The 56,964-nt window shown below is 44.7% G+C and carries 62 protein-coding genes and 2 tRNA genes (2 of these 64 only partly in view); 49 read left to right on the top strand and 15 right to left on the bottom strand.

The features are described 5' to 3' along the window. Together Q8J82_RS04625 and Q8J82_RS04620 are read left to right on the top strand one after the other, a co-directional pair. A protein-coding gene (locus Q8J82_RS04625) for an HlyC/CorC family transporter (RefSeq protein WP_304909355.1) crosses the window boundary here: on the top strand, window positions 1–521 show its 3' portion. It extends 331 nt beyond the left edge of the window; 521 of the gene's 852 nt are visible here — the last part of the coding sequence; its start codon lies off the left edge, out of view; it ends in the stop codon at window positions 519–521. Between the two features lie 163 nt (window positions 522–684). Next, a complete protein-coding gene (locus Q8J82_RS04620) occupies window positions 685–1,080 on the top strand; it encodes a hypothetical protein (protein WP_304909356.1) in 396 nt (131 codons plus the stop codon). A gap of 82 nt (window positions 1,081–1,162) precedes the next feature. On the opposite strand, the gene mscL is transcribed toward Q8J82_RS04620, so the two are convergent. After that, the gene (gene mscL / locus Q8J82_RS04615) at window positions 1,163–1,585 is read right to left on the bottom strand and encodes a large conductance mechanosensitive channel protein MscL (protein WP_304909357.1); all 423 of its coding nucleotides are present in this window, start codon (window positions 1,583–1,585) and stop codon (window positions 1,163–1,165) included. A gap of 195 nt (window positions 1,586–1,780) precedes the next feature. Between mscL and lnt the strand changes: the two genes are divergently transcribed. From lnt to Q8J82_RS04580, 7 genes are all read left to right on the top strand, one after another. Further along, window positions 1,781–3,304, top strand: a complete 1,524-nt coding sequence (gene lnt, locus Q8J82_RS04610) for an apolipoprotein N-acyltransferase (RefSeq protein WP_304909358.1) — start codon at window positions 1,781–1,783, stop codon at window positions 3,302–3,304. A 32-nt stretch (window positions 3,305–3,336) separates the two neighbouring features. Then, a complete protein-coding gene (gene glyQ / locus Q8J82_RS04605) occupies window positions 3,337–4,260 on the top strand; it encodes a glycine--tRNA ligase subunit alpha (protein WP_304909359.1) in 924 nt (307 codons plus the stop codon). Continuing rightward, window positions 4,257–6,386 (top strand): glycine--tRNA ligase subunit beta, encoded by a 2,130-nt coding sequence (gene glyS, locus Q8J82_RS04600; protein ID WP_305327832.1) that lies wholly within the window; start codon window positions 4,257–4,259, stop codon window positions 6,384–6,386. Before glyQ ends, glyS begins: the two co-directional genes overlap by 4 nt. Before the next feature lie 19 nt (window positions 6,387–6,405). Next, window positions 6,406–6,966 carry a D-glycero-beta-D-manno-heptose 1,7-bisphosphate 7-phosphatase gene (gene gmhB / locus Q8J82_RS04595; protein WP_304891485.1) on the top strand — a complete coding sequence of 187 codons (561 nt, stop codon included), beginning with the start codon at window positions 6,406–6,408 and terminating at the stop codon, window positions 6,964–6,966. 16 nt (window positions 6,967–6,982) lie between these two features. Next, a complete protein-coding gene (locus Q8J82_RS04590) occupies window positions 6,983–7,690 on the top strand; it encodes a 1-acyl-sn-glycerol-3-phosphate acyltransferase (RefSeq protein ID WP_305327831.1) in 708 nt (235 codons plus the stop codon). Between the two features lie 7 nt (window positions 7,691–7,697). Beyond that, the gene (locus Q8J82_RS04585; protein ID WP_304891487.1) at window positions 7,698–8,405 is read left to right on the top strand and encodes a M48 family metallopeptidase; all 708 of its coding nucleotides are present in this window, start codon (window positions 7,698–7,700) and stop codon (window positions 8,403–8,405) included. A gap of 108 nt (window positions 8,406–8,513) precedes the next feature. Next, on the top strand, window positions 8,514–8,849 hold the full coding sequence (locus Q8J82_RS04580) for a DUF805 domain-containing protein (RefSeq protein WP_305327830.1): 336 nt from the start codon (window positions 8,514–8,516) through the stop codon (window positions 8,847–8,849). A 93-nt stretch (window positions 8,850–8,942) separates the two neighbouring features. On the opposite strand, the gene Q8J82_RS04575 is transcribed toward Q8J82_RS04580, so the two are convergent. Further along, a complete protein-coding gene (locus Q8J82_RS04575; protein WP_304891496.1) occupies window positions 8,943–9,521 on the bottom strand; it encodes an SCO family protein in 579 nt (192 codons plus the stop codon). 141 nt (window positions 9,522–9,662) lie between these two features. Between Q8J82_RS04575 and Q8J82_RS04570 the strand changes: the two genes are divergently transcribed. Both Q8J82_RS04570 and Q8J82_RS04565 read left to right on the top strand, forming a co-directional pair. After that, window positions 9,663–10,577, top strand: a complete 915-nt coding sequence (locus Q8J82_RS04570) for a branched-chain amino acid transaminase (RefSeq protein ID WP_304891497.1) — start codon at window positions 9,663–9,665, stop codon at window positions 10,575–10,577. 104 nt (window positions 10,578–10,681) lie between these two features. Beyond that, window positions 10,682–10,885: a zinc-finger domain-containing protein gene (locus Q8J82_RS04565; RefSeq protein WP_304891489.1), complete on the top strand. Its 204-nt coding sequence runs from the start codon at window positions 10,682–10,684 to the stop codon at window positions 10,883–10,885. A 117-nt stretch (window positions 10,886–11,002) separates the two neighbouring features. Here the strand turns inward: Q8J82_RS04565 and murI are convergent, their stop codons facing one another. Continuing rightward, window positions 11,003–11,824, bottom strand: a complete 822-nt coding sequence (gene murI, locus Q8J82_RS04560; protein WP_304909425.1) for a glutamate racemase — start codon at window positions 11,822–11,824, stop codon at window positions 11,003–11,005. Window positions 11,825–11,871: 47 nt separating this feature from the next. Here murI and Q8J82_RS04555 point away from each other — a divergent pair, with 47 nt between their 5' ends. The 12 genes from Q8J82_RS04555 to tpiA all read left to right on the top strand — a co-directional run bounded on the left by Q8J82_RS04555 (window position 11,872) and on the right by tpiA (window position 21,560). Further along, window positions 11,872–12,420: a cob(I)yrinic acid a,c-diamide adenosyltransferase gene (locus Q8J82_RS04555; RefSeq protein ID WP_305326629.1), complete on the top strand. Its 549-nt coding sequence runs from the start codon at window positions 11,872–11,874 to the stop codon at window positions 12,418–12,420. A 20-nt stretch (window positions 12,421–12,440) separates the two neighbouring features. After that, complete coding sequence (gene pcnB / locus Q8J82_RS04550) at window positions 12,441–13,907, top strand: polynucleotide adenylyltransferase PcnB (protein WP_304909364.1); 1,467 nt, start codon at window positions 12,441–12,443, stop codon at window positions 13,905–13,907. A 12-nt stretch (window positions 13,908–13,919) separates the two neighbouring features. Then, window positions 13,920–14,411, top strand: coding sequence for a 2-amino-4-hydroxy-6-hydroxymethyldihydropteridine diphosphokinase (gene folK / locus Q8J82_RS04545; protein WP_304891492.1), 492 nt, complete (start codon window positions 13,920–13,922; stop codon window positions 14,409–14,411). A 16-nt stretch (window positions 14,412–14,427) separates the two neighbouring features. Continuing rightward, window positions 14,428–15,075 carry a deoxynucleoside kinase gene (locus tag Q8J82_RS04540; RefSeq protein ID WP_304909365.1) on the top strand — a complete coding sequence of 216 codons (648 nt, stop codon included), beginning with the start codon at window positions 14,428–14,430 and terminating at the stop codon, window positions 15,073–15,075. Window positions 15,076–15,090: 15 nt separating this feature from the next. Next, window positions 15,091–15,903 carry a 3-methyl-2-oxobutanoate hydroxymethyltransferase gene (gene panB, locus Q8J82_RS04535; RefSeq protein ID WP_304891494.1) on the top strand — a complete coding sequence of 271 codons (813 nt, stop codon included), beginning with the start codon at window positions 15,091–15,093 and terminating at the stop codon, window positions 15,901–15,903. A gap of 33 nt (window positions 15,904–15,936) precedes the next feature. Further along, window positions 15,937–16,785 (top strand): pantoate--beta-alanine ligase, encoded by an 849-nt coding sequence (gene panC, locus Q8J82_RS04530; RefSeq protein ID WP_304909366.1) that lies wholly within the window; start codon window positions 15,937–15,939, stop codon window positions 16,783–16,785. A gap of 49 nt (window positions 16,786–16,834) precedes the next feature. Continuing rightward, entirely contained in the window at window positions 16,835–17,215 is a 381-nt protein-coding gene (gene panD / locus Q8J82_RS04525) for an aspartate 1-decarboxylase (protein WP_305327829.1), read from the top strand. Then, window positions 17,216–17,635, top strand: coding sequence for a ribosome silencing factor (gene rsfS, locus Q8J82_RS04520; RefSeq protein ID WP_305327828.1), 420 nt, complete (start codon window positions 17,216–17,218; stop codon window positions 17,633–17,635). A gap of 30 nt (window positions 17,636–17,665) precedes the next feature. Further along, complete coding sequence (gene rlmH, locus Q8J82_RS04515; RefSeq protein WP_304891766.1) at window positions 17,666–18,133, top strand: 23S rRNA (pseudouridine(1915)-N(3))-methyltransferase RlmH; 468 nt, start codon at window positions 17,666–17,668, stop codon at window positions 18,131–18,133. Window positions 18,134–18,135: 2 nt separating this feature from the next. After that, entirely contained in the window at window positions 18,136–19,575 is a 1,440-nt protein-coding gene (locus tag Q8J82_RS04510; RefSeq protein WP_304909368.1) for a deoxyribodipyrimidine photo-lyase, read from the top strand. A 113-nt stretch (window positions 19,576–19,688) separates the two neighbouring features. Then, the gene (gene fba, locus Q8J82_RS04505) at window positions 19,689–20,762 is read left to right on the top strand and encodes a class II fructose-bisphosphate aldolase (protein WP_304909369.1); all 1,074 of its coding nucleotides are present in this window, start codon (window positions 19,689–19,691) and stop codon (window positions 20,760–20,762) included. A gap of 30 nt (window positions 20,763–20,792) precedes the next feature. Beyond that, on the top strand, window positions 20,793–21,560 hold the full coding sequence (tpiA, locus tag Q8J82_RS04500; protein ID WP_304909370.1) for a triose-phosphate isomerase: 768 nt from the start codon (window positions 20,793–20,795) through the stop codon (window positions 21,558–21,560). Between the two features lie 66 nt (window positions 21,561–21,626). On the opposite strand, the gene ccoG is transcribed toward tpiA, so the two are convergent. Then, window positions 21,627–23,096: a cytochrome c oxidase accessory protein CcoG gene (gene ccoG / locus Q8J82_RS04495; RefSeq protein ID WP_304909371.1), complete on the bottom strand. Its 1,470-nt coding sequence runs from the start codon at window positions 23,094–23,096 to the stop codon at window positions 21,627–21,629. A 300-nt stretch (window positions 23,097–23,396) separates the two neighbouring features. On the opposite strand from ccoG, the gene Q8J82_RS04490 reads away from it, so the two are divergent. The 4 genes from Q8J82_RS04490 (at window position 23,397) to trxC (ending at window position 27,813) form a co-directional block, all read left to right on the top strand. Then, the gene (locus Q8J82_RS04490) at window positions 23,397–24,689 is read left to right on the top strand and encodes a sigma-54-dependent Fis family transcriptional regulator (RefSeq protein WP_304909372.1); all 1,293 of its coding nucleotides are present in this window, start codon (window positions 23,397–23,399) and stop codon (window positions 24,687–24,689) included. 142 nt (window positions 24,690–24,831) lie between these two features. Further along, window positions 24,832–26,562, top strand: a complete 1,731-nt coding sequence (locus Q8J82_RS04485; RefSeq protein WP_305252909.1) for an FAD-dependent oxidoreductase — start codon at window positions 24,832–24,834, stop codon at window positions 26,560–26,562. Between the two features lie 61 nt (window positions 26,563–26,623). Further along, on the top strand, window positions 26,624–27,373 hold the full coding sequence (gene pqqC, locus Q8J82_RS04480) for a pyrroloquinoline-quinone synthase PqqC (RefSeq protein ID WP_305327827.1): 750 nt from the start codon (window positions 26,624–26,626) through the stop codon (window positions 27,371–27,373). Between the two features lie 2 nt (window positions 27,374–27,375). After that, window positions 27,376–27,813, top strand: coding sequence for a thioredoxin TrxC (gene trxC, locus Q8J82_RS04475; RefSeq protein WP_305327826.1), 438 nt, complete (start codon window positions 27,376–27,378; stop codon window positions 27,811–27,813). Between the two features lie 35 nt (window positions 27,814–27,848). Here trxC and Q8J82_RS04470 read toward each other — a convergent pair whose 3' ends face one another. Then, the gene (locus Q8J82_RS04470) at window positions 27,849–28,880 is read right to left on the bottom strand and encodes a class 1 fructose-bisphosphatase (protein WP_370868616.1); all 1,032 of its coding nucleotides are present in this window, start codon (window positions 28,878–28,880) and stop codon (window positions 27,849–27,851) included. Between the two features lie 247 nt (window positions 28,881–29,127). Between Q8J82_RS04470 and Q8J82_RS04465 the strand changes: the two genes are divergently transcribed. Further along, entirely contained in the window at window positions 29,128–29,895 is a 768-nt protein-coding gene (locus Q8J82_RS04465) for a VacJ family lipoprotein (RefSeq protein WP_304892032.1), read from the top strand. Between the two features lie 171 nt (window positions 29,896–30,066). Here the strand turns inward: Q8J82_RS04465 and pmbA are convergent, their stop codons facing one another. After that, window positions 30,067–31,407 (bottom strand): metalloprotease PmbA, encoded by a 1,341-nt coding sequence (gene pmbA, locus Q8J82_RS04460; protein ID WP_304909376.1) that lies wholly within the window; start codon window positions 31,405–31,407, stop codon window positions 30,067–30,069. Window positions 31,408–31,487: 80 nt separating this feature from the next. On the opposite strand from pmbA, the gene yjgA reads away from it, so the two are divergent. From yjgA to Q8J82_RS04425, 7 genes are read left to right on the top strand one after another with little or no spacing between them, the layout of a single operon-like run. After that, on the top strand, window positions 31,488–32,069 hold the full coding sequence (gene yjgA / locus Q8J82_RS04455) for a ribosome biogenesis factor YjgA (RefSeq protein WP_305327825.1): 582 nt from the start codon (window positions 31,488–31,490) through the stop codon (window positions 32,067–32,069). A 48-nt stretch (window positions 32,070–32,117) separates the two neighbouring features. Beyond that, window positions 32,118–34,937, top strand: coding sequence for a monovalent cation/H+ antiporter subunit A (locus Q8J82_RS04450; RefSeq protein WP_305327824.1), 2,820 nt, complete (start codon window positions 32,118–32,120; stop codon window positions 34,935–34,937). Further along, window positions 34,925–35,254 carry a Na+/H+ antiporter subunit C gene (locus tag Q8J82_RS04445; RefSeq protein ID WP_305327823.1) on the top strand — a complete coding sequence of 110 codons (330 nt, stop codon included), beginning with the start codon at window positions 34,925–34,927 and terminating at the stop codon, window positions 35,252–35,254. The genes Q8J82_RS04450 and Q8J82_RS04445 overlap by 13 nt, the downstream gene beginning before the upstream one ends. After that, window positions 35,251–36,768 (top strand): monovalent cation/H+ antiporter subunit D, encoded by a 1,518-nt coding sequence (locus Q8J82_RS04440; protein ID WP_305327822.1) that lies wholly within the window; start codon window positions 35,251–35,253, stop codon window positions 36,766–36,768. The genes Q8J82_RS04445 and Q8J82_RS04440 overlap by 4 nt, the downstream gene beginning before the upstream one ends. A gap of 6 nt (window positions 36,769–36,774) precedes the next feature. Beyond that, window positions 36,775–37,266: a Na+/H+ antiporter subunit E gene (locus Q8J82_RS04435; protein WP_304909380.1), complete on the top strand. Its 492-nt coding sequence runs from the start codon at window positions 36,775–36,777 to the stop codon at window positions 37,264–37,266. Then, entirely contained in the window at window positions 37,260–37,529 is a 270-nt protein-coding gene (locus tag Q8J82_RS04430) for a K+/H+ antiporter subunit F (RefSeq protein WP_304889966.1), read from the top strand. The genes Q8J82_RS04435 and Q8J82_RS04430 overlap by 7 nt, the downstream gene beginning before the upstream one ends. Window positions 37,530–37,533: 4 nt before the next feature. After that, the gene (locus tag Q8J82_RS04425; RefSeq protein ID WP_304889967.1) at window positions 37,534–37,854 is read left to right on the top strand and encodes a Na+/H+ antiporter subunit G; all 321 of its coding nucleotides are present in this window, start codon (window positions 37,534–37,536) and stop codon (window positions 37,852–37,854) included. A 122-nt stretch (window positions 37,855–37,976) separates the two neighbouring features. Here Q8J82_RS04425 and Q8J82_RS04420 read toward each other — a convergent pair whose 3' ends face one another. Then, entirely contained in the window at window positions 37,977–38,813 is an 837-nt protein-coding gene (locus Q8J82_RS04420; protein ID WP_305327821.1) for a PDZ domain-containing protein, read from the bottom strand. 64 nt (window positions 38,814–38,877) lie between these two features. On the opposite strand from Q8J82_RS04420, the gene mog reads away from it, so the two are divergent. The 4 genes from mog to Q8J82_RS04400 are packed head-to-tail and all read left to right on the top strand — an operon-like array spanning window position 38,878 to window position 41,431. Continuing rightward, entirely contained in the window at window positions 38,878–39,483 is a 606-nt protein-coding gene (gene mog / locus Q8J82_RS04415; protein ID WP_305327820.1) for a molybdopterin adenylyltransferase, read from the top strand. A gap of 5 nt (window positions 39,484–39,488) precedes the next feature. Further along, window positions 39,489–40,442 carry a thiamine-phosphate kinase gene (gene thiL, locus Q8J82_RS04410; RefSeq protein WP_304909383.1) on the top strand — a complete coding sequence of 318 codons (954 nt, stop codon included), beginning with the start codon at window positions 39,489–39,491 and terminating at the stop codon, window positions 40,440–40,442. Continuing rightward, entirely contained in the window at window positions 40,426–40,923 is a 498-nt protein-coding gene (locus Q8J82_RS04405) for a phosphatidylglycerophosphatase A (protein ID WP_304909384.1), read from the top strand. The genes thiL and Q8J82_RS04405 overlap by 17 nt, the downstream gene beginning before the upstream one ends. Then, window positions 40,916–41,431 carry a CinA family protein gene (locus tag Q8J82_RS04400; protein ID WP_304909427.1) on the top strand — a complete coding sequence of 172 codons (516 nt, stop codon included), beginning with the start codon at window positions 40,916–40,918 and terminating at the stop codon, window positions 41,429–41,431. The genes Q8J82_RS04405 and Q8J82_RS04400 overlap by 8 nt, the downstream gene beginning before the upstream one ends. On the opposite strand, the gene Q8J82_RS04395 is transcribed toward Q8J82_RS04400, so the two are convergent. Next, on the bottom strand, window positions 41,428–41,817 hold the full coding sequence (locus Q8J82_RS04395; RefSeq protein WP_304889972.1) for a hypothetical protein: 390 nt from the start codon (window positions 41,815–41,817) through the stop codon (window positions 41,428–41,430). The genes Q8J82_RS04400 and Q8J82_RS04395 overlap by 4 nt on opposite strands. Before the next feature lie 112 nt (window positions 41,818–41,929). Then, window positions 41,930–42,547 (bottom strand): CDP-alcohol phosphatidyltransferase family protein, encoded by a 618-nt coding sequence (locus tag Q8J82_RS04390; RefSeq protein ID WP_305252034.1) that lies wholly within the window; start codon window positions 42,545–42,547, stop codon window positions 41,930–41,932. A gap of 268 nt (window positions 42,548–42,815) precedes the next feature. Between Q8J82_RS04390 and recA the strand changes: the two genes are divergently transcribed. From recA to Q8J82_RS04360, 6 genes are all read left to right on the top strand, one after another. Then, a complete protein-coding gene (recA, locus tag Q8J82_RS04385; RefSeq protein ID WP_305327819.1) occupies window positions 42,816–43,844 on the top strand; it encodes a recombinase RecA in 1,029 nt (342 codons plus the stop codon). 20 nt (window positions 43,845–43,864) lie between these two features. Further along, on the top strand, window positions 43,865–44,335 hold the full coding sequence (gene recX, locus Q8J82_RS04380) for a recombination regulator RecX (RefSeq protein ID WP_304890589.1): 471 nt from the start codon (window positions 43,865–43,867) through the stop codon (window positions 44,333–44,335). A gap of 33 nt (window positions 44,336–44,368) precedes the next feature. Next, window positions 44,369–47,017: an alanine--tRNA ligase gene (gene alaS / locus Q8J82_RS04375; RefSeq protein WP_305327818.1), complete on the top strand. Its 2,649-nt coding sequence runs from the start codon at window positions 44,369–44,371 to the stop codon at window positions 47,015–47,017. A 58-nt stretch (window positions 47,018–47,075) separates the two neighbouring features. Next, entirely contained in the window at window positions 47,076–48,302 is a 1,227-nt protein-coding gene (locus Q8J82_RS04370; RefSeq protein WP_304891910.1) for an aspartate kinase, read from the top strand. A gap of 190 nt (window positions 48,303–48,492) precedes the next feature. Beyond that, window positions 48,493–48,586, top strand: a tRNA-Ser gene (locus tag Q8J82_RS04365). Between the two features lie 66 nt (window positions 48,587–48,652). Continuing rightward, a tRNA-Arg gene (locus tag Q8J82_RS04360) sits at window positions 48,653–48,729 on the top strand. Between the two features lie 157 nt (window positions 48,730–48,886). Here Q8J82_RS04360 and Q8J82_RS04355 read toward each other — a convergent pair. From Q8J82_RS04355 to Q8J82_RS04345, 3 genes are all read right to left on the bottom strand, one after another. Next, entirely contained in the window at window positions 48,887–49,978 is a 1,092-nt protein-coding gene (locus Q8J82_RS04355; protein ID WP_304891911.1) for a hypothetical protein, read from the bottom strand. 281 nt (window positions 49,979–50,259) lie between these two features. Continuing rightward, on the bottom strand, window positions 50,260–50,577 hold the full coding sequence (locus tag Q8J82_RS04350) for a hypothetical protein (protein ID WP_304891912.1): 318 nt from the start codon (window positions 50,575–50,577) through the stop codon (window positions 50,260–50,262). 18 nt (window positions 50,578–50,595) lie between these two features. After that, the gene (locus Q8J82_RS04345) at window positions 50,596–50,760 is read right to left on the bottom strand and encodes a hypothetical protein (RefSeq protein WP_304891913.1); all 165 of its coding nucleotides are present in this window, start codon (window positions 50,758–50,760) and stop codon (window positions 50,596–50,598) included. Window positions 50,761–51,005: 245 nt separating this feature from the next. Between Q8J82_RS04345 and Q8J82_RS13270 the strand changes: the two genes are divergently transcribed. The 4 genes from Q8J82_RS13270 to hflX all read left to right on the top strand — a co-directional run bounded on the left by Q8J82_RS13270 (window position 51,006) and on the right by hflX (window position 53,801). Further along, complete coding sequence (locus tag Q8J82_RS13270) at window positions 51,006–51,173, top strand: DUF1016 N-terminal domain-containing protein (protein ID WP_370868625.1); 168 nt, start codon at window positions 51,006–51,008, stop codon at window positions 51,171–51,173. 120 nt (window positions 51,174–51,293) lie between these two features. Further along, window positions 51,294–51,878, top strand: coding sequence for a nucleotidyltransferase domain-containing protein (locus Q8J82_RS04340; protein ID WP_304891914.1), 585 nt, complete (start codon window positions 51,294–51,296; stop codon window positions 51,876–51,878). Then, window positions 51,856–52,296, top strand: a complete 441-nt coding sequence (locus tag Q8J82_RS04335) for a hypothetical protein (protein ID WP_304891915.1) — start codon at window positions 51,856–51,858, stop codon at window positions 52,294–52,296. The genes Q8J82_RS04340 and Q8J82_RS04335 overlap by 23 nt, the downstream gene beginning before the upstream one ends. A gap of 176 nt (window positions 52,297–52,472) precedes the next feature. Then, window positions 52,473–53,801: a GTPase HflX gene (gene hflX / locus Q8J82_RS04330; protein WP_305327817.1), complete on the top strand. Its 1,329-nt coding sequence runs from the start codon at window positions 52,473–52,475 to the stop codon at window positions 53,799–53,801. A gap of 62 nt (window positions 53,802–53,863) precedes the next feature. Here hflX and Q8J82_RS04325 read toward each other — a convergent pair whose 3' ends face one another. The 3 genes from Q8J82_RS04325 to Q8J82_RS04315 form a co-directional block, all read right to left on the bottom strand. Beyond that, entirely contained in the window at window positions 53,864–54,232 is a 369-nt protein-coding gene (locus tag Q8J82_RS04325) for a YajD family HNH nuclease (protein WP_305327962.1), read from the bottom strand. Between the two features lie 81 nt (window positions 54,233–54,313). Next, window positions 54,314–56,608, bottom strand: coding sequence for a DNA topoisomerase IV subunit A (gene parC / locus Q8J82_RS04320; protein WP_305327816.1), 2,295 nt, complete (start codon window positions 56,606–56,608; stop codon window positions 54,314–54,316). After that, window positions 56,609–56,964 carry the 3' end of a DNA topoisomerase IV subunit B gene (locus tag Q8J82_RS04315; protein WP_304890811.1) on the bottom strand. Its footprint extends 1,630 nt past the window's final position, so only the last 356 of its 1,986 coding nucleotides appear in the window; its start codon lies off the right edge, out of view — the gene reads right to left on this strand; it ends in the stop codon at window positions 56,609–56,611. It lies immediately after the preceding gene.

Raw genomic sequence — 56,964 nt, 5'->3', positions numbered from 1 at the left:
TTTTGCTTGCCAAAGATTTACTGCGTTACTATGCAGGTGAAGATTTTGAAGTGCGTGACATGCTGCGCCCTGCAGTGTTTATCCCTGAATCAAAGCGCTTAAATATATTGCTCAAGGAATTTCGCAGCAACCGCAATCATATCGCCATTGTTGTAGATGAGTACGGCGGCGTAGCTGGCATGGTGACGATTGAAGATGTGCTGGAACAAATCGTCGGTGACATTGAAGATGAGTACGACTATGATGAGGATGAAGATAACATCATCCAAAATGCAGATGGGCAGTATCGCGTAAAAGCGCTGACAGAAATCGCCGACTTTAATGAAATTATTGGGTCAGCATTAAGTGATGAAGAATTCTCTACGATTGGCGGCTTAGTCGTGCATCAGTTTGGCCATTTACCCAAGCGCGATGATGAAATTGTGCTAAATGGTTTACGCTTTAGGGTATTGCGTGCCGACAGTCGCCGTTTGCACACACTTATGGTCGAAGTACTTCCTGATTCAGCAGATTTAGCTTAATTTTAATTTTTTATCTACAAACTTCATTTAAAAATACTTCAATCATTATGCCGAGATAAATGCATGTCCAATTTATGCATTTATTAACGGAACTTATCTTTAATTTACGGGCTCTCAGAAGTTATGTAAATTAAATAATATTTTTTCGTTATTGGAGATTGCAATGAAACCTATAGCATTAATTGTCGTTATTTTCACACAGATGGCATTCATGCAAGCTGCGACTGCGGAAGAAGCAAAAGATACGACTGAAATTCCTACGCTGGAACGAGATTTTGTGAATGCCATTCACGGCTTTGATAAAGCCAAAATCATCGCCCAATTTGGCGAACCCGCCAAAGCTGATGACGTAAAGATTAAAGGGTCACAAAAAGTGGTCGCCTCTATTTGGCAATATCACTTTATTAATACAGCGCCTGATGGCTCATACTATGAAACGACTGAGTTAGACTTTATTGATGACAAAGTGGTACAGGTGGTTTTCATGAATAACGATGGTTCTGAAGGGTCAGATAAGGCTCAAACATTTGAAGTTCCGACAACCTCGCCTGAACTATAAATATTAAGATTAAACATTTAATTCGTAAAAAAAGGGCTGTTAAGCCCTTTTTTCACAGCTAATCTAATACAGAAAATTAAGCTTATTTTTTCAAAGAATCACGAATTTCACGCAACAATACAACGTCTTCTGGCGTAGGTGCCGGGGCTGGAGCTGGCTCGGCTCTTTTCATTTTATTCATTTGTTTTACCAACATAAAAATCACAAACGCTAAGATGATAAAGTTAATCACGATTGTCAAAAAGTTACCATAAGCCAGCATTGGCACACCAGCTGCTTTTAGTGCGGCAAATGTACCTGCATTACCCGCAGGAATGTCAGCTAACGGCACAAACAGATTTGTAAAATCTACGCTTCCGATAACTTTGCCGATTAAAGGCATAATAATATCGCCAACTAATGAGTCCACAATTTTACCGAATGCCGCACCGATTATGACACCGACCGCTAAATCCATGACGTTGCCTTTTAGGGCAAACTCTTTAAACTCAGACGAAATACTCATACTCTTCTCCCAAAAAATAATTCCTAAAAAACTCCTAAAAATTAAAGTTACTAAACTTACCATTTAACTTTAATATTATTACAAGGCTAAATATAGGTCTTAAACTCACTTCCTGTCAATCACGTGCCTATTTTTAATAGTGGATACAATGTAAATTTTTGTTATCTTATGCCGTATCAAGCTACAATTCAGGGCATGCAATTAATCACTCACAACAAATACGTTAAGCCGCTCATTATATTTTTACTAGGTGCTGTATGTGTTCTAGGCTTTGCGCCTTTCTATTTTTACGCTGCCAGCATCCTCTCGCTTATCGGTTTGTTTTATTATTGGCACCAAGACTATTCGCCAAAGCAAGCCGCTATTTCAGGTTTTGTTTTCGGCTTAGGCTTGTTTTCCACAGGCATTTATTGGATTTACATCAGCCTACATGATTTTGGCAATATGCCCAGCTTAATGGCTGGCTTGGCTACATTTTTATTATGCGCATTTATGGCGTTATTTCCTGCGCTGACTGGGTGGTTAAGTGTTAAATTGTCCGGCACAAAACCTCAGCACATGCTCATTACCATTCCAGTGTTTTGGGCTTTGGCTGACTGGACAAGAAGCTGGATTTTTACTGGATTTCCTTGGCTTACCATTGGTTACAGCCAAGTGCCGCAGAGTCCTCTGGCAGGCTATATGCCTATTTTAGGCGTATATGGCGTTTCTTTAATAACTGGGCTTATTGCCAGCTTTGCAGGTTTCTGGCTTGCGAAAAGGCCATCTTCACACCTTTGGCGACGCAATACCATTGTCTTATTGGTGCTAATTTTAGTTTCTGGCAACCTATTAAAACTCATTGAGTGGACCATACCAACCTCCAAGCCGACCTCTGTAGCTTTACTTCAAGGCAATATTCCACAAGACCTGAAATGGGCGCCTGAGACCGCAGAGCACATCATAAACAAATACCTGCAAATGGCGGAAGCTAGCCAGGCTAAACTTATCATCATGCCTGAAACTGCGATGCCAGTTATCTCAAGCGAGTTGCCAGCTGAACTTATCTTACGATTACAACGACTTGCAACTCAAAATCAGGGTGCCATTTTGGCAGGAATGATAGAACGTGAGAATGGTGAATACTTCAATAGTATGTTAAATATTGGCAGCGCAAATCCTGAAGCCTATCGTAAATCACATTTAGTACCGTTTGGGGAGTTTATTCCGCTGAAGATCGCTTTTGGCTGGATATACCGCGATTGGCTTAATATGCCGTTAAGTGACTTATCGCGCGGTAATATTCACCAAAGGCCGATGAATATCGCAGGTGAAAAAGTGGCTATCAATATCTGCTACGAAGACGTATTTGGTGAGGAGATTATACGCCAGCTACCAGAAGCCACTTTATTGGTAAATGCCAGTAACGATGCATGGTATGGTCAATCAAATGCCGCGCATCAGCATATGCAGTTTTCACAAGCCCGTGCTTTAGAGACCGGCCGCACAATGTTACGCGCTACCAACACTGGAGCAACTGCCATGATAGACCCTCATGGCAACATACTTGCCCAAGCACCACACTTTACTGAAACCACACTCAATGTCATGGCGCAAGGCTATACTGGCAGCACACCATATGTACGTTGGGGTAACTGGCTGTTTCTCGTCATCTGCTTCATTGGAATAATCTTTATCAGCGCGCCTAAACTCTTGGTAAGCAGGCGCAAAACAAAGTAAAATTAACCTTTTCGCCCAAACAGATTTGAATTATGGCTTTAACTTTTCAGCAAATCATCTTAACCCTGCAAAACTACTGGTCGGAACGCGGCTGTGCCTTACTGCAACCTTATGACATGGAAGTAGGTGCTGGCACTTCGCACACCGCTACATTCTTGCGCTCACTTGGCCCAGAACCTTGGAAAGCCGCTTACGTGCAGCCTAGCCGCCGGCCAAAAGATGGTCGCTACGGTGAAAACCCTAATCGTTTGCAGCATTACTACCAATTTCAGGTGGTATTAAAACCTGCGCCTGCGGACATTCTTGAGCTTTATTTAGGCTCACTTGAAGCGCTTGGTTTTGACCTTAAAAAGAACGACATACGTTTTGTTGAAGATGACTGGGAAAACCCGACACTAGGCGCGTGGGGGCTGGGTTGGGAGGTCTGGCTGAATGGAATGGAAGTCACGCAATTCACCTACTTTCAGCAAGTAGGCGGCATTAACTGCAAACCTATCACGGGCGAAATCACCTACGGTTTAGAACGTCTGGCTATGTATCTGCAAGGCGTAGATAACGTATACGACTTAACTTGGACAGACGGTCTGAGCTACGGTGACGTCTATCTGCAAAATGAAAAAGAGCAATCGGCATATAACTTTGAACATTCAGATGCAGACTTTTTATTTACCGCATTTACCGCACATGAAAAACAAGCGCAACATTTGATGGAGAATAAACTCGCACTGCCTGCTTATGAGCAAGTGCTTAAAGCCGCACATACCTTTAACTTGCTTGATGCACGCGGTGCAATCTCTGTTACCGAACGTGCGGGCTACATTGGTCGCATTCGCAATCTGGCGCGGTCAGTCGCTGCGAGTTACCTGGATAGCCGTGCCAGACTTGGCTTTCCAATGGCTCCAAAAGATTGGGCGGAAGAAGTGTTAACAGATTTAGCCAAGAAAGCAGCAGCATGAGCACGAAAAATCTATTAGTAGAACTATTTGTTGAAGAACTACCACCAAAAGCCTTAAATAAACTAGGCGAGGCATTTGCCAGTGTATTGTTTGAAACACTCAAATCACAAGGTTTAGCCGCAGATACTGCCGCTGTAACGGCATACGCTTCACCACGTCGCCTTGCTGTGCATGCTACAAATATACTCGCTGTTGCACCAAATAAAACCTCTATGCAAAAACTCATGCCTGTAAGCGTAGGGATGGACGCCAGCGGCAACGCAACCCCGGCTTTAATCAAACGCTTAAATAGTATGGGCTTAACCGAAGCTTCAGTAGCGAACCTCACTAAGCAAATGGACGGTAAAAGTGAGGCTTTGTTTTTAGATGTGATGCAAAAAGGCATTTCACTTAAAGATGGCTTACAAATCGCGTTAAACGACGCCATCACAAAGTTGCCGATTCCAAAAGTCATGACCTATCAATTGGCGGATGGCTGGAGCAACGTAAATTTTGTTCGCCCTGCGCATAGCTTGGTGGCTTTGCATGGTAACGATGTTGTCGCAGTTACTGCGCTCGGCTTAACTGCAGGCAACCAAACACAAGGCCACCGATTTGAAGCTTCCGTGTCGCCTGTTATTTTAAAAAATGCAGATACTTACGCAGAACAACTCAAAACCGAAGGTGCTGTGATTGCCAGCTTTACTGAGCGTCGCGCTGAGATTGTGCGCCAACTCAATGCTGCGGCACAAAATGTTTCGACCGGTCTCAGCACAAGTCTAAAACCGATTGAAGACGATGCTTTGCTGGATGAAGTCACCGCACTGGTTGAGCGCCCCAATGTGCTACTCGGCCAGTTTGAAGAAGTGTATTTAGAAGTCCCGCAAGAGTGTTTGATTCTTACCATGAAGGCAAATCAAAAGTATTTTCCGTTATTAGATGCAAACGACAAACTGACTAATAAGTTTTTAATCGTTTCTAACATCAGCCCAGATGACGCAAGTGCAGTGATCGGTGGCAACGAACGTGTGGTGCGTCCTCGTTTAGCTGATGCAAAATTCTTCTTCGACCAAGACCGTAAAAAGTCGTTGGAATCACGTATTTCCAGCTTAGATAAAGTGGTTTACCACAATAAACTTGGCTCACAAGGTCAACGTACAGAGCGCGTCAGTGCAATCGCCATCGCCATTAGTCTACAACTAGGAGATGCTGAATTAGCTGCAAAAGCCGGCCTTGCTGCGCAACTTGCAAAAACCGATTTAATTACAGACATGGTGGGAGAATTCCCCGAACTGCAAGGCATTATGGGGCGCTATTATGCTCAACATGAAGGCTTGGATGACGAAGTCGCTTTTGCGATTGAAGACCACTATAAACCTCGCTTCGCAGGGGATGAATTAGCGCGCAATCAAGTAGGTGTGGTCGTTGCTTTAGCAGATAAACTAGAAACCCTGGTTGGCTTATTTAGCATAGGTGAAAAACCAACGGGCGACAAAGACCCATTCGGTTTACGCAGGCAGGCACTGGGTATTATTCGCATGCTGATTGAATGCAAACTGCCATTGACATTTAGCAGCCTCATTCAAGATGTACTTAGCCAGTTTAATGCCGAATCAAGCACACAAGCAGCGACAATACAGGCAATTAAAGAGTTCTGTTTTGACCGATTGAGTGTGAACTTACGTGAACAAGGTGCAAGTCCACAAGAAGTTGATGCGGTGCTGTCACTTAATCCAGAAATTTTAAGTGATATTCCTCAACGTCTTGCTGCTGTACGAACTTTCTCTGCACTTGACGAAGCTCCTGCCCTCGCCGCCGCCAACAAGCGCGTAGGCAATATCTTGAAAAAAATTGAGGGTGAAGTTAAGTCGGAAGTTAATGTTAGTTTACTGCAAGAACCAGCGGAAATCGCGCTGAATACTGCATTAGGCAAAGTAAAACCTGAAGCTGACAAGTTATTCGAGGGCGGTGATTACACCGCAGCACTTAAATCCCTTGCGGCTCTAAAAGCACCTGTGGATGCATTTTTTGATAGCGTAATGGTGAACGCAGATGATCCTGCGCTGAAAGCGAACCGTCTTGGATTATTGGCATCCTTGCATCAGGCCATGAACCGCGTTGCAGATTTATCCAAACTAGCCAGTTAATATAAAAGCGAGCTGACTGATGAAATTAGTGATTTTAGATAGAGACGGTGTAATCAACCAAGATTCCGCCAATTTCATCAAAAATCCTAACGAATGGATTCCCATTGCGGGTAGCCTTGAAGCGATTGCCTTACTCAATCAATCTGGTTTCAGAGTGGCAATTGCAACCAACCAATCTGGTGTGAGCCGCGGTTTGTTTGACATGACAACACTTAACAGTATTCATGACAAAATGCACCGTGAATTAGCGCAGGTGGGTGGTCGCATTGACGCGATATTTTATTGCCCTCATGCTGCAGATGAGCATTGCCATTGCCGTAAACCAGAGACAGGCATGATAGAAGAAATTGGCTTACGTTTTTCTATGGAATTGAGCGGCGTACCTGCGGTGGGTGACGCATTACGTGATTTGCAAGCTTTTGCCAGCTCGGGCTGTCAGCCTATTTTAGTGCGTACAGGCAAAGGTGAAGCAACATTAGCGGCATCTCAACAGGATGCCGATAAAGCATTACCTGCCAACACTTGGATTTGTGCTGACTTAGCCGAAGCTGCGCAGCGAATTATTGCAGAACAAGAGTAACTAAAAGGTTATATATATGCTGTTTTTGCGTTCACTCTTGTTCTTTGTGGGTCAAGTGCTTACTGCGCCGATATTCACTCTCATCGCGTTACTTGCGTTGCCGCTTAACCCGATTACGCGTAATGATTTAATCTCTGGCTGGGCGCGTAGCATGTTGTGGTGGTTGAAAATCACCTGCAACATTCGCCATGAAATTACCGGCCTTGAAAATATTCCAAATTCGCCCAGTATCATTCTTGCAAAGCATCAATCTGCTTGGGAAACACTGGCGTTTCAAGCCATTTTTCCTACTCAGGTTTATGTGCTCAAACGTGAGCTATTAATGATTCCGATATTCGGCTGGGGTTTAGCGATGTCATCCCCAATCGCAATTGACCGCAGTGCCGGGCGCGAAGCATTGAAAAAGCTGGTCGCCAACGGAAAAGCAAGATTAGATAAGGGGTTTTGGGTCGTCATATTTCCAGAAGGTACGCGCAAAGCACCTGGTGAGCGTGGAAAATATCATATTGGTGGTGCATGGTTGGCCACACATACGCAAACTCAAGTTGTACCAGTTGCACATAACGCAGGTGAGTATTGGGCTAAAAATTCATTTATCAAAAAACCAGGGATTATCCAGATACACATCGGAAAACCTATTCAAATGGTAGGTATAAAAACCGACGCATTAAACCATCAAGTTGAGCATTGGATTGAAACCGAAATGGCAACATTAAGCGTGTGATTAACACATGAGCCACACCCTCACACTGCCCAGTGGGCAACAATTACAATACCAGTTAGAGCGTCGCCAGCGTCGCACTGTCGGCTTAAAAATCACTGCGGCTGGTTTGGTCATTCATGCGCCAAAGCGTATTTCACAATCTCATCTTGAAGGCATTATTGTGCTGAAAGCGGATTGGATACGCAAAAAATTAGCCGCACTTACTGCCAATAAAATTCCGGACATGCAATGGCAACATGGAGAGCAATTGCTATTTTTGGGCAATGCAATCACATTGACTGTAGAGCATCATGTGCGCTCAAAAGCAGTTGAATATGAACCTGGTGTTTTACAATTAGCGATGCCTAATCACCATGACCAAGCATTAGTATCACGCAAAGTGATTCAATGGTATAAAAAGCAAGCCATTACAGACTTTACTAGGCGTTTAGAAATATTTTCCAGTAAGTTAGGTGTAAATTTCGCGTCGCTGAGTTTATCTAATGCCAGCTCACGTTGGGGAAGCTGCAACTCAAGAAAAGAAATCCGGCTGAATTGGCGTTTGTTACAAGCGCCACCACATATCATCAACTACGTAGTTTGCCATGAGCTTGCCCACTTAAAAGAAATGAATCATTCGGCCAAGTTTTGGGCGACAGTGGCCAGCATTTTCCCAGATTACAAATCAGCAGAAAAAGAGTTAAAAGCGCTATCCCCAAAATTGCACCGTTTTTAAAATGTCATCGCATATTTCAAGATAGAGACTTAAAGTGAATCATATTTAATATTCATTATACGATTGGCGTGCTAGTATTTTAATCACCATAATAATTAGGGGGTAATAATGAACTTTCAAGATGCTGTAAAACTATGCTTTCAAAAATACGCAGATTTTAATGGTCGCGCAAAACGACCTGAGTTCTGGTGGTTTTTTCTGTTTTGTTTTCTTGTTGCGCTAGCCTTAGAAGTAGTGAGTAGCAACATTTCATGGGTTTTTTCACTTGCAACTATAATACCTTCATTGGCTGTTGGCTCACGCCGTTTACACGATACCAACAAGAGTGGCTGGTTTCAATTGATTTGGATTATTCCAATTCTAGGCTGGATTGCCATGATCTACTTGCTAGTGCAGCCTGGTGATGCAGCAGAAAATCAATATGGTGAAGTAGCAGCAAACTAAATACTTAATCATCGTACAAATAAAAGGGGCACTTTGAACTACACCCAATGCCCCTTTTTAAATTCCTGACGAATTCAAATCGTGAGTGATTTATCAAAGTAACTGTTTAATATCATTCGCAATATCGGCCGGCTTTTCACCATAATCAACGTACAGCCTTATTTTTCCTTCTTTATCAAACACATACATTCCCGCACTATGATCAACGGTATAGCCGCCCTTGCCTTGCGCCTCTATCTTTTTTGCGTATATTTTAAAAACGGCAGCGGTCGCTGCGATTTCCTCCTCACTACCGCGTAAGGCAATAAATCGCGGGTCAAAAGACGGGATGAATTGAGCCAGCAATGCTTGGCTATCTCGCACTGGATCTAGTGTTACAAACAACACTTGCACTTGATCTGATTGATCACCCAACAACTTCATCGCCAGTTTTAAGTCATGCATCGTAGTGGGGCAAACATCCGGGCAATGCGTATAACCAAAAAACAAAGCTACTACTTTACCTTTAAAATCAGCCATAGAACGCAGCTTGCCTGTGTGGTCAGTCAGGCTAAATGATTGTCCAAAATCTGCACCAGTAATATCCGTGGCCACAAACTTATTCGCCTCACCTGACGGCTTGCAGGCAGATAAAAAACTTATCAATAGAATGAGACATATTGCTTTAAGTATATGTTGCACGTTAATCCTCAATTAAGTTTCAAATAGTTAGTCATTTAATTTTAACATGCGACAAGAATAACGCCCTTTAGTTTACAATAATGCTTTTACAAAATTCGTTAAAAAGGCAGCAACATGGCAATTCCAACCTCAATGGCAGACCGCGATGGCGTAATTTGGTATGACGGCAAAATGGTAAACTGGCGCGATGCCACCACTCACGTATTAACCCACACCTTACACTATGGTATGGGTGTATTTGAAGGCGTGCGCGCATATAAAACTGACAAAGGTACAGCGATATTCCGTTTAAAAGAACATACAGACAGACTATTCCGCAGTGCGCACATATTGCAAATGAAAATGCCTTACAGCAAAGAAGAAATGATGGAAGCGCAAAAAGCAGCAGTGCGTGAAAACAACCTGGAATCAGCCTACATGCGACCAATGGCATTTTACGGTGCTGAAGCGATGGGTATTTCTGCAAAAACACTGTCAACCCACGTAATTGTAGCCGCCTGGAAATGGGGTGCCTACATGGGTCAAGAGGCTTTGGATAACGGCATTCGAGTTAAAACATCGTCATTCTCACGTCACCACGTCAATATCACCATGTGTAAGGCCAAAGCAAACGGCAACTACATGAACAGCATTTTGGCGCACCAGGAAGCTGCGCAAGATGGCTATGAAGAAGCCTTACTACTCGATGTAGATGGCTTTGTTGCTGAAGGTTCGGGCGAAAACGTATTTATCGTACGCAACGGCAAGCTCTATACGCCAGACCTCACTAGCGCGCTGGAAGGAATCACTCGCGATACGATATTGCAGTTAGCTGCTGAAATCGGCTTAACTGTAATCGAAAAACGCATCACACGTGATGAGGTATATTCAGCCGATGAAGCCTTTTTCACAGGTACAGCCGCTGAAGTGACGCCGATTCGCGAACTAGACCGCCGTAACATTGGCACAGGCACTGCTGGGCCAATCACCAAACAGTTACAAAAAATGTACTTTGATGTAGTGACAGGAAAATCCGCCAAGCATGCCGATTGGCTAACTTTGGTGTAAATTCCATTAATTACTGTCATTCTGATAAGAATCAGAATCTAGCTTCCTTATATACGAGATTGCGGGCTTGTTCCGCAATGACAATTAAGAATTGAGTGAATAATATGTCTGATATAAAAGAGCGTGAAATTAAGTTCACTGAAGTCTCAGCAAAAGACCTGCCTTTACATTGCCCAACAGATGAGGTTGCACTTTGGTCATCTCACCCGCGTGTGTTTTTAGATGTCGCTAAAACAGGACTAGTATCTTGCCCTTACTGCGGCACAAAATATAAGCTTAAAGCGGGTGAAATTGTAAAACATCATTAAATGCAGTAATTTTACATATTTCACATAAAACTGCTCCGCGATGCCCTCTGGCATCACCTCACTGGGTATCGAGGCAAAGTTTAATCCGTATCTACCGCATTATGCTTTGCTAAACACTTACAATATAACACTCACATCAGCACCACTTCCCCACAAAGCTTCAATCACTTGCTTGGAATTTTCTGCTTCGCTGTTTGTCCAGAACTTTACGTCCGCAGGCTGTTTACTGGCGGACAACAAAGCTTGCTCTTCCAGCTGACGTTTTAATTGCTTCGCAACTGCTGCGCCTGTATCAATCAAACTAATTTTTTCACCCACAATTTCTCGAATCACCTCTCGTACAAATGGATAATGCGTACAACCCAGCACAATAGTATCTGCACCTTCTGCCAGCAATGGTGCGCAATATTGTTGAATAAGCGACCTTGTACTGACGGTGTTTAATTCTCCACGCTCAATGCATTCCACCAAGCCTACACAAGCTTGTGTGACCACTTTCACGTTACGGCCATAACTTTCCAGCAACCCTGCAAATTGCGCGCTTTTAAGTGTTCCTGTTGTAGCAAGCACGCCAATGATGCCGTTTTTAGAAGCTTCTGCAGCTGGTTTTACTGCGGGCTCCATACCTATAATTGGCAAGGTGTATTTGTCTCGCAACGCATCAATTGCCGCAGCAGTAGCGGTATTGCAGGCTACCACCAGAGCTTTAGCCTCTTTTGCAATTAAAAAGTCTGCTATTTCAAAGCAGCGCGCTTGAATTTCTTCAGGTGTTTTATTGCCATAAGGCGCATATTTGCTATCTGCCACGTAGAGCAATTGCTCGTGCGGCAATAATGCATGAATATGCTTTAAAACGGAAATACCGCCAACGCCAGAGTCGAATACGGCGACGGGTTTTTCAACATTTCTTTCATCAGACTTAATGGGTTGAGCGCTCATTGCAAGGTCGTCATCAGTTACAATGTGCATATTATAGAGGAAATGTTATGGGAAACAGACTAAGCAAAATTTATACGCGAACAGGTGACGATGGCACCACAGGCTTAGGCGACGGTAGTCGCATCAACAAAGATAGCTTGCGTGTAGATGCAATGGGTGATGTCGACGAGTTAAATTCAGTTATTGGTATTTTGTTAACAGAAGCTGTGCCTGATATTTTGGTGGCAACGCTCATTCAAATTCAGCACGATTTATTTAATGTGGGTGGCGAAATCTGCATCCCTGGTTACGTAATATTACATAAAGAACGTATTGAAAATTTAGAAGAGTCAATAGATGCTTTGAACGGCAGCCTAGCGCCGCTAAAGGAATTTATTTTACCAGGTGGCACAAAGGCAGCCGCATATTGCCATCTGGCACGCACCGTTTGTCGTCGTGCAGAACGTAAATTAGTCGAGCTTCATCGCAATGAAAAGGTAACCGATATTTCATTACAATACTTAAACCGTTTATCGGATCTGTTATTTGTGATGTGCCGCATTATTAACAAAGAGGCCAACGTAAGTGACGTGCTTTGGAAAAATGAGCATGATTGAATTTAAGTTATAATTTAACCATGATTAAAAAACTGCTAGATAGAATTTTTAAGCCCAAACACGCTAAACCCGAGCACAATCATGTTGCGACTGCTAAGCCGCAACAAAATCAGCCACACAGACCTGTTCTCAGAACCAAAAATTCGCTTCGTAAACATGCAGATTGCGTCAATCATGGCGCACTTACCATTCCACTAAAAACCCACAAAATTGACCGCAATTTATTAAGTAATGCTGCGCTTAAAACTACTGAGGGTCTTCATAAAGCGGGTTTTGAGGCCTATATTGTTGGCGGTGCGGTGCGTGACTTATTACTTAATCGCACGCCTAAAGATTTTGATGTGGCCACTGACGCTACACCTGAAGAAGTAAACCGCATCTTTAGACGCTCGCGTCTTATTGGCAAAAGATTTAGATTAGTGCACGTGCTATTTGGCGATGAAACCATAGAGGTTTCTACGTTTCGTGGCAGTCATCTTGAAGCTGAAGGTGATTCTAAAGTCACTGATTCTGGCCGCATTATTCGTGACAACGTATTTGGTTCGATTGTAGATGATGCAGTGCGCCGCGACTTTACTGCCAATGCGCTGTATTACGACCCTGCCAGCCAAGAAGTACTCGACTTTCACAATGGTTATGCCGATATAAAAGCAGGTGTACTACGCATGATAGGCAAGCCGGAAACGCGCTTTGCCGAAGACCCTGTGCGAATGTTGCGCGCTGTGCGTTTATCTGCCAAATTAGGCTTAAAGATTGACTCTGCCACTCAGGCACCTATCGCCAAAATGGCAGATTTATTGCAAGACGTGCCACCTAGCCGCCTATTTGATGAAATGCTCAAGCTATTTTTATCAGGCCACGCTATGGAAAGCGTGAGTGCATTGCGCGAACAGCATTTACACCACGGTTTATTGCCTATGCTGGATGTGGTTTTAGAACAGCCTATGGGCGAGCGTTTTATCATGCTGGCTTTAAAGAATACGGACGACCGCATACTGTCTGGAAAATCTGCCAACCCGAGCTTTTTATTTGCAACCTTGCTTTGGCACGAAATGCTGGCCGCTTGGGAGGTATACAAAGCTGACGGCCATCATGCGATTCCAGCATTGCACATGGCAATGTCTGAAGTAATCGCTACGCAAGCGGAAAAACTGGCGATTCATAACCGCTACACCGCTACTATGAAAGAGATTTGGGGCATGCAACCGCGTTTTGAACAGCGTGCTGGCAAGCGCCCTTTTGGTTTGCTTGCGCATCCACGCTACCGGGCTGGCTATGACTTCTTGCTATTGCGTTGTGAGTCTGGCGAGCTACCAATGGAACTTGGTGAATGGTGGACGGCATTCGCCAATGCTGACGGTGAGGCGCGCGCAACCATGCTGCAAGCCGATACAAATCCAAAAAAACGTAAAAAAAGAAACCGCAAAAAAACAAGTATGGCAAATGCTGGCACACCTAGTCCTGCTGGATCTGGCTTAGCGGAATAAGCCTAGATTTTTATGAAACAAGCTTTTGTCGCACTCGGCAGTAATTTGGTTAATCCTGTTTTACAAGTACAAACAGCTTTTGTGGCTTTATCTAAAATCCCTGATACGCATGTGTTAAAACAATCATCTTTGTATCAAACTGCGCCAATAGGCTACGATGACGCCCAAATAAAACAAGTGCCCGACTTTATCAATGCAGTGGTTGAACTGGAAACAGATTTAACACCACTAGAATTACTGGACGCTTTATTCGAGATTGAAAACCAGGCTGGACGCGAGCGACCTTACCCAAATGCGCCGCGTGTATTAGACTGTGACTTGCTGCTATACGAAAATATGGTCATCAATACTAACAAGCTCACATTGCCGCACCCGCGTATGCATACACGTGGCTTTGTTTTATTACCATTATTTGAAATAGCACCGCATTTATCCATCCCGAATCATGGCAAAATAGCAACATTGATTCACAACAGTCAATTTACTGGCATAAAAAAACTATAGGCTAAAAACTAACCGCATGAGCATTTTTAACAAATACCCTTACATTGTTGTTGAAGGCCCTATTGGCTGCGGAAAAACTACGTTAGCAAAAATGCTGGCAGATAAATTTCCTGTCGACTATTTATCTGAAAAAGCTGAGTCCAATCCATTTTTGCCGCGCTTTTATCAAGATGCACAGCGCTACTCATTGCCTACACAGCTGTTCTTTTTATTTCAGCGTGCAAATCAGATTAAGGATTTAAGTCAGCGCGACATGTTTGCCAAGCCTATTATTGCCGACTTCTTTTTAGAGAAAGACCCAATATTTGCGCGACTGAATTTAGATGATGAAGAATATGCTTTATATCATCAGATTTATCAGCATTTGCAATTAAAAGCGCCAAAACCTGATTTAGTCATTTACCTGCAAACACCCATTGATGCATTGATGGAGCGCATTGAAGAACGCAGTGTCAGCTATGAACAAGATATTCCGCGTGAGTACATAGAGCGCTTAGCCAATGCGTATAGCGAGTTTTTTCATAACTACGATGCGTCGCCTGTATTGATAGTGAATAACCAAAAACTCAATATTTTAAAAAATGATAGTGCACTCGATCTACTGCTTAACCGTATTATGCAGATTAAAGGTCAGCGCGAATTCTTTAATCCAAACTTTGATTAAATTAAAAAGCGCTTCATGAATTTAGCTCAATTACAAGAAATGGCCTCAAGAGGCGAAAAAATCGCCATGCTGACTTGCTACGATGCTACATTTGCTAAACTTTCAGAGGCAGCAGGCGTGGATATATTACTGGTGGGCGATTCACTAGGCATGGTGCTGCAAGGTGCAGAAAACACGCTAAATGTCAGTATGCACCACATGACCTATCACACCAAAAGTGTCGCTGCAGGGGCGCTTAACACCTTTATTATTGCCGATATGTCACTTGGCAGCTATGAGCATGACAACGAAGCCGCCTATAAAAATGCAGAGTGGCTCATTAGATCTGGCGCACACATGGTGAAATTTGAAGGCGGCGGTAACAAGGTCAACACTGCGCGCTACTTGGTTGAGCGTGGCATTCCCGTCTGCGCGCATTTAGGCTTTACGCCACAATCAGTGAATCAGCTTGGCGGATATAAAATTCAGGGCAAGACAGATGAAAGTGCTCACCAAATCATGCAGGATGCAATGGCCATGAGCGAAGCTGGCGTAGGGTTTATCGTACTTGAGATGGTGCCTGCCGCATTGGCTAAAAAAATCACAGAAACCATTAAAACCCCAACCATAGGCATAGGTGCTGGCGTTGATTGCAACGGGCAAGTATTGGTTGTTCAAGATTTGCTTGGCATATACACAGGTCCTGCACACAAGAAACCTAGCGAATTCAAATCTCCGCGTTTTGTGCGTAACTTTTTAAAAGAGACCAACAGCGTACAAGCAGCTGTTGAGGCTTATGTAGCGGCAGTGAAAGATAAAAGCTTTCCCGCAGCCGAACATAGTTATTAACCAATTTTAAAACTAGTTTTAAAATAGAGACAAATGCAAATCATTAACACCATCAATGAATTAAGAAGCGCACTTGAAAAGCAAACTAGCGTTGCCTTTGTGCCGACCATGGGTAACTTGCATGCTGGCCATATTCAATTAGTCGAGGTTGCAAAACGGCATGCACAATGCGTTGTGGTAAGTATTTTTGTGAATCCATTACAGTTTGGTGTGAATGAAGATTTAGCCAGTTATCCACGCACGCTAGATGCTGATTGTAAAAAACTCGAAGCTGCGGGTACGTCCATCGTATTTGCACCTAAAGTTGAGGAAATGTACCCAGACTTTGATGGAGGAAACCTCAATCAAACCATGACAATTACACCGCCCCCAATTGCTAATGAACTATGTGGCGCATCTCGACCAGGACATTTTTCAGGTGTTGCTACGGTGGTAATGAAACTATTTAATATAGTCCAGCCGACCGTTGCGGTATTTGGTAAAAAAGACTTTCAACAACTTTTCATCATCGAGCAATTAGTGAAACAGTTTAATTTACCTATTGAGGTTATTGGCGTACATACCGTTCGCGAGCCCAGCAGTTTGGCAATGAGTTCACGCAACGGTTATTTAACTTCAGAACAACGCAATCAGGCAAGTCAATTAAATAACACTTTGCAGGACATAGTAAATTTAGTGAATTCTGGGGCCAATGACTATCCCAAGTTAGAGCAACAAGCCAAAACCACACTCATACAGCAAGGCTGGCTTGTTGACTATATTTCAATACGCTCAAGCCTTACTTTAGCCCCTGCAAAAGATACTGATAGCCAATTAGTGGTACTAGGTGCTGCCAAACTGGCTAACACCCGACTGATAGATAATATTGAATTTTTGCGCTAAGTACTTGAAAAGACTATAATGCAGTCCCTTTTGACAAACGGTTAAGCTTATGCAAAGAACCATGCTTAAATCTAAACTTCACCGAGTGCATGTAACGCACAGTGAACTTCACTATGAAGGCAGTTGTGCCATTGATGAAAACTTGCTTGAAGCCGCTAATATCAGTGAATACGAACAAATTCATCTTTATAACGTGACCAATGGCGAGCGCTTTAGCACTTACGCTATTCTTGCTGAACGTAACTCAGGGATTATTTCCGTGAATGGTGCTGCTGCTCATAAAGCCGCTCCTGGCGATATTATGATTATTGCCAGCTATGCGAATTACAACGAAATTGAACTGCAAAAGTTCTCACCTCAACTTGTGTATGTGGATAATCAAAACCGCATACAATCTCAACGCAATGCAATTCCAGCACAGGCCGCTTAAATGACACTTGATGTAAACGCAGTAAATTATTTAGAAACCATGAAACAAGCGGTAGTCGACGCTATTGAAGATATTAAAGGCTTCGACATTACCGTAATGGATGTACGCAAACTGACTAGTATGACGAGCTACATGATTGTTGCCTCTGCAAACTCCAGCCGTCAGGCAAAAGCCGTGGCCGATAACGTACGTGAAAAGCTTAAAGAAAAAGGCTATCACATTCGCGGTACTGAAGGCGAAAAAGAAGGTGAATGGGTACTGGTCGATTTAGATGACATCGTCGTACACATCATGGTGCCAACCACACGTGCTTACTACAACCTAGAACAGTTATGGGGCGAGGCTGAAAGCCGTAGAGGCCACATCAAATCAGACAGTGGTGAGGCTGAAAGCCGCCGTGGGCATATTAAAGCCGAGTAACTTACTTTTATTCGTCCACAGAGGTAGTGCTTGAAACTGCGTATTATCTCTGTCGGCAACAAAATGCCAAGTTGGGTTGAAACCGCTTGTGCTGAGTACACCAAGCGCATGCCGCGCGAAGCCAATGTTGAAATCGTCGACATCAAGCCTGAAAAGCGTGCCGCAGGCAATAGTACTGATAATATTCAGCTTATTGAAGCTAAACGCATTCTAGAAGCGGTTGGTAAAGATTTTTGCATTGCTCTAGATGAACGTGGGCAGGAAGTCACCACACTGCAACTTGCAGATAAATTCAAAGATTGGCAAATTTCAGGGCGTGATGTGTCACTTATTATTGGCGGCGCTGACGGACTGCATTCCTCAGTTAAACAAAAAGCCGATTGGTTATGGGGACTTTCCAAGCTTACATTGCCGCACGCCATGGTGAGAGTGCTACTAGCCGAGCAACTTTATCGCGCGCATTCTGTCATTACAAATCACCCTTATCATCGCGAGTAAATATGTCTCAAGCACAACATAAATCAACCTATGAAAAATCTTTAGTTTGGTTTAGACGTGACTTACGAGATTACGACCATGCCGCGCTATACCACGCATTAAAATCCTCTAAAAATGTATATTGCGCCTTTGTTTTCGATACCACTATTCTCAATCAGCTGAATGAAAAGGCAGATCGCCGCGTAGAGTTTATTTGGGAAAGTGTGCGTGAGTTAAAAGTCTCGCTGCAAAGCCACGGTAGTGACTTAATTGTGTTGCACGGTAATGCTGGCAATGAAATTCCAAAATTAGCCAACTCACTTTTAGTCAATGCCGTGTTCACCAACCATGATTACGAGCCTAGTACCATTGCTCGCGATGCGCATGTGGCCGAGCAACTCAAAATTAGCAACATCACTTTTCATCATTACAAAGACCATGTGATTTTTGAAAAGGATGAAGTTTTAAATCTCTCTGGCAAGCCTTATAGTGTGTTTACACCGTATAAAAACATGTGGCTTAAAACGGTGAATGATTTCTTTATCAAAGCTTACCCAGTGGATGCCTATTTAAGAAACTTAGCTAAACTTAATGTTAGTCAGTTAATGAGTTTAGAAGAGTTGGGCTTTATACGCACCAACCTAGCCAGCATGCGTTTGCCAACTGGCATGCAAGGCGGTCTAACGCTATTTAACGACTTTAAAGAACGTATGAGTCGTTACAAAGATGCGAGAGATTTTCCATCCATAAAAGGTGTTTCATATTTATCGGTACATTTACGTTTTGGCACTATATCAATACGCCATCTAGCACGTGAGGCCATGCAAGCAGCCAATACTGGCGCGCAGACGTGGTTAAGCGAGCTTATTTGGCGTGATTTTTATGTGCAAATATTACATCACAACCCAAGTGTTGCCGTAGGTAAAGCTTATAAATCTGAATTCGAGGCTTTGAAGTTTCCAAATAACCCTGCACTTTTTCAAGCTTGGTGCGATGGCAAAACTGGCTACCCACTGGTAGATGCGGCCATGCGCCAACTTAACACCACTGGATTTATGCATAATCGTTTACGAATGGTGGCAGCAAGCTTTTTGGTGAAAGATTTACTCATAGACTGGCGTTGGGGTGAACGTTATTTTGCTGAAAAGTTAATCGACTTCGACTTAAGCGCTAACAATGGTGGCTGGCAATGGGCCGCCAGCACGGGCTGCGATGCGCAGCCTTGGTTTCGAATCTTTAACCCAATCACGCAGAGTGAACGTTTTGATGCCCAAGGAAAATTCATTCGTAAGTATGTGCCAGAATTGGCAAAATGCAACGACAAGGAAATTCACGCACCTTGGCTAATCCCTCCAATGCGGCTGCAGGCGCTCAATATATCCATCGGTAATGACTACGCAGCACCTGTAGTCGACCACGCAACGCAAAGAGTTCAAGCACTAGCGCTCTATAAAAATATATAATATGTTTTATATAAGACATAAGTGTTATATAATTTACGCGTGATGACAAAGCTCGCGCTATTGCAAAACCAGAGTACACTCATACCGATGTTTTAATTATTTGAAAGATCATCATGGCACTCGTTTCGTTACGTCAACTGCTAGATCACGCTGCTGAACACGACTATGGTCTGGCGGCTTTTAATGTTAACAACATGGAACAAGTTCACGCCATAATGCAGGCGGCTGATGAAACGAACAGCCCCGTGATTCTGCAAGGCTCGGCAGGCGCGCGCAAGTATGCTGGCGAAGCATTTTTGCGGCATCTGGTGTTAGCTGCCATTGAAACTTATCCACACATCCCTGTCGTCATGCATCAGGATCATGGCCAATCTCCAGCCGTGTGTATTCAAGCGATTCGCTCAGGCTTTTCTAGCGTGATGATGGACGGCTCGCTGATGGAGGATGCTAAAACGCCCTCCTCATACCAATACAATGTTGACGTAACCAGAAAAATCGTAGAAATAGCACATGCTATTGGCGTGTCTGTAGAAGGCGAACTGGGTGTGCTTGGTTCTTTAGAAACGGGATTAGCGGGCGAAGAAGATGGCTCTGGTGCTGCTGGCATATTAAGCCATGACCAAATGCTGACAGACCCTGAAGAGGCAGCCGACTTTGTAAGGCAAACAGGTGTAGATGCATTGGCGATAGCGATTGGCACTTCCCACGGAGCTTATAAGTTCAGCAAACCACCCACGGGTAAAACACTGGCCATCAGCCGCATTAAAGAAATCCATGAGCGAATCCCAAATACACATTTAGTCATGCATGGCTCATCCTCCGTACCTCAGGAATGGTTGCATATCATCAATGAATTTGGTGGCGACATGGGTGAAACTTACGGTGTTCCAGTAGAGGAAATTGTTGAAGGTATCAAGCATGGTGTGCGTAAAATCAACATTGATACTGATTTGCGCATGGCGTACACAGGCTCGATACGCAAGTTTTTTACTGAAAAAAGAAAAGAATTTGATCCTAGAAAATTCCTCAGCGCCTCCACTATTGCGATGCGGGCGATTTGCAAAGAACGCTATGAAGCATTTGGCTCAGCAGGACAAGCGTCTCTGATTAAACCAATATCATGCGAGCAGATGGCAGTACGCTACAGAGCGGGCGAATTACAGGCAATCGTCAAGTCGTCGATATAAATATCAAATATAATAATAAGGAACTGTGAAATGCGACGCAACCTGGTAGTGGGTAATTGGAAAATGCATGGCGACATTCACAGCAACCAATTGCTGCTTAACGAACTCATCCATGGTCTGCATGATTATAAAAATGCGGATTATGTGGTGTGCGTACCCAACCCCTATTTGCATCAAACCAGATCATTACTGGAAAATACCAATATTGCATGGGGCGGTCAAAATGTAAATCAGTTTGAAGAAGGGGCTTTTACTGGTGCTGTGTCACCACACATGCTCACCGACCTTGGCTGTACCTATGTATTACTTGGCCACTCCGAAAGACGCGTATTATTTCATGAAACCAACCTGTCAGCCGCCGCAAGATTCGATGCTGCAATAAAGGCAAGCATAACCCCTATCTTATGTGTAGGTGAAACACTTGCAGAACATGACGCAGGACTTACCGAAGTCATCGTTGCCAGCCAGATGGATGCAGTGATGGCGACGCTTAGCGATGAAGGTTTCGCCAAAGCAATGCAGCTCAATATGGTATTTGCCTATGAGCCAGTATGGGCGGTAGGTACAGGAAAAACAGCAACTCCTCAACAAGCTCAGGAAGTACATCAATTTATTCGTCAGCGTATTGCTCGCCGCAATGCAGAAGCGGCCTCAAAGGTGCGTATTATTTATGGCGGCAGCGTAAAAGCACAAAATGCAGCCCAATTATTTAACATGCCAGATGTAGATGGCGGGCTGGTGGGCGGCGCTTCTTTAGAAGCGTCCGAATTTATAGCCATATGCAAGCTAGCGAATTAGCAAGCGAGAAATAAGTAAACATTTCCTTAATATCCCGCAAATTGGCAACCACTTTCAGCTATATCATTATCTAGGCACCAAGAATATAGATTTTTCAGTCACAATTTGCTTACTCTCAACTGCTTGAATTTCAAAATGAATTTTGTGAGAGCCGGATTTAAGTGAGCCGTCAGGAATTTTTAAATCAACGATAATCCAACGTGATTCTGCAGGTTTCACTGTAATTGTATTACTCTGTTCTTTGTCTTTACTATCATGATTCTCTTTTGCCGCTTCTGCTTTGATTTCTAGATCTTTAACACCGCTGACGCTGATCTGATACTGTTGAGTTTTTTCTGTGCCATTCATTATTTGTAAACGGTATATATTTTCCAGCATACCGTCATCAGTCAAGCGCGCCATCACACCACGATCACGTATAACGTTCACTCTAAATGGCGTTCGATACCACAAGCTTGCCAGCAAGCTCACAATTAACAATGTCAGAATTGCAGAGTAAATTAAGACACGTGGTCGCATAATACGTTGCAACATTTGTTTATGTGACCATTTATTGTTGATAGCATTTTGTGTTGAGTATTTAACCAAACCACGCTCATAGCCAACTTTATCCATGACCGTATCACATACATCGGCACAGGCACCACAGCCAATACATTCGTATTGCAGTCCTTTTCGTATATCAATCCCTGTTGGGCATACTTGGACGCACAAACCGCAATCGATACAAGAACCTAATTCTTTGGACTTTGCTTCATCCTTACGTGAACGAGGCCCGCGTGGTTCACCGCGAGCCTCATCGTAAGTCACGATTAAAGTGTCATCATCAAACATCGCGCTTTGAAAGCGGGCATAAGGGCACATATATTTGCAGACTTGTTCACGCATAAAACCAGCATTACCATAAGTTGCAAAGCCATAAAAACATACCCAGAAAGTTTCCCATGGCCCCAGGCTCATGCTCAATACTGATTGACTAAGTTCACGGATCGGGGTGAAATATCCAACAAAAGTAAAGCCGGTCCACAAGGCAAATGCAATCCATATAAAATGTTTAGCACCCTTTTTAGCTAATTTATTGGTGGACATACCTGCAGAATCAAGCTTCATTCGTGCACCGCGTTCACCCTCGATTTTATGCTCAATCCATAAGAATATTTCCGTATAAACGGTTTGAGGGCAGGTATAACCGCACCATAAACGCCCGGCGATTGCGGTAAATAAGAATAGCGATAGCGCGGAAATGATTAGAATGGCGGTGAGGTAAATCAAATCTTGCGGGTACAGTACTAGGTTGAAGATATAAAAGCGCCTTGCACCTAAATCAAATAATAAAGCCTGACGATGTCCCCACTCCAGCCAAGGGATGCCATAAAAAACTATCTGAGTTAGCCATATCATTGCCCAGCGCCATTTGGTGAAAAATCCAAATGTGCTTCGAGGATAGACCTTGTCTTGAGCTGCATATAGTGAAATTACAACTTCATTCACCGGCGTTGATTTTTCTGCTGTATTGTTCACAGGCGTTTCGTTCATACATCCAACTTTCTTTAAATATCTTTGCTAGCAATGGCTTTACATGGACTAGGAATATCACGGTATCGCTTTACGTTTGGCTAACATTATTAATGTTGCGTTGACAATGTACTGCATTAATTGTGCCAAAATTTAACTGAAATATTTAGGACATTGTTTTAATTCAATTAAATTTATTTAAATCCATTAACTATAGACAATATTAAAGTTAAAGTTAATAACGTTTATGTCAAATATGGCGGATTTATTGTTTTACATTAGAGTAAACTGCCATATTTGGCATTTATATTGAAGGTTTAAATGGACGCTTCTCAAATATCCGAACTCCTGTCTTATTTAGACAGCCAGCCAGAACCTCGCATTGTGATGGACAAGAATTACATCATCATTGCTGCTAATGCAGCTTATCATAGCGAATATGGCAATTCAGTACCTTTAGTAGGGCGACATTGCTACGAAGTGTCTCATCATTTTGACCGTCCATGCGATGAAGTCGGGGAGTCATGTCCACTTAAACTCAGTGCTAGCACAGGCCGCTCTCAGCGCGTGCTGCACCTGCATCAAACTCCACGCGGTGAAGAGCATGTTGATGTTGAATTAACACCTATTCATAACAGTAGCGGCGAAATCGTCTATTTCGTGGAAATGATACAGACTATCCGCGACGCTAGTACTCACCCATCCTCGCGCGGTTTAGTCGGGCGCTCAGCGGTGTTTAATAATATGCTGGGTTTAATAGAACGGGTAGCTCCATCTGAGGCATCTGTTTTACTACTCGGTGAATCCGGCACTGGCAAAGAGCTCGTCGCGCAGGCAGTTCATAATGCGAGTAAACGAGCAAACGAGCCCTTTGTGGCGGTGGATTGCTCTGGTTTAACAGAAACTCTATTTGAGAGTGAATTATTTGGCTATGAAAAAGGCGCATTCACAGGCGCTACTCAACGCAAGCATGGCCTGGTAGAAAGTGCTAGTGGCGGCACATTATTTCTAGATGAGGTGGGCGATATCCCTCTTAGTTTGCAGGTGAAACTATTACGTTTACTTGAAACTGGAACCTATCGCCGAGTTGGAGGTGTTGATCCATTGAGAGCGGATTTTCGGTTGGTGTCCGCTACACATCGCGATTTAAAACAGATGGTAAAACAAGAAAGTTTCCGCAAAGATTTGTATTATCGTATCAGCACCTTTCCAATTCACTTACCTTCACTCTCACAGCGTCGCGAAGACATTCCACTATTATCAGCAACATTGCTCGCACGTATCAGTCCTGAGCGTAAACTTAATCTACATTCAGATGCTCTGGCTCAACTTGAGGCATGTGATTTTCCGGGCAATATCCGCGAACTGCGTAACATTCTTGAACGTGCAAGCTTGATGGCTAATAGTGACATCATCATGCCTGAGCATCTAGCCTTAGACTACAAGGAGCCCAAGCAGTCAGAGAATGTCATGTCGCAAGCTATTATCCCGCTGGAACAAGCTGAACAACACTATTTGCAATGGGCTGTTTCGCAACATAAGGGAGACCGACGTGCACTCGCTAAAACGCTTGGCATTAGTGAGCGCACCTTGTATCGCAAGCTTCAAATATAAGTTTCCATTCATCTAATGCGGCTATTTCAAAGAATTGAGCCTATAGCCAATAAATTATTAAACATATAACTATATAGCTATACAGTTAATAGTTTATTGACGTATACTTAGGCTTAATTTTTCGTATAAGTTGGTATCGAACATGAAAATAGTTATTGTTGGCGGAGTGGCTGCCGGGATGTCTGCAGCAGCACGCGCACGCAGGCTTAGCGAAAAAGCAGAGATTGTAGTATTGGAACGAAGCCAGTATGTTTCTTTTGCAAACTGCGGCTTGCCCTACCATATTGGCGGTGATATTAAAGATCGCGACCAATTGTTACTTCAAACTCCACAAACCTTAGCAGAAAACCTGAACCTCGACGTTCGAACCGGACACGAAGTTATTTCTATTGATCGCAGTAAGCAAACCATCACGATTAAAGACTTAATGACTGGTGAGCCATACCATGAGGCATACGACAAGTTGGTGCTTTGCCCAGGTGCAAGTCCAATTAGGCCAAAACTTCCAGGTATTAATCATCCGCGTATATTTACCCTTCGCAACATCGAAGACATGGACGTCATTAAAGCGATTGTTGATCAAGGCATTCTGCATGCTGTCGTCGTTGGCGGTGGCTATATAGGTGTTGAGATGGCTGAAAGTTTACGAAACAGGGGTGTAGCTGTAACACTTGTAGAACTTGCTGACCAAATCATGCCACCTTTAGATCAAGAAATGGCGCGCGATCTTCAGTACCACCTTGAATATCACAGTGTTCAGTTAAAGCTCGGAACTGCCGCAGTCAGCTTTGATGATGAAAATGGGAATGTTCACGTTACCCTGCAAGACGGCACAATCTTATTAGCAGATATTGTACTGCTGGCTGTGGGTGTGCGCCCAGATGCTCATTTGGCTCGCCAAGCAGGCATCACCCTCGGACCTCTTGGCGGCATTGAGGTAAACGCGCACATGCAAACTTCTGACCCCAATATTTATGCGGCTGGTGATGTGGTTGAGGTGATGGATACAATTACAGGTGCTCAGTCATTGATTGCGCTTGCTGGGCCTGCTAACCGACAAGGAAGAATCGTTGCCGAACACATTCTAGGAAGAAAAAGTGCCTATTCTTCTACGCAAGGCACTGCCATAGTTAAAGTGTTTGAGATGACAGGTGGAGTTACAGGGGCATCTGAAAAGCTCTTAAAAAGCAATAAATTGCCATATCACAAAGTGTATATCCATCCATCAGGGCATGCGAGTTATTACCCAGGCTCAACCTCGATGCATATCAAACTTCTATTTGCACCAGGCGATGGGAAGATTCTAGGTGCACAAGTCGTGGGCTACGATGGTGTGGATAAACGAATCGACATATTTGCTACAGCTATTCGTGCAGGGCTGACAGTTTATGATTTGGAGGAGCTGGAATTGGCTTACGCTCCTCCCTATGGTTCAGCTAAAGATCCAGTCAATATGGCAGGATTTGTGGCAGCTAATTTATTAAAAGGAGATGTCAATTTCTGGTATGCCGAGGATTATCCTGCAGCAATGGAAAATGGGCTCACGATTGACGTACGCAGTGCGAATGAATTTAAAACTTGGCATATTCCGGGTGCAATTAATACCCCTTTGGGGCAACTGCGGACTCAACTAGATTCACTACCGAAGGATAAACCAATATTTCTTTATTGCCGTGTTGGATTCCGCAGTTACTTAGCTTACCGGATTCTGGTTCAGTCAGGATTCAATCAAGTTAAAACTTTAGCTGGCGGTTCCAAGACTTTCTGTAGCTTCCATCGCACGCCACTTTGCACTGGCAGACCAGGGATTCCCTTTGTGGCACATGCTGAAGAACAACTTGCAGAGCAAGCTATAGCTGCTAATTGTTCATGAGTAAGTAATTGTTAAATATTTCCATAGTCGACATAAATGATTAATCTTAACGGAGAATAGTATGACAGCAGTACTAACACCATGGACACGTGAGGAATTTGAGAACAAGTTACGTGAAAAAGGAAAAGGCTATCACAGCCATCACCCATTTAACGTATTAATGTATGAAGGTAAGCTGACACGAGAACAATTGCAGTGTTGGGTCGCTAACAGATTCTATTATCAGATTGGCATCCCGCAGAAAGATGCTGCCATCATGTCCAACTGCCCCGATAGAGAAATTCGTCGTAGCTGGATATTACGCATTACCGACCATGACGGAGATGATAAAGCAGAAGGTGGTATCGAAGCGTGGATTAAACTTGGCGAGGCTGTAGGTCTCACCCGTGAAGATGTAACTTCACTTAAATTTGTTAGCCCTGGCGTACGTTTTGCTGTCGATGCCTACATCAATTTTGCACGTCAGCGCCCCTGGCAAGAGTCAGTATGCTCCTCACTCACTGAACTATTTGCGCCACATATTCACCAGCAACGCATAAGTTCCTGGCCCGAGATGTATCCTTGGGTCAAAGAAGAAGGCATGATCTATTTTAAGAAAAGACTGACAGAAGCACGTCGTGACGTAGAACAAGGTTTAGCTGTGACATTAAGCCACTTTGGGAAATCACGAGAAATGCAGGAAAGGGCTCTTGAAATTCTGCAGTTTAAACTCAATGTACTTTGGGTCATCTCAGATTCTATTATGTTGGCCTGCTGTGATGTCAGCATCGAAAATGGCGTACATTATTTACGACAGGATCAAATGAAGTAATTATGCAAATTAAGTGCCCACACTGTGGAAAAGAAAATCGTTTTCCTATTGAGAAGGTTGGAGCGAATCCAATCTGTGGCGCTTGCCGTAAGAGTTTATTGTCCGAGCCAATAGTGCTTAATCAAACGAACATCAATGAAGTGCTGTCACAAAATATTTTGCCAGTGATTATTGATTTTTGGGCACCTTGGTGCGGCCCCTGCAAAATGTTTGCGCCTACATTTAAAGCAAGCGCAGCAAAGTTTGTTAACCAAGTGATTTATGCCAAAGTGGATACGGAGGCTGAGCAGATGTTAGGTACTAAATACAACATCAGATCAATCCCTACGCTCGCCTATTTTTGGAAGGGTAAAGAGCTTGGTCGAGTAAGCGGTGCCCTTGCACCAGAGCAGTTGAAAGAGTTAACTGAAAAGGTTATTCAGTCAGTTAAAACGAAATAAAATCAACCAATAACCTGTAAATAATTCAATTCAGGTTATTTTCGCTTTGATTTGGCTTGATGATATGCCGCAATACGCTCAATTTCATTTTTGCTCCCCATCATCACAGGTACGCGCTGGTGTATACCGCTAGGTTTCACTTCTAAAATTCGCTGCGTACCAGTAGTCGAAGCGCCACCAGCTTGCTCCACAATAAAACTCATCGGATTCGCCTCATACATTAAACGCAGTTTCCCAGATCTGGATTTGCTGTCAGTCGGGTACATAAATACACCGCCACGAATCAATATGCGATGTATCTCAGCCACCATCGATGCCACCCATCGCATATTAAAGTCTTTTTTACGATCACCCTCTTCACCCTGCAAACATTCATCAATATAGCGCTGCACAGGTTCTCGCCAAAAACGGTAATTTGACATATTAATGGCAAACTCTTGCGTATCCTTTGCGATTTGCATATCAGGGTGAGTCAGCAAGAATTCATTGGAATCTACATCTAAGGTAAACCCATTTACACCATTGCCAGTTGTCAGCACAAGCATAGTAGATGTTCCATACAAAGCATAACCAGCACAGATCTGCTCAGTACCCGCCTGCAAAAAATCACTTAATTCCGGCTTTTTATTCGAACTCTTCAGAATAGAGAAGATAGTGCCTACCGAGATATTCACATTTACATTTGATGAGCCGTCGAGCGGATCGAACAACAACAAATATTGTCCATTTTTTCGATTATTGTCAGCGATTTCAATCACATCGACCAGCTCTTCTGATGCCATGCCCGCAACATACCCACTTTGCTGACAGGTCTTAATAAAAATATCGTCAGTGATAACGTCAAGGGCTTTCTGAACCTCACCCTGAATATTCTCAGAGCCTAAATTACCCATATTGCCAGTTAATGCACCCTTATCAATTACAACTGTAATGTTTTTGCACGCTTCAATCACGTCACTTAATATAGTATTCAACGCAACGCTGTGTTCACCTTGTAAATGATGCTTTAAAAATTCTGAAATATTGATAAATGTAGTCACATGATTTTCCTGATTATGTATGATCATTTAATTTTCTGAAAAATTGAATATTAAATTCATTTAATAGCAAATTGTCCCACTTAAGTAAACATATTTAGTAAAAACTAATAGATATATTCCAATAAAACAAACTGCAAGGATAAGCAAATTGCTGGACAACTTAGACGCGCTAAGTTAAAGTTACAAGAGGTTTTCCGTCGATATTCCTAGGTTTAATGATGCAAGCTATATCTTATGATGGAATTTGAGAAAACCACAACTTGGGGTCTTTAGAATGCGCACTAAAACAATAACATTTTATAAAACAATAGTCTTCACTTGCCTATTCACATTTTCCCTGCTGTCAGGGTGTGCTTCGCAAGCCAATAATAAAGACCCGCTAGAAGGCTTTAATCGTGGCATTTATAAATTCAACGATGTTGCCGATAAAGCTGTGATTAAACCTGTAGCTAAAGCTTACAAAGCCGTAGCACCGACGCCAATTCGTACTGGCTTTAACAACTTTTTCAATAATTTGGGCTCTATTACTACCGTTTTAAATGACTTACTACAGCTTAAGTTTGCGAATGCCTTTACTGATGCGGGTCGCTTTGTCATCAATAGTACATTTGGCCTTGCAGGTTTTATTGATGTGGCAGGCATGGATAAAATTGCGTTACGTAAAGAAGACTTTGGTCAAACACTTGGTCACTGGGGCGTTGGCAACGGCGCCTACTTGGTCTTGCCCCTTATTGGCCCATCCAGCATACGTGACACTACTGGACTGGTATTTGATACATTTACCACTGACCCCATCACCTACCCTCGAAACCTTGGTGAAATCAGGTTAGCCAACCAGCTTCGTGCTGCGCAATTTTTAGACAAACGTACTGAACTACTTACCGCAACAGACTTGGTTGATGAAGCGTCTTTAGACCCCTATGCATTTACGCGTGACGCCTATCTTCAAAAACGAGCAAGTTTAGTACAGGATGGCTTAGTGCCTCAAGAACTCATTAATGGCGATTTTGATGAGGTCGATTCAGAAACTACCGCAAAATAAATTTTGAATAGTAAATTTTAAAGCTAAAAAAAGCCGACAACGAGTCGGCTTTTTATTATTCTAATTATCGGCTTAATCAAAAGCAGAAACCCAAAAATATTGACCTTAAAATAGAACAACTAAAATCGGCTACTCATACTTAAATACAGATCATCCGTGCGCGAAACCAAATTATTCACACGCTACAGTCATGCGCTCTATCAAAATAGAACCCACCTGCTTTGAGCCTTGTATGACAACATCATTACCAATTGCGACTATCGTTTTAAGCATCTCGGCCATATTACCGGCGATGGTAATTTCTTCTATCGGATGAATAATTAATCCATTTTCAACCCAAAATCCAGCTGCGCCCCTGGAATAATCACCAGTCACCATATTGATGCCGCTACCCAACAACTCGGTCACTAACAAGCCGGTTCCCATTTGCTTCAGCAGTCCAGCAAAATCATGTGTCCCAGATTGCACGATTAAATTATGATTACCGCCCGCATTACCTGTAGTTTGCATGCCTAACTTACGTGCTGAATAACTACCCAACACATAACCTTGCAGCACGCCATTTTTAACCAGCTGCCGCGGCTTTGTTGCCACGCCTTCGCTGTCAAATGGGCTACTTGCCAAACCTTTTATGAGATGTGGCTCCTCATAGATATTGAGTAACGGTGAGGCGATTTGCTTACCCAAACTATCTAACAAGAATGACGATTTACGGTATAAATTACCACCTGAAATAGCACTCACCAAGCTGGAAATTAGCCCACTTGCTAATGGCGCTTCAAATAGCACCGGCACTTGGCAGGTTTTAATTTTTTGAGAATTCAAACGCCTGATAGTGCGCTCACCTGCTTTTTTTCCAATATCAGCTGCTGATTCTAAATCTGCAGCTGCGCGCGCCGTACTGTACCAGTAATCACGCTGCATACTATCGCCGGATTCAGCGATTACCGAGCAACTCACGCCATGTCGTGAACTGGAGTAGCCTCCTGTAAAGCCGTGGCTATTGCTATAGGCAAAATAGCCTTCACCTGTTGAAACACTCGCACCTTCAGAATTAGTAATTCTGGCATCAACATTTAAAGCCGCAGCTTCGCATTCTTTTGCAATAGCAATCGCCTCATCTACTGAAATATCCCAGGGATGATACAAGTCTAAATCCAGAATATCTTTTGCCATCAAATTAGCATCAGCCAAACCACAAAACTCATCTTTTGCAGTGTATTTAGCAATATTGCAAGCTGCAGAAACTGTGTCTTTAATTGCTTGCTGACTTAAATCAGATGAACTGGCATGGCCTTTTTGTTGCCCAAAATATACGGTAACGGACATGCCCTTATCGCGGTTGTATTCAATATTCTCAACCTCATTCAGGCGCACCGAAACATTTTGACCCACACTCAAGCTAAGTTCTGCTTCAGCTGAACTAGCGCCTAAAGACTTTGCCACTTTAAGCACATCTTCCGACATCTGCTTAATTTCATCTAACGAATAACTAAACCTAGAATCTGCCATAACGCTTTCTACTATAAAAAATGCACACTAAAAACCAAACGGAATCATTATAAACTTCCAGACTGTTATAATACCGCACTATGAAACCCCAAATAACAGCTAAACCTAAAAAGACAATTAAAGACAGCGAACTCAACTATGAAGTAGGTTCAAGCGCTGATGAGCCCATCAGCAAAACCAAGCTTAAAGCTGAAGCTGACGCGCAGCAAGCACTTGGTGTGAGATTGTCTGAGCTTCCTAAAGATAAGCTACTTAAATTAGATTTGCCAGATGCGGTAATCACGGCTGTGCTTGACACAAAAAAAATCACTGCTAACGGTGCGATTCGTCGCCATCGCCAATATCTGGGCCGCTTAATGCGTGACGTTGACAACGCGCCGATACTGGAACAACTTGCTCGCTGGGATGGCAAGCATACCGCTGAAAACGCCTATTTCCACGGCTTAGAACGCTGGCGCGACCGTATGATTGCTGACAACAATGTGCTTTCTGAGTTTATTGCGCTTTACCCTCAAGTTGACATTCAGCAGCTACGCACCTTAGTCCGTAATGCGCAAAAAGAACTTGAGGCCAACAAGCCGCCTAAAAGTAGTCGCGAGCTTTTTAAGTTGCTACGCGAAATAACAAACCCGCAACAACCTGAAGAGCAATCAGATTTTTAACAAAGGGCCATGCTTCACTTAAGTTAAGATGAAAAATTCACGCCTCCCATGAGTTTAGCCTTTGTCGTCCTCACACCTTTTATAGGTTCTGCCATTACAGCCTGGGTTTCACGCTTGGGTCGGCTGCATGCTGCCTGGATGGCGGGCGCCATAACGCTGCTTGCTATTGCATGGCTATTGCCGCTGGCCTCGGCTTCCCTGCAAGGCCAAACGGTTATCCAACACCTAAGCTGGATACCGTCACTGGGCCTGGATCTGGCTTTTCGCCTTGACGGGCTCGGCCTGCTGTTTGCCTTGCTGATACTCGGCATTGGTCTGCTGATTATCCTCTACGCTCGCTATTACCTGTCGGCGCGAGACAGCATGGGGCGTTTTTACGCGTATCTGTTGCTGTTCATGGGCTCCATGCTGGGGATTGCCCTCTCCGAGAATGTCATTCAATTGCTTATTTTCTGGGAGCTGACTAGCGTATCTTCTTTCCTGCTGATCAGTTACTGGCAACAACGGGAAGAAGCCCGTAACGGTGCGCGTATGGCACTGGCAGTAACTGGCGCCGGCGGCCTTGCGCTGCTTGGCGGGTTTATCCTGCTTGGCGAGATCACTGGCAGCTATAACTTGTCCGTGATACTGGCCTCAGGCGACATTATCCGTGCCCATGCCTTATACCAGCCAACACTGGTGCTGATACTGCTGGGCGCCTTCACCAAATCCGCTCAGTTTCCATTCCATTTCTGGCTGCCAAACGCCATGGCAGCACCGACACCAGTTTCTGCCTATCTGCATTCAGCCACTATGGTCAAGGCTGGTGTTTTTTTACTGGCACGCCTGTTTCCAGCTTTGTCTGGCACACCAGAGTGGTCTTGGTTGGTGGGTGGGGCCGGATTGATTACGCTCTGCCTAGGTGCTTATTTTGCCTTATTCAAGCACGACCTCAAAGGCCTTCTGGCCTATTCCACCATCAGTCATTTGGGGCTGATTACCCTGCTGTTCGGCATCGGCACGCCACTGGCCGCCGTGGCGGGCGTATTCCACATCATCAACCACGCCATTTTCAAGGCATCATTGTTCATGGCAGCCGGCATCATTGACCACGAAACTGGTACTCGCGATATGCGGCAACTTAACGGACTATGGAAATATATGCCGCATACCGCATTGCTGGCGATGATTGCATCGGCATCCATGGCAGGCGTACCATTGCTCAATGGTTTTCTTTCCAAAGAAATGTTTTTTGCTGAAGCCGTGCATCTTACTACCGGTCTGGCTTGGGGGTGGCTGCTGCCGGCAACGGTGACTTTGGCCGGCATCTTTGCCGTGGCCTATTCACTGCGCTTCATCCATGATGTTTTCTTCAACGGCGAACCAAAAAACCTGTCAAAAACGCCGCATGAACCGCCGCGCTGGATGAAAGTGCCGATCGAAGTGCTGGTGGTATTGTGTCTGCTGGTAGGGATTTTTCCGACATTCACCGTCCAGCCCATTCTGGCAGCTGCGGCAGCAAGTGTGCTGCAAACGACGCTCCCCAAATATAGTCTGGCCATCTGGCACGGATTCAATCCTGCACTATGGATGAGCATGATTGCACTTGCTGGCGGCAGCCTGGTTTATCTTGGCAGACAGCCATTGTTCGCACTGCATGAGCGTTTTGACGGTCGATTTGAAGCAAAGGCCATCTATAATCATCTGCTTGAGATGTTATTCAGCTTTGCCGGCAAAATTACCAAATTACTTAATACAAATTCGCTGCAGCGCATGCTGTTCATTTTCTTTGCATCAGCACTCGCACTTGGTTCAACCGCATTTATCAACGCCGATACACCGCTCACTGGCACCCGCGAGTTATTGCCAGTCGATGCCCTGAGCTTGCTGGTGGCAATCGGCTCCATCGCCGCCGCTCTTGCTGCGGTCATGCTACACCGGCAACGCCTGACCGCCCTGATCCTGCTCGGCGCCGTGGGGCTGGCAGTAGCACTTGTTTTCATCAAATTCTCTGCGCCTGACCTCGCTTTGACGCAGCTATCGGTTGAAGTGGTGACCATAGTATTACTGCTGCTCGCGCTTTACTTCCTGCCACAGCAAAGCCCTGCCGAACCGGGCTTCTTGCGTCATGGCAAAGACCTGATGCTGGCTGCCGTTGCAGGCAGCGGCGCAGCGGCACTCACTTGGGCAATCCTGACAAGACCTTACGAAAGCATCGCCGGTTATTTCCTGGAAAAAAGTCTGCCGGAAGGCGGTGGTGCCAATGTGGTCAACGTGATCCTGGTCGATTTCCGTGGCTACGACACCTTAGGTGAAATCACCGTACTGGCGTTGGCCGCCCTTGGCATCTACGCCATGCTCGACCGTCTGCTGCTGACCGGGCCAAAACATGACAAAGACAACCGGCGCTGGAATTGGGATGCCTATCCGGTCATTATGACGACATTTAGCCGCCTGCTGCTGCCACTTGCGCTGCTGGTTGCGGTGTTCATTCTTCTACGCGGCCACAACCAGCCCGGCGGCGGCTTTATCGCAGGCCTTATCACGTCGGTGGCACTGGTCATGCAATACCTTGCCAATGGTGTGGTCTGGACGCAGAACCGCCTGCCGGCCAACATGCATCCGCTGATTGCTGCCGGCCTGCTAATTGCCGTCATAACCGGGCTAGGAAGCTGGTTGTTCCGGCATCCATTCCTGACCTCCACCTTCGGCCACATTAATTGGCCGCTGATAGGTGATTTTGAACTGGCTTCAGCGATGGCTTTTGATCTGGGGGTCTATCTGGTGGTGGTTGGCTCAACGCTGCTGATTTTAATCAATCTTGGGCTGTTGCATCAAACCAGCCGGCAATCAAAGGCCATGAAGGAATCACAAAAATGGAAGCGCTAATCGCCATCATGATTGGTGTGTTGACTGCCTGCGGGGTTTACCTCTGCTTGCGCAACCGTACTTTTCCGGTAGTGCTGGGACTCACTTTTCTCTCATACGCGGTTAATCTGTTCCTGTTTGTCATGGGCCGCCTTGTCATCGGCCAGCCTCCTGTCATCACCGGTTCCAGTTCGGCATATGCAGACCCCATTCCGCAGGCATTGGTACTCACCGCTATCGTCATCAGTTTTGCGATGACGGCATTTGTCATCGTACTCGCGCTCAAGGCGCGCACCGACCTCGGCAATGACCACGTGGACGGGAAGGAAGAAGCTTGAACCACCTGATCATTACCCCTGTTGTAGTGCCGCTTTTGGCTGGCATCCTGTTGCTTCTGCTGCGCGAACAAGACGTTGCTATCAAACGCCTGCTTAGCCTTGGCAGCCTGATTGCTCAGCTTGGATTGGCGCTTTTGCTTGTTAAAACCGTCAATACTGGCGATATTTTTGTCTACGCCCTTGGCAACTGGGCAGCGCCATTCGGTATTGTGCTGGTGGCCGACCGCCTCACAGTATGGATGCTATCCACCACTGCACTGCTGTCGATATTTGCCTTCATTTATGCGATGCATAGCACCGACAAGGCCGGGCGACATTTTCACGCTTTATTCCAGTTGCAGCTGTTCGGCCTGAATGGCGCGTTTCTCACCGGCGACTTGTTCAACCTGTTTGTATTCTTTGAAATCCTGCTGCTGGCCTCCTACGGTCTTCTGCTACATGGCGGAGGCCGACTTCGCACCAAGGCAGGTCTGCATTTTGTCGTCATCAACCTGGCAGGATCCACCCTGTTCCTGTTCGCGGTTGGTACGCTATACGGCATACTTGGCACGCTCAACATGGCCGATCTGGCGCTGAAAGTCGCGTCTGTTCCGCCGGAAAACCTGCCGCTGGTACGTGCCGCCGGCCTGCTGCTGTTTGGTGTATTTGCGCTGAAAGCTGCGCTGCTGCCACTTTATCTGTGGCTGCCCGCCGCCTATGCTCACACCAGCGCACCGGTGGCTGCGCTTTTTGCCATCATGACCAAGGTGGGGGCTTACTGCATTCTGCGCATTTACACATTGATTTACGGCGAACAGGCCGGTCCGGCGGCAAACCTGATAGAAAACTGGCTGCTTCCGCTGGCACTGGCAACATTGGTGATAGGTGTACTGGGGGCAGTGGGCAGCAAGCACTTGCGCCTGCAAACGGCTTATCTGGTAATAGCTTCCGTCGGCACGTTATTGATCGCGTTCGGCCTGAATTCACAAGCAGGCATCGCCACCGGCCTCTATTACCTGCCGCATACCACTTTTGCCTCAGCCGCACTGTTCCTGCTGGCCGATGCCATAGCCAGACGCCGCGGAGAAATGGCGGATCGGCTTGACCCGGGCCCCGTCATCGCATCACCCAGGCTGTTCGGCGGGCTGTTTATGATCACCGCCATTTTGATGGCCGGGCTGCCGCCGCTGTCTGGTTTTCTCGGCAAGTTCATGCTGCTGCGCGCCGCGCTTGACCACCCGGCATTGCCCTGGGTGATGGCAGTCGTGTTGATCAGCGGTCTGCTTGCCCTGATCGCACTGGCAAGAACTGGCAGTTTATTGTTCTATCGGGTACACGCCGCATCTGCAGACAATCAATCCTCAAACGTTGATAAGCCTTGCTTCAATGAACTGGCACCGATTGTTGGTCTGCTTGGCCTATGCCTAGTGCTGACCATCTGGGCTGAACCTGTGCTGCAATATGCAAATTCAACCGCATTGCAACTGCTGCAACCATATCACTACATTCATGCCGTGTTAGGCGGGAGAATTTAACTGATCATGCGACGTTTACTCCCCCATCCGATCGTCACACCTGTCCTCGCCGTTATTTGGCTGCTACTGGTGAATAGCACTGGTGCCGGGCATATTCTTTTGGGGATATTGCTGGGCTGGGCTATCCCCTTCTTTACCTTGCAATTCTGGCCGGACAAAGTCACCATTTACAAGCCGCTGACCCTGCTGCGCTTCACTGCTATCGTCTTCATTGATATTTTACTGGCCAATTTTATTGTGGCACGCCTGATTCTTGGCAGCCCAAGTCGGCTCAAACCGGCTTTCGTGGCAATCCCGCTGGCGCTGAAGTCAGATATCGCCATCAGCCTGCTCGCCAACACCATCAGCCTGACGCCGGGCACAGTGTCAGCCCTGCTGACGGCAGACCGCCAGCACCTGGTTGTACATGCCTTGGATGTTGATGATGCTGCCAGCCTGATAGCGGCCATTAAAGAACGTTACGAAAAACCGTTAAAGGAGATTTTTGAAAAATGCTGAACTACGCACTGATGATTGCATTTGCATTGGTCTCGGCCGCGGTTGCCCTTAGTTTCTGGCGACTGTTCCGCGGGCCGGATACACCTGACCGCATACTGGCTCTGGACACCCTATATATCAATACCATTGCTTTGCTGATATTGCTTGGCATTTACCTGAAAAGCGCACTGTATTTTGAAGCGGCGCTACTGATCGCCCTGATGGGCTTTGTTGGTACCGTTGCATTGTGCAAGTATCTGCTAAGAGGCGACATCATCGAATAAGACTATGCAAGAATATCTTTTATCATTTCTGATTGTGACGGGTGCCGTCTTCACCTTTATCGGCTCGCTGGGTCTGGCACGGCTGCGTGATTTTTATACCCGCCTGCACGGCCCGACCAAGGCGACAACGCTGGGCGTAGGCTGCCTGCTGATAGCATCTGCTGTTTTTTTCAGCACTCAGGGCGAACAACTTAGCCTGCATGAAATGCTGATTACGCTGTTCCTGTTCATTACCGCCCCGGTGAGCGCCCACCTTCTCGCTAAAGCCGCTCTGCACCTGCGATTGAAATCGCTGGCTGCGATACCAAAGAAAGCTGAAGAGTAAAATTACCACTGTTTGCTTGATAAAATATTCAAACCAGCATCAGCACAAATTGACTTCTTAACAAACATCCATTTTAGAGTTTTAAGGGCTAAACTTTGTCGAGTTCAACCCTGTTTAATACGCTATTTACGTGAATTTAATGCTACTTTAGTTTTAATTTCCGTTCCACTCTGCTGCAACTCAACAGGCACTATCTGCCCGGCATAGCGCTTCACAGCAGCAAACAAATCATCGGCTTTAACCAACTCAATGTCGCCAACTTTCAGCAGCGTATCGCCTTTTACTATATTTGCTTTTGCCGCTGGCGAATCTTTTATCACTGCAATCACTTTCAAACCTTTTTCTTCTATTTTAACTTCACTGTCATCCGAAGCCGCTTTTACAAGCTTAATCACATGCACGCCAAATAGTGGCATAGGCAACTTAGCCCAGTAACTTGCATAATATTGGTATTCAGTTGGCCCTTCTACCATATCTTTTTCATCAACTTCACCACCCTTTTTGGCAGCCTCTTTAATCAATTCAATTTTAGAGTTACTCTTTTTAGCTGATCCATATTTCCTGTAGACTAGAACCGTGTCAGCTTTAATAGCTTTGCCATGCTGCAAAGCATCTTCAACAGGTGCATCTATCTCGTTAAAGCCAGTTGAACCCATCATGTCATAGCCATCTTCAAGCATGCTGATATTGTCATCTTCTTTATGATTACTCAAATACATTTTGGTATCGGGGTTAGCGGTTTGAGACTTTAGTTGATAACCATTTTGCTCTTTATAGTTTTTTGCATATAAATTTTGCTTGGCTATATTAGCTTCTGCCGCATGTAATTGCGTGACAACAAGTAAAGTGCCTAAGCCAAGTAGGCAGCACAGCATTAATCCTGTCGTTATTTTTTTTCTAGCCAATATTTGAGCTCTGGCCGAAGATTTATTGGTAAAATTTTGAGCATTAGGCAGCATGAAAAAATCCTTTAATGTTGGTAATGGTATGATTGAAACTTAACGTATTACTACTGACAGACGAATGACAAAAGAATTCATTAAAATTGGTTTAGTTTCCATTAGCGACCGTGCAAGTAGCGGTGTATATGAAGACCTTGGATTACCAACCCTCAAAAACTGGCTAGATAACGCACTGATAACGCCTTCACAAATTGTTGCGCGATTGATTGCCGACGAACAAACCGAGATTGAATCTACCCTCATTGATTTAGTAGACCACGAAAACTGCAGCTTGATTTTAACCACAGGCGGTACAGGCCCAGCATTACGCGATGTAACGCCAGAAGCCACCCTGGCAGTTGCAGATAGAGAAATGCCGGGCTTTGGTGAGCAAATGCGGCAAATCAGTTTAAATTTTGTACCCACGGCTATTTTATCGCGACAAGTTGCAGTCATCCGCAAGCAATCTCTAATCATTAACTTACCTGGGCAACCCAAAGCCATCGCACAGACTCTAGAAGGTTTAAAAGATGACGCTGGCAACCAAATGGTTCACGGTATATTTGCCGCTGTGCCCTATTGCTTAGATTTACTTGGCACAAAAGAAACACCAACACCCTATATTGAAACCAACGAGGCCATCGTTAAAGCGTTCAGACCTAAATCAGCCCTGAAATCTCCAGCTTAAATACCATGTCCGAATTTGATTTAATTCATCAGTACTTCACCCGCCCAACTCGCCACACCAATTTGAGTGTGGGTGATGACGCAGCTTTGATTTCCATAACTAAAGGTATGGAACTCGCCATTTCGGCAGATATGCTGGTAGCAGGCACTCACTTTTTTGCAGATTGCGACCCATACCAATTAGGCTGGAAATCACTGGCAGTGAATGTATCTGACATGGCGGCGATGGGTGCCAATCCGAAATGGGCAACATTAGCGATTGCACTACCTGAAGTCAATCAACCATGGCTAGCTGAATTTTCAAAAGGCTTTTTTGCCTGTGCAGATGATTTTAATGTCGATTTAATCGGCGGTGATACGACACGTGGACCACTCACTATCAGCGTGCAGATTATGGGTGAAGTTCCAGCGGGCAAGGCAATTAAACGCAGTGGTGCCAAAGTGAATGATGAGATTTGGGTAAGTGGTACGCTTGGTGATGCGGCAATGGCTTTAGCGGTAATGCAACAACGCTTTAATTTAGCCCGCTCAGATTTAAACCAAATCGAAAATGCCTTACACACGCCGCAACCTAGAGTGGCGCTAGGTCAGGCGTTACATGGTGTAGCAAACAGCGCAATTGATATTTCTGATGGCTTGCTGGCAGACTTAGGGCACATATTAAAAGCCTCTAAACTTGGTGCAATTATCCGTTTAGACCAAGTGCCAATATCGGACACTGTGCATAAAAACCTTCATCTTAAACAAGTAAAAAACATGGTGCTTGCTGGTGGTGATGATTATGAACTATGTTTTACTGCGCCTTCTAATCAACATGCTGAAATTGCAAACTTAAGTAAAACCTTGAATCTGGCTTTAAGTCATATTGGGCAAATTACGGCTAACACAGATCTGATTGTGCGTGGACTTGATAATGAAATTTTAGATATTAAGGAAACTGGTTTTGACCACTTCAATTAAACAGCCAAACGTGCAGTTTTTATTACAGAACCCCGCTCATTTTTTTGGATTAGGCTTTGGCAGCGGCTTAGCCCCCAAAGCGCCCGGCACATTCGGCACGCTGGTTGGCCTGCCCTTGTTTTGGCTTGTTTCTGTTTATGCTTTGTCGACGCAGCTCATCGTCATTGCCGTGCTATTTTTAATCGGCATTTACTTTTGCGATATCACGGGAAAATCCCTGGGAGTATCTGACCACGGCAGTATTGTTTGGGATGAAATTGTAGCGATGATGCTAGTGCTTACTTTCACACCTAACCAATGGCAATGGTGGCTGGCTGCATTTCTATTATTTAGATTATTTGATATTTGGAAGCCATTTCCAATCAGGCAGTTTGATGCCAAACTCAAAAATGGATTCGGCGTAATGTTTGATGATTTACTCGCTGCAATCTACGCCATTATTGGCTTGCAGGGATTGGTATGGGCAGTTGCGCATGAATGATGCTGCGTTATCTAACTTAGCGATTGAACTTGGCGCCGCGCTTAAGGCACGAGGTTATACGCTAGCTTTGGCTGAATCATGCACTGGCGGTATGGCTGCACAAGCTGTGACTAGCATCGCTGGAAGCTCTGCGTGGTTTGATCGTGGTTTTGTGACTTACAGCAACCAAGCTAAAGTAGAGATGCTGGGCGTATCAAGCCAAACCTTAGAAAAATATGGTGCGGTCAGCGAACAAGCAGCGAGAGAAATGGCATTAGGTGCCATCAATAACAGTCAGGCGCAAATTGCTGGCAGCATTACAGGAATTGCTGGGCCTGATGGCGGGACATTAGAAAAGCCTGTTGGTGCGGTCTGTTTTGCCTGGGCAGAAAAAAATACACCCATATCAACAATTACCCTACACTTCAGCGGCTCTCGCGAAGAAATTCGCCAACAAGCCACCATCGCTATGATGATGGGGCTTCTTGACAGATTAAATCGTTCAGCTGCTAAGCCTTTACAGAATTAATGACGCCCACCGTGGTGTTCATGACCCCCACGATTCCAACCACTATAATCCCTGCCGTGATGCTCACGACCACCATGGCCCCAACCTCGATGACGGTCACGATAGCCAGCGCCTTGATATCCATAAGACACTACTGGCGCATAACGTATGACTTGCGTTGGCTGGTAATAGGCTGTGGGCGCACCATAGTATATAGTTTGAGGATATATCACTGTTGGCACTTGCGAATATCCGATGACATATCCTGGAGAATGGCCAATAGCAGGCGCTGGATAGCCGTACCCGCCAACATTGATGCCTACACTAAATGAATCACGCGCATAAGCGCTTGAAACTGATGTCACACAAATTGTCAAAGCCAAAATTATTGAATGTAATATTTTCATCGTTATCTCCGTTCAAAAAATCTAAAATATATAAATACTTAACGTGCTGCATTTAATATCGTTGACCTGATGACTAACTAACGGGCCCTTTACATTTCTAGTCAAAAACTGCTTATGATTTACTTTGTATTACCTCTTTCAACGCTCCTTTGGCACGGTTTATTATGGTCACTAGTAACAACAGCACCACAACCATCAATAGCCAATTCACCCAAGCACCAAACGGGGTGCCTAGTCCCAATGCGAGAGCCATGGCACCTAACCAAAATGCTCTATCACTTTTACCCATAGGGCCTTGATACTGGCGTTTTGCGCCTATCTGCACAGCAACCACGCCCATCATTTCACTGATAGTTGCTAATAAAACCACTATCACTACTAGTATCGGCCATATATTTGATAGCAATGCCAGTGGCAAATAAAGCGCCGCATCTGCAACCACATCACCCAACTCATTCAATATCGCGCCCAATTTCGATTGCTGAGCATGTTCTCGCGCCAGCATGCCATCAATGGCATTTAAGCCCATGCGCAGAAACAGCACCAAAGGCAGAATCAACAAAGACCATGCGGCGTTTGGCTGCCAAACGATTAATGCTCCTCCAATAAAAGATAAGATTACCGCCGCTATCGTCACTTGATTTGCAGTAATGCCTGCGTGCGCAAGTACATTCACAACTGGCCTTAGCAAAGCTTGAAATCGTGGTTTTAAATCGTAGACTGAAGGCAAAATAAATTCCTTATTCATTTGTTTTTATTCAAGAAGCATTATGCCATTGCACACGATTCAAAGCTAAACTATACGTAAGCACTCGATTTTAATTGGGACCAGCATTTAGATGTCACTACATTTACCTCAAAAACAATAATTTACAATTACTTAATCACATACTAAATTCACATTTAATCGCAATCTAAAGCTACTAGAGCCTTACTTTAGGGGCGAATTTATGGAATAATCATGCGATTAACTTAGCAACAAATATCAAGGGCGACACATGGACGAAAATAAAAGCAAAGCACTCACCGCAGCACTCGCGCAAATTGAAAAGCAGTTTGGCAAGGGCTCCATTATGCGCATGGGTGATAGCGATATTGGCGAAGATATTCAAGCCGTTTCTACCGGCTCATTAGGCCTTGATATTGCTTTGGGCATCGGCGGTTTGCCGCGCGGTCGCGTGATTGAAATTTATGGCCCTGAGTCATCCGGTAAAACAACATTAACGCTATCTGTTATCGCACAAATGCAAAAAACGGGTGGAGTTGCAGCATTTATTGATGCCGAGCATGCCTTAGACCCGCAATATGCAGCTAAGCTAGGCGTGAATGTTCCAGATTTGCTTATATCTCAGCCAGATACTGGTGAGCAGGCATTAGAAATTGTCGACATGCTAGTGCGTTCAGGCTCTGTTGACATTGTAGTCATTGACTCAGTGGCAGCGCTGACTCCACGTGCCGAAATTGAAGGTGAAATGGGTGATTCTCATATGGGCTTACAAGCTCGCTTAATGAGTCAGGCTTTACGCAAACTTACAGGTAATATTAAGCGTACCAATACCATGGTGATTTTTATTAACCAAATCCGTATGAAAATTGGCGTGATGTTTGGCAATCCTGAAACTACCACTGGAGGTAACGCACTCAAGTTCTACGCATCAGTTCGTTTAGATATACGTCGCACGGGTGCGATTAAAAAAGGCGATGAAGTCATCGGTAGTGAAACCCGTGTAAAAGTCATTAAAAACAAAGTCGCTCCACCATTCAAACAAGCTGAATTTGATATTCTGTATGGCGAAGGTATTTCACGCGAAGGCGAGATTATTGAACTTGGCGCCAATTTGAAACTGGTTGAAAAAGCAGGTTCTTGGTATAGCTACAATGGCGAAAAAATCGGTCAAGGTAAAGATAATGCCCGTGAATATCTAAGGTCTCACCCAGCAATCGCCAATGAGATTGATGCAAAAATTCGCGCCAACATGAAATCGTTAAGCGAAGCAATGCCAGCAGTACGCTCTGAAGAAGACTAAACCAATAACGAGGCTGCATAATAGAATTTAAACCAAAAAGTCTAAGGCAGCGAGCGCTTGATTATTTGGGTAAGCGCGAGTATTCATATTTTGAACTCGCGCAAAAACTCAAGTCTTTTGCAGAAGAATCCGATGACAGCTCTGCCAATGATAAAATATCGGTAATACTGGATGATTTTAAAAAACGTGGCTGGTTAAGTGACGCAAGATTTACCGAACAATTAGTGCATGCACGGCAATCAAAGTTTGGCAGCACACGCGTTGCTAATGAATTACGTGAAAAAGGTGTGGCGGATGATTTAATTGCCAACGCCGTTGAAGAAATAAAAGTAAATGAACTAGATAACGCACGTGAAGTATGTCGCAAAAAATTTAAAGCCAGCCCTGGTAGTCGTGAAGATTGGGCAAAACAGGCACGATTTTTACAAAGCCGTGGTTTTGGTTTTGATGTAATCAAAAAAGTATTAAACGAACAGGCCAGTGATAATTAAGCAGTGTGAATTAAATCCAACGACAACTAAACAATGACAATTAAACTTAGCAGCAACCCAACTAGCAACGAAATCCGCCAAGCGTTTCTCGACTTTTTTGCATCAAAAGGCCATCAAATCGTAGCGTCCAGCTCGCTTGTACCTCACGGCGACCCTACTCTGCTATTCACCAACGCAGGCATGAACCAATTTAAAGACGTGTTTTTAGGATTTGATAAACGCCCCTACACCCGCGCCACATCCAGCCAAAAGTGTGTACGGGCGGGCGGCAAACACAACGACCTTGAAAATGTCGGCTACACTGCTCGCCATCACACGTTTTTTGAGATGCTGGGCAACTTTAGCTTTGGCGATTATTTCAAAGAAGAAGCGATTGCCTACGCTTGGGAATTGCTCACTGAAGTCTTCAAACTGCCAAAAGAAAAACTCACTGTCACAGTTTATGCTGATGACGATGAAGCTTATAACATTTGGCACGACTCAATAGGCGTGCCTGCAGAGCGTATCATTCGCATTGGCGATAACAAAGGGGCTCGTTACGCTTCTGACAACTTCTGGATGATGGGTGATACCGGCCCATGCGGCCCCTGTACCGAAATATTCTACGATCACGGCGACCACCATTTTGGCGGCCCGCCGGGCAGTCCAGATGAAGACGGCGACCGTTTCATCGAAATTTGGAATAACGTATTCATGCAGTTCAACCGCGATGAAGCGGGTGTGATGCATCCATTACCAAAACCATCTGTAGACACCGGCATGGGATTGGAACGCATTTCCGCCGTATTGCAACATGTACATGCCAACTACGAAACTGACATTTTCCAAGGTTTAATCACAGCCGCAGCGCGTGAAACCAAAATATCGGATTTATCTAGCCCGAGTTTAAAAGTACTGGCTGACCATATCCGCGCTTGTAGCTTCTTAATCGCTGATGGCGTAATTCCTGGCAATGAGGGCCGGGGTTACGTGCTACGCCGCATCATTCGTCGCGCCATTCGTCATGGATACAAACTAGGCGCGCGTACTGCTTTCTTCCATAAAATAGTGGCAGACTTGATTCGTGAAATGGGTGATGCTTACCCTGAACTTAAAACGGAACAAAAACGCATCACTGACATACTTAGAAATGAAGAAGACCGCTTTTTTGAAACCATTGAAAATGGCATGGAAATTCTGGAAACTGAGCTTTCCATTATGGATAAAGATAGCAATTCAACCTTCAATGGTGACCTTGCATTTAAACTACACGACACTTTCGGTTTCCCGCTTGATTTAACAGCAGATATTTGCCGCGAGCGCAATGTTACCGTAGATAGCGCTGCATTTGATGCAGCGATGACTCGCCAAAAAGAACAAGCTCGGGCTGCTGGCAAATTCAAAATGGCAGTTAACCTTGAATATAGTGGCGTCAATACTGAGTTCAAAGGTTATGACACGCTAGAGGCAACAGCCAAAGTCTTATCTCTCTATAAAGATGGTATTAATGTGAACCTCCTCACAGAAGGCGAACAGGGTATTGTAGTGTTAGACAACACACCTTTCTATGCAGAATCTGGTGGGCAGATTGGTGATAGCGGCGCACTAAAAAGCGATAACAGTATTTTTGCTGTTGAAGATACTCAAAAAATTCAAGCCGCCGTATTCGGCCATCATGGTATTTTAAAAACAGGTATCCTTAAGATTGGTGATTTTTTAAAAGCCAATGTAGATTTAACTGCGCGCGCAAATATCATGCGCAATCACTCAGCCACACACTTAATGCACAAAGCACTTCGCGAAACATTAGGCGAGCATGTGCAGCAAAAAGGTTCATTAGTTGACTCCGAAAAAACTCGCTTCGACTTTGTGCATAACGCACCCATGACCGATGCGGAAATTGCTCAGGTTGAAACCATTGTAAATGCGGAAATTCTTGCCAATGCTCCAACGCAAGCTCGCGTGATGGATATTGAATCTGCACAAAAAACAGGCGCAATGATGCTGTTTGGTGAAAAATATGGCGATGAAGTCCGTGTACTGGACATTGGTTCAAGTCGGGAGTTATGTGGCGGAACACACGTTACAAGAACAGGGGACATTGGCTTATTCAAAATCATCGGTGAATCTGGCGTGGCTGCTGGTGTACGTCGTTTAGAAGCAACGACCGGTAACGGTGCATTCAAGCTCATCAATACACAACAAGCGTTAATCATTCAGCTATCGAGCGAGCTTAAAGCGCCTGCTAACGAGATTGCTAATAAGGTTGCGCAATTGAGTGATCATGCAAAATCATTAGAGAAAGAATTAGCGCGTTTAAAATCTAAATTAGCTTCATCACAGGGTGATGATTTAGCGACACAAGCCATTGAAATGGCTGGTATAAAAATATTAGCCATAACGCTAGAAGGTGCTGATACAAACACATTGCGCGAAACGATGGATAAGCTAAAAGACAAACTAAAATCAGCCGCCATTGTCCTAGCAAGCGTCAATGATGGGAAAGTCAGCTTAGCAGCAGGTGTCACTGCAGATTTAATCGCTAAAATAAAAGCGGGGGAATTAGTGAATTTTGTAGCACAGCAAGTGGGTGGCAAAGGTGGCGGCAAGCCAGATATGGCCATGGCAGGCGGTATCGATGCTAGCCAGTTACCAAAAGCACTGGCGAGTGTAAAAGACTGGGTTGCGAGTAAAATCAGTTAACCCATAACAACTAAATTTAATTTAACTAAACTTTAATCATGTAATTTAAGAGCAAAAAATGGCATTAATCGTACAAAAATATGGCGGCACTTCAGTTGCCAACCCAGAGCGCATCCGTAATGTCGCCAGACGTGTAGCGCGTTATAAAGCAATGGGGCACCAGATTGTGGTGGTAGTATCAGCTATGTCTGGCGAAACCAACAAGTTGATTACGCTAGCCAAGGAACTCATGGCAGAGCCTGATCCGCGCGAATTAGACATGATTGTCTCAACTGGCGAACAAGTGACTATCGGCTTAACAGCATTAGCTTTAATTGAGCTTGGCATCAAAGCAAAAAGCTATACTGGTGCCCAAGTTAAAATTTTAACTGATGACTCATACACTAAAGCTCGCATTCTCAACATTGATCAACACAACCTTAAAGCAGATTTAGATGCTGGCTATGTATGCGTCGTTGCTGGCTTCCAAGGTGTAGATGAAAACGGCAACATCACTACGCTGGGTCGTGGCGGTTCAGATACGACTGGTGTGGCGCTAGCCGCCGCGCTAGGTGCAGACGAATGTCAGATCTACACAGACGTAGATGGCGTATACACGACAGACCCTCGCGTGGTGCCTGAGGCGCGCCGCCTAAAATCAATCACTTTTGAAGAAATGCTTGAGTTAGCCAGCCAAGGTTCAAAAGTACTACAAATTCGTTCTGTTGAATTTGCAGGAAAATATAAAGTTAAGTTGCGTGTGCTCTCCAGTTTTGAAGACGAAGGCGATGGCACACTGATTACATTTGAGGAAGAAGAAAACATGGAACAACCCATTATTTCAGGCATTGCATTTAACCGTGATGAAGCCAAAATCACCGTACTAGGCGTGCCAGACAAACCAGGCATCGCTTACCAAATTCTAGGCCCAATTGCTGATGCCAATATTGATGTCGACATGATTATTCAAAATACCGGTGCAGATGGTACAACTGACTTCACATTTACCGTGCACAAAAACGAAATGAACAAAGCCTTGAATATTTTACGTGACAAAGTTCAAGGGCATATTGGCGCACGCGAAATCAGTGGCGATGACAAAATTGCTAAAGTCTCAGTAGTAGGTGTTGGCATGCGTTCACACGTAGGCATCGCTAGCCAGATGTTCCGCACTCTGGCTGAAGAAGGCATCAACATACAAATGATTTCCACATCAGAAATTAAAATTGCCGTAGTTGTAGATGAAAAATATTTAGAGCTAGCGGTACGTGTACTACACAAAGCATTTGAGCTAGAAGAAGCTTAAATTTAATTTCAATATTAAATAATTAGCTACAGTTCTTGATTTAGCTTTTGATTGATTATGCCATTGATTTTTGAGTGCTTATCAAGTAATATCGCGCCTCAATTAAGAATTATTAGTTGAAGCGTAAGTAAAATCAGAAAAACTGATAAGCACTACTAAGCCAGCATGCTGGCAACTGTTGCTAATAAACGGAGAGCTGGCCGAGTGGTCGAAGGCACTTCCCTGCTAAGGAAGCATACGGGCTTAAATCTGTATCGAGGGTTCGAATCCCTCGCTCTCCGCCAGTTTTAACTTAAAAACTGTGTTTTTTACTTTAAGAAATTAGCAGTATGTTGTATAATACTGCCCATGCGCCCGTAGCTCAGCTGGATAGAGTACTTGGCTACGAACCAAGGGGTCGGGCGTTCGAATCGCTCCGGGCGCACCAAATACCGGCAATAAAAACAAAGGCTTACAGTTTAACGACTGTGAGCCTTTTGTCTTTCTAGCTTTCCGCGTCCTAATCTCGTCCTAAAAAGATTTAAGTCATATACTCATATGGCATCTATACTGCGGGGTATAGCTTCGCAGAGATTTATGAGCATTCACCACCAACCGAACAACGGTAAGCCTTTACTTTTCACCAAATCCGCAAGCTCAAGCGATATTTCAAAAACCAGCACTTCTTCCGACTTCTTTTGCCCACGACTTTCCAAATAGCGCATGGCAACCACTTGGTTTTTGATGATTTGAATATCTTCACCTTTACCCTGCTTACGTAATTCCCACCCAGTGCCACTTTTAAAACGAATAGTATCGGTTGGTTTGCTAATTAAAATTAGCCCCGGCTCTAGGCTACATTTGAATTTAGCGGCTAATTTAGCCAGCGCTTTAGGAATAAGCTGATCATAAAGTAAGTGAAACCCTTCAAGGTCTCGCCCATAGCGAGATTTATGAACATTACCAGCTGTAAAAGCAACTCGGCGATGGCCTGATTGTAGTGCAATCCAAACAGCCAACTTAATGCCTAATTCATGCCATTCTTTTTTAAACGGCGCTTCTGGCGCAGCATCACTACCCTCATCCGATATAGTGGCAATGTCGTAATACCCATTATCTCGGCCAAGCGCATGCCAGTCACTTTGAATTTCATCAATCAATAACAATGGCTGATCTTTAGTATCTTTCCATTCAGAGGTGCGAATATGCAAGACTAGATTTTTGAGGTCAAAATGCGAGTTCTCAAAGGTCTCAGCCCAATCTGGCAGACATACGACCCATTCTTTGTAGCTACTATTTTTGCCAAGCAATGAATATCGCTCATAATAATTGTGAGGAGACTTGCTGCTATATGCACTAAACCTCTCCGCTGCAACTGTGTAGAGAAAATCTATTGCATCCACAGCATTTATATAGTCTTTATAAGGCTTGAATCGGTGCCAATGCTCATCAAAAACAACCCTGTTTTCACCACAACCAAACATCCCCGCAAACTTAAGTCTAACCACCTTGTAATTAAAAGATACCAGCTTGTGACAGCTGACAATCTCAGCATCAGAAAAAGTATCGAGAACCTTTTGTGGAATGGTTTCGCTTGAGAAAGCGGCCGACTGCAACGCAGGACGATAAGTTGTCGAGCGTTCTGTTTTGAGCGTGAATTGGCATGCAGACAATCCTTCTGCTGCTATATCTAGCAACTGCTCTTTGTTAATTTATGCGCGTCATCAAATTCAACAAGAAATTGTAATAATCCTGACCTCTCGATTTCCTCTTCACGCACTCCTTTCGCAGACACGATAGTCGCTATCCACTGTTGAGCAGGTGCTGAGCGCATACTAATCGTACGCAACCACTCAATCAAATTGGAATAGAGCTTAACTGGGTAATTATCAAATTTTCTACTATGTATCATTCACTTGTTCTTTTTGTATCAACGGCCAGCGATGATGACGCAACGTATACATATAGAATCACATAGTCATTTCAGCGCGGAACAAATAGCTTTTAATCCATCTAACGCGCCCATTGGCAAACTTACCCCTGAAGATGACCCTAGGTCTGAATCACGTGGGTTAATGCGAATCAACGGCCAGCCTATCATCTCGCCATAATTCCGCACAGTAGGAATATCCAGCCCTGCACCTAATTCAATGATGACTACATTTTTAGCACGAGCCAACCATTCGCTTAATGCTTGGCGTTGTATTTTGTATCGACTACCCGATAAGCCGAATAGTCGCTTGCAACAATATAGGCTCACCGAAAAAGGAAAAGTGTTATTGCGGGAATTGCTCAAAAATACGCTGGCATAAACTTATCGTTTTACCGATTTAAGGTTAAAAGGTGAGAGCGCTTTTTCGGCAGATTTTTTCACGCCCTCAATTGCTATAGATGAAAGCACATTGATACGCAAAGCTTGCTCATAGAGTTTTGCATTAGCAAGATGTGGATTCTGTTGTAGTAACGAATTTTTCTTCATCGCTAAACCGTACCGGGTAAATCCTTAGGGGTATTGTATTGATTTCCCGATAAAGCTTGCAGAGCTTTCTTCTCTGAAGTTTTTTTGCAACCCCATTGGAGAGTAGGGCGTTCTCAATCCGCCACAAAGCGCAAAAAATGGAAGCTCCGGCTCTGAAGGCCATTCATTCTTCAGAGGCAAGTCTATCGTACTGTTCTTTAGTAATTCCATAACGGCTATAGTCTGATTTATTTGGTAATAAAGCAATACATCAAGTCAATATTGATCGCGACATTTTAGATCGGCAGGCCAAAAAGGGCTGGTGTGCCAAAGTGATTGAGCAGTTGGCGCATGATCTGCGCACGGTATTTCCCTGTATGAAGGGAGTTTCACGCGCAAATATGATGTACATGCGCGCTTTTGCTGAGGCATGACCGGATGCCGAAATTATCCAGCAGCCTGTTGGACAATTGCCTTGGGTGTTAAATCAAAGCTTGATAAGCTAACAATAACGTAGCATAATTAGCTACATTTGAAGCCATAAAGGAAACGTCTTGTTATCATCCCTTTTGTTCAGTGAATACAGAAAGCGTGTCTTAGGTTTGCTATTGCTTAACCCTAATGCCAGCTATCATGTGCGCGAGCTTGCCAGGCTCACCAATACTGCACCTGGTACGCTACATAAAGAGCTTGCCAAACTAACAGTTGGTGGCATATTGCAAAGCAAGAAGGTTGGCAACCAGGTACATTATAGTGCCGATCTTGCATGTCCAATCTACGAAGAGTTAGCCAGCATTCTCCGTAAAACCTCAGGCTTGGCTGATGTGTTAGCAAAGGTATTGATTAGCGTCAAAGATCAAATAAGTGTCGCATTTGTATTCGGCTCGGTTGCGCGTGACGAGCAACAATCTAGTAGTGACGTAGATATAATGATCATCGGCTCATTAAGTTTTGGCGATGCCGTACAGTTATTGCACCCTACTCAGGCTATCCTGCAGCGTGAAATAAATCCAGCGGTATATTCAGCAGAAGAATTTGAACGTCGCATTAAAAATAACGATTCATTCCTTAATGAAGTGTTAGCTAAGCCGAAGTTGTTTATAATTGGTACTGAAAATGAGCTTAGACAATCTACTTAAAATAAATCAACTCCAAGTGCACGCCGTTACGCGTGAGGCTGCGTTGCGTTTGCTGGAAGCAGCCAAGCGTAACATCGCAGATGCACACATCAGTGCAGTCAGCGGAGAAAATAGGTTCGATGCTGCTTATAAATGCATTATGCAATGCGCGATGGTGGCACTATGGGTAAATGGCTATAGAACATCTACCAGTCAACCTGGGCACCATCAAACTGCTATTCAGACATTGCCGACGACCATTGGCTTGCCTCAAAGCACCGTAATTATTTTAGACGGCCTACGCAAGCAACGAAATATCAGTGATTATGAAGGTGATCCGGTTAGCGACCAAGCGGTGATTGAGTGCATTAAGCAGGCAGAAAATTTATATCAATTCGTGCTTGATTGGATAAAGATTAATCGAACGGATTTAGTATAAGCACCAAAACGGCTAAGTGTGAGTAGCGGCGTTATAAGTAATGTAGCAGCGCCAGACAACTTGTCCGCAAACATTTTTAGCTCAACTTGGCTTGCTATTTATACACGTCTAATGCTGGCGACCATTACTTTTCAGGTACTATCTGGCTTCACCCTCTCAATAGATGCAATCTCCTAATGCAAAAAGAAGTCAAAGAAAAATCCAGATACGCCGTTGTAGCGTCAGTTCAACTGCCTAGCGTGAGCGATGTCGAGTTTGAGGCGTCACTGAATGAGCTACGTGAGCTCGCAAAAACACTGGGATACGAAGTCGTCAGAACCTTCGTGCAAAAACGTTCCGGCTTTGACATGACGGCCTACCTTGGCTTGGGTAAGCGGCAGGAAATACGCGACTTTGTGAACCACGAATCCGAAGAAATAGATACCAAGCCTAATGATTGGGATATTGACACCCTCTTGGTCGACCACGAAATCTCACCATCACAGGCGCGCAACCTTGAACTTGAGGTCGGCTGCGAGGTGATGGACCGGACTATGGTCATCCTCGAAATTTTTCACCGCAATGCCCGATCTCGCGCAGCACGCGCCCAGGTAGAAATCGCCCGCCTTGGCTACATGGCGCCGCGCCTGCGCGAGGCGGCGAAACTTGCTGGACCGCAAGGGCGGCAACGCAGTGGCGAAGGCGGCCGGGGAGCCGGAGAATCGCACACTGAACTAGACCGACGCAAGATCCGTGACCGTATCGCCGAACTTCAACAGGAGATTATCGCGATGGATGTCGAACGCAACACACAGCGCGCCCGTCGGCAAGAGCGACAGGGGCTTGCTGTTGTGGCGCTCGTTGGCTATACGAATGCCGGCAAGTCAACCTTGATGCGCGCACTTACGGGAAGCGAGGTGCTGGTTGCAAACAAACTCTTCGCCACACTTGATACAACAGTGCGGGCACTTCACCCGGAAAGCGTACCGCGAGTGCTCGTCAGCGACACAGTAGGTTTCATCAAAAACCTGCCCCACGGCCTCGTTGCCTCATTCAAATCAACGCTAGACGAGGCACTTGATGCATCACTGTTGCTACACGTCATTGATGCAAGCGATCCTGGATTTGAGCGTCAGCTTGAGGTCACCAATGAAGTGCTTGAGGAAATCGGCGCGAACATTGTGCCACGCATCCGCGTTTTCAACAAAATCGACCACGTAGGCGATGCGACGGCGCAAGCCGAACGTGAAGCGACTTTGCGGGCTAAGTATCCAGATTGCGTGGTGATGAGTGCTCGTCGACCTGATGATGTTGCCAAGCTACACCAAACAATCGTCGCGTTTTTCCAGCAAGATCTGATTGAGGCTGAGCTTTTTCTTCCTTGGACGGCACAGCAACTGCGCGGAGAAATCTACGCAAGCTGTCAGGTACTGGAGGAGCGCTCAGATACCGAAGGCGCATTCTTTAGAATTCGCGGCGAGCCAGGTTCGATCAAAAGTCTGCGCGAGCAGGTTAGTGAGATGTGATGAAGTCAGCGCTTTTGATCCAATCACGTTAAATAGGCATTAGCCGCTATTCAACAACCAGTTCACTTCTTCTTCAATTTTTCCTGTAGATTCGCAAAGGGATTATGGGTTGCCACTGGCGCCTGGTCACCAATAACCCTTCCCCGTAACGATTCATCCAGAATGCGTGCATGCTCATTCTCATGGCAGTAGATACAGAGTAATTCCCAGTTACTGCCATCAAGCGGATTGTTGTCGTGATTATGATCTTTATGATGAACTGTTAGCTCACGCAGACGTGCGCCAGAGAACTCGCGTGCGCATCGCACACAAACCCATGGGTACAGCTTAAGCGCTCGTTCACGATACTTTGCTTCACGCTCAGAACTATGACGACGTGCTTCTGCAACTATACTGTCAAGTCGCGCTTGGTTCGGAGTGTGATTGACCATAAGTGGAATCTCCTTATTTTGAGGCATTCTAGACTGCCTAAACAAATTGTTAGGTTGTCGTTGACTGCAAAACTATCACGTCTAAAGCAATTTTCCCTGTCTGGATTGACTATTATTATTGGTATTGATCAAACAACCCTTTCTGGCTCGCTTCAGCAGATATCTGCTCATATCTTCACCGATAATTGTTTTTGTTTTACCTTTGATAATAATGCTCGCAGATGTTCCATCACACAATTCAACTCGTGTAATTGATACCCCATCAGGAATATCCATCATTCTCACGCCTTTGCCGCCATTTGGATATTCATTTATTTCACTGATTTGAAATACCAGTAGTTTATTCTCGGACGAAGTTACCGCAACATGGGTACTTTCATTCAATTTAATAGGCGGGTTAATGGTTGCACCATCTTCAGGCTTCATAAAGGCCTTACCTGTCTTAGGTCTGGCAATAAGCCCTTTCAATGGCGCAATGAATCCATAGCTATTTGATGTGCTAAACAGGTATCTATCCTCATCCTTTCCAGAGAGTGCATGCACCAATTTTGCACCGTTCTGAATCTCTATAATAGAGCTAACCGGAATGCCATCTCCCTTGCCGCCAGGAACACTAGATGCATCAAATGAGTAACATCGACCGTTTGTATCCATCAATACAATTGGCAGCGTAGTTCGCGTGTCAAGAACTGAGAATTCACCGTCTCCTGCTTTCCATACAATAGATTCACGGTCAACGCCGTGGCCTTGCCTAGATCTAATCCAGCCGTTCTTAGAAAGCATAATAGTCACAGGCTCATCTACTACAAAGGCCTTTTGACCACCTTGAATGCGCTCAACAGGTTCAATCAACGTACGACGGTCATCACCATATTTTTCAGCATCCTGTTTAATTTCTTTAGCTGTTAGCCTACGTAATTTAGTATCGCTGGCCAAAATCGCTTCCAATCGGCCTGCCTCTTCACGAAGTTCTTTTAACTCTCGTTCAATCTTGAAACCTTCAAGCCTTGCCAATTGGCGCAACCGAATTTCTAGAATATCTTCAGCCTGAATTTCACTTAGTTTAAAGGCGGTAATCAAATCAGCCTTAGGGTCATCTGAATTGCGAATCACTTTAATGATTTCGTCAATATGCAGGAACGCAATTAAGCGGCCATCCAAAATATGAATGCGACGATTAATCTTGTCCAAGTCAAACTGGCAACGCCTGCGTACAACGTTGAGACGAAACTCAATCCACTCTTTCAGGATTTTAACCAATCCTTTTTGCGCAGGACGGCCATCTGTACCAATCATCACCATATTGGCCGGGCATGAGACTTCCATGCTGGTGTGGACTAATAGAAATGCCATTAACTCTTCACTAGGAACCTTGCTGGTCTTTGGCTCAAGAATTAATCGGACATCTTTTTTACCTTCACTTTTGACTGAATCAAGCATACTCAGAACAGATTGTTTAACCAGCAACTGATCCTGATCTATCGTTTTTTTATCTTTTTTGGGCTTAGGATTAGAAATAGCCTCAATTTCAGCCATGACCGTTTCAACTGAAACCCCGTGCGGTAATTCATTGATGATAATGCGCCACTGACCACGCGCCATTGGCTCAACCACCCACCTAGCCCGCAATCTTAATGAGCCTCTTCCAGTTTCATAAACAGAGTGAATATCAGATGTTTGTGAAATCAACTGTCCGCCGCCAGGAAAATCCGGACCAGGCACATGCACCATCAATTCTTCTGTTGTGCAATCAGGGTTATCCATCACATGTAAAACAGCGCTTGCGATCTCACGCATGTTATGTGGAATCATCTCGGTTGCCATACCAACAGCAATACCAGAAGCGCCGTTAAGCAGCATCATCGGCAGTCTAGCGGGCAGCATTACCGGCTCTTGAAAAGCACCGTCATAGTTATTTTGAAAGTCAACCGTACCACGATCAATTTCAGAAAGCAGCAGGTCAGCAATAGGCGATAAACGCATTTCGGTATATCGCATCGCAGCCGCACCATCGCCATCTCGAGAGCCAAAGTTACCTTGCCCATCGATAAGTGGATAGCGCAGTGTAAAGTCTTGCGCCAGACGAACGGCTGCTTCATATGCAGAACTATCGCCATGCGGATGATACATACCAAGCACATTACCAACAACACGCGCTGATTTAACCGGCTTAACGCCAGCAACCAAACCCATTTCTTTCATGGCAAACAGGATGCGTCGTTGTACAGGCTTCTGGCCGTCCTCTACTGACGGTAACGCGCGGCCTTTTACAACTGAGACAGCATAAGCCAGATAGGCTTCTTCAGCATACTCACCAATAGCAACAGCGCCATCCTCATTATCACCATTATTTTCAATCATATTGCTATTATCCATTTAAACGTCCGCCTCAACATCATTACCACGACGTTCAATCCACTCTTTACGGGCGGCAGATTCATTCTTAGCCATCAGCATGTCAAACATCTTATGCGCACTGTTAGCTTCACCCTCAGGCATTCTCACTTGCACTAACCGACGTGTATCGGGACATAACGTGGTTTCCCATAGCTGATCCGGGTTCATTTCACCTAGGCCTTTAAAACGCTGAATGCCAACTTTATCCTCGGAAACACCCTCTCTCTTGAGCTTTTCCAGTGTCGACACTTTTTCAGCATCATCTGACACGTAAATTTTTCTGGCAGGCTTACTCTTACCCTGTGCTGGAACATCTATTCGATAAAGAGGTGGTT

Source organism: Methylotenera sp. (genome assembly GCF_030684185.1).
In the GTDB taxonomy this organism is placed as follows: domain Bacteria; phylum Pseudomonadota; class Gammaproteobacteria; order Burkholderiales; family Methylophilaceae; genus Methylotenera.
This window is presented reverse-complemented; position numbering and strand designations above follow the sequence as displayed.

What these genes read in the sequence shown, in the direction of transcription:
- Q8J82_RS04620 (WP_304909356.1), top strand. Translation starts at nt 685, where the DNA reads ATGAAACCTATAGCATTAATTGTCGTTATTTTCACACAGATGGCATTC.
- mscL (WP_304909357.1), bottom strand. Translation starts at nt 1,585, where the DNA reads ATGAGTATTTCGTCTGAGTTTAAAGAGTTTGCCCTAAAAGGCAACGTC.
- lnt (WP_304909358.1), top strand. Translation starts at nt 1,781, where the DNA reads ATGCAATTAATCACTCACAACAAATACGTTAAGCCGCTCATTATATTT.
- glyQ (WP_304909359.1), top strand. Translation starts at nt 3,337, where the DNA reads ATGGCTTTAACTTTTCAGCAAATCATCTTAACCCTGCAAAACTACTGG.
- glyS (WP_305327832.1), top strand. Translation starts at nt 4,257, where the DNA reads ATGAGCACGAAAAATCTATTAGTAGAACTATTTGTTGAAGAACTACCA.
- gmhB (WP_304891485.1), top strand. Translation starts at nt 6,406, where the DNA reads ATGAAATTAGTGATTTTAGATAGAGACGGTGTAATCAACCAAGATTCC.
- Q8J82_RS04590 (WP_305327831.1), top strand. Translation starts at nt 6,983, where the DNA reads ATGCTGTTTTTGCGTTCACTCTTGTTCTTTGTGGGTCAAGTGCTTACT.
- Q8J82_RS04585 (WP_304891487.1), top strand. Translation starts at nt 7,698, where the DNA reads ATGAGCCACACCCTCACACTGCCCAGTGGGCAACAATTACAATACCAG.
- Q8J82_RS04580 (WP_305327830.1), top strand. Translation starts at nt 8,514, where the DNA reads ATGAACTTTCAAGATGCTGTAAAACTATGCTTTCAAAAATACGCAGAT.
- Q8J82_RS04570 (WP_304891497.1), top strand. Translation starts at nt 9,663, where the DNA reads ATGGCAGACCGCGATGGCGTAATTTGGTATGACGGCAAAATGGTAAAC.
- Q8J82_RS04565 (WP_304891489.1), top strand. Translation starts at nt 10,682, where the DNA reads ATGTCTGATATAAAAGAGCGTGAAATTAAGTTCACTGAAGTCTCAGCA.
- murI (WP_304909425.1), bottom strand. Translation starts at nt 11,824, where the DNA reads ATGAGCGCTCAACCCATTAAGTCTGATGAAAGAAATGTTGAAAAACCC.
- Q8J82_RS04555 (WP_305326629.1), top strand. Translation starts at nt 11,872, where the DNA reads ATGGGAAACAGACTAAGCAAAATTTATACGCGAACAGGTGACGATGGC.
- pcnB (WP_304909364.1), top strand. Translation starts at nt 12,441, where the DNA reads ATGATTAAAAAACTGCTAGATAGAATTTTTAAGCCCAAACACGCTAAA.
- folK (WP_304891492.1), top strand. Translation starts at nt 13,920, where the DNA reads ATGAAACAAGCTTTTGTCGCACTCGGCAGTAATTTGGTTAATCCTGTT.
- Q8J82_RS04540 (WP_304909365.1), top strand. Translation starts at nt 14,428, where the DNA reads ATGAGCATTTTTAACAAATACCCTTACATTGTTGTTGAAGGCCCTATT.
- panB (WP_304891494.1), top strand. Translation starts at nt 15,091, where the DNA reads ATGAATTTAGCTCAATTACAAGAAATGGCCTCAAGAGGCGAAAAAATC.
- panC (WP_304909366.1), top strand. Translation starts at nt 15,937, where the DNA reads ATGCAAATCATTAACACCATCAATGAATTAAGAAGCGCACTTGAAAAG.
- panD (WP_305327829.1), top strand. Translation starts at nt 16,835, where the DNA reads ATGCAAAGAACCATGCTTAAATCTAAACTTCACCGAGTGCATGTAACG.
- rsfS (WP_305327828.1), top strand. Translation starts at nt 17,216, where the DNA reads ATGACACTTGATGTAAACGCAGTAAATTATTTAGAAACCATGAAACAA.
- Q8J82_RS04510 (WP_304909368.1), top strand. Translation starts at nt 18,136, where the DNA reads ATGTCTCAAGCACAACATAAATCAACCTATGAAAAATCTTTAGTTTGG.
- fba (WP_304909369.1), top strand. Translation starts at nt 19,689, where the DNA reads ATGGCACTCGTTTCGTTACGTCAACTGCTAGATCACGCTGCTGAACAC.
- tpiA (WP_304909370.1), top strand. Translation starts at nt 20,793, where the DNA reads ATGCGACGCAACCTGGTAGTGGGTAATTGGAAAATGCATGGCGACATT.
- ccoG (WP_304909371.1), bottom strand. Translation starts at nt 23,096, where the DNA reads ATGAACGAAACGCCTGTGAACAATACAGCAGAAAAATCAACGCCGGTG.
- Q8J82_RS04490 (WP_304909372.1), top strand. Translation starts at nt 23,397, where the DNA reads ATGGACGCTTCTCAAATATCCGAACTCCTGTCTTATTTAGACAGCCAG.
- Q8J82_RS04485 (WP_305252909.1), top strand. Translation starts at nt 24,832, where the DNA reads ATGAAAATAGTTATTGTTGGCGGAGTGGCTGCCGGGATGTCTGCAGCA.
- pqqC (WP_305327827.1), top strand. Translation starts at nt 26,624, where the DNA reads ATGACAGCAGTACTAACACCATGGACACGTGAGGAATTTGAGAACAAG.
- trxC (WP_305327826.1), top strand. Translation starts at nt 27,376, where the DNA reads ATGCAAATTAAGTGCCCACACTGTGGAAAAGAAAATCGTTTTCCTATT.
- Q8J82_RS04470 (WP_370868616.1), bottom strand. Translation starts at nt 28,880, where the DNA reads ATGATCATACATAATCAGGAAAATCATGTGACTACATTTATCAATATT.
- Q8J82_RS04465 (WP_304892032.1), top strand. Translation starts at nt 29,128, where the DNA reads ATGCGCACTAAAACAATAACATTTTATAAAACAATAGTCTTCACTTGC.
- pmbA (WP_304909376.1), bottom strand. Translation starts at nt 31,407, where the DNA reads ATGGCAGATTCTAGGTTTAGTTATTCGTTAGATGAAATTAAGCAGATG.
- yjgA (WP_305327825.1), top strand. Translation starts at nt 31,488, where the DNA reads ATGAAACCCCAAATAACAGCTAAACCTAAAAAGACAATTAAAGACAGC.
- Q8J82_RS04450 (WP_305327824.1), top strand. Translation starts at nt 32,118, where the DNA reads ATGAGTTTAGCCTTTGTCGTCCTCACACCTTTTATAGGTTCTGCCATT.
- Q8J82_RS04445 (WP_305327823.1), top strand. Translation starts at nt 34,925, where the DNA reads ATGGAAGCGCTAATCGCCATCATGATTGGTGTGTTGACTGCCTGCGGG.
- Q8J82_RS04435 (WP_304909380.1), top strand. Translation starts at nt 36,775, where the DNA reads ATGCGACGTTTACTCCCCCATCCGATCGTCACACCTGTCCTCGCCGTT.
- Q8J82_RS04430 (WP_304889966.1), top strand. Translation starts at nt 37,260, where the DNA reads ATGCTGAACTACGCACTGATGATTGCATTTGCATTGGTCTCGGCCGCG.
- Q8J82_RS04425 (WP_304889967.1), top strand. Translation starts at nt 37,534, where the DNA reads ATGCAAGAATATCTTTTATCATTTCTGATTGTGACGGGTGCCGTCTTC.
- Q8J82_RS04420 (WP_305327821.1), bottom strand. Translation starts at nt 38,813, where the DNA reads ATGCTGCCTAATGCTCAAAATTTTACCAATAAATCTTCGGCCAGAGCT.
- mog (WP_305327820.1), top strand. Translation starts at nt 38,878, where the DNA reads ATGACAAAAGAATTCATTAAAATTGGTTTAGTTTCCATTAGCGACCGT.
- thiL (WP_304909383.1), top strand. Translation starts at nt 39,489, where the DNA reads ATGTCCGAATTTGATTTAATTCATCAGTACTTCACCCGCCCAACTCGC.
- Q8J82_RS04400 (WP_304909427.1), top strand. Translation starts at nt 40,916, where the DNA reads ATGAATGATGCTGCGTTATCTAACTTAGCGATTGAACTTGGCGCCGCG.
- Q8J82_RS04395 (WP_304889972.1), bottom strand. Translation starts at nt 41,817, where the DNA reads ATGAAAATATTACATTCAATAATTTTGGCTTTGACAATTTGTGTGACA.
- recA (WP_305327819.1), top strand. Translation starts at nt 42,816, where the DNA reads ATGGACGAAAATAAAAGCAAAGCACTCACCGCAGCACTCGCGCAAATT.
- alaS (WP_305327818.1), top strand. Translation starts at nt 44,369, where the DNA reads ATGACAATTAAACTTAGCAGCAACCCAACTAGCAACGAAATCCGCCAA.
- Q8J82_RS04370 (WP_304891910.1), top strand. Translation starts at nt 47,076, where the DNA reads ATGGCATTAATCGTACAAAAATATGGCGGCACTTCAGTTGCCAACCCA.
- Q8J82_RS04345 (WP_304891913.1), bottom strand. Translation starts at nt 50,760, where the DNA reads ATGAAGAAAAATTCGTTACTACAACAGAATCCACATCTTGCTAATGCA.
- Q8J82_RS04335 (WP_304891915.1), top strand. Translation starts at nt 51,856, where the DNA reads ATGAGCTTAGACAATCTACTTAAAATAAATCAACTCCAAGTGCACGCC.
- hflX (WP_305327817.1), top strand. Translation starts at nt 52,473, where the DNA reads ATGCAAAAAGAAGTCAAAGAAAAATCCAGATACGCCGTTGTAGCGTCA.
- Q8J82_RS04325 (WP_305327962.1), bottom strand. Translation starts at nt 54,232, where the DNA reads ATGGTCAATCACACTCCGAACCAAGCGCGACTTGACAGTATAGTTGCA.
- parC (WP_305327816.1), bottom strand. Translation starts at nt 56,608, where the DNA reads ATGGATAATAGCAATATGATTGAAAATAATGGTGATAATGAGGATGGC.